This is a genomic window from Parazoarcus communis SWub3 = DSM 12120, from assembly GCF_003226565.1.
Classification (GTDB): Bacteria; Pseudomonadota; Gammaproteobacteria; order Burkholderiales; family Rhodocyclaceae; genus Parazoarcus; species Parazoarcus communis.
Genome location: NZ_QKOE01000011.1, coordinates 1 through 55,818 on the forward strand (window position 1 = coordinate 1; position 55,818 = coordinate 55,818).

At 62.4% G+C, this 55,818-nt stretch carries 51 protein-coding genes (1 of these 51 only partly in view); 18 read left to right on the forward strand and 33 right to left on the reverse strand.

Annotation, left to right across the window (positions count from 1 at the left end; translation table 11 throughout):
* Window positions 1-403: 403 nt before the first annotated feature.
* Complete coding sequence (locus tag DNK49_RS14645) at window positions 404-1,816, forward strand: MBL fold metallo-hydrolase (RefSeq protein ID WP_110526407.1); 1,413 nt, start codon at window positions 404-406, stop codon at window positions 1,814-1,816.
* Window positions 1,817-1,845: 29 nt separating this feature from the next.
* On the opposite strand, the gene DNK49_RS24690 is transcribed toward DNK49_RS14645, so the two are convergent.
* Window positions 1,846-2,760, reverse strand: coding sequence for a PEPxxWA-CTERM sorting domain-containing protein (locus tag DNK49_RS24690; protein WP_243632379.1), 915 nt, complete (start codon window positions 2,758-2,760; stop codon window positions 1,846-1,848).
* A 414-nt stretch (window positions 2,761-3,174) separates the two neighbouring features.
* Here DNK49_RS24690 and DNK49_RS14655 point away from each other — a divergent pair, with 414 nt between their 5' ends.
* From DNK49_RS14655 to rfbC, 5 genes are all read left to right on the forward strand, one after another.
* Window positions 3,175-4,416, forward strand: a complete 1,242-nt coding sequence (locus DNK49_RS14655; RefSeq protein WP_110526036.1) for a TIGR03790 family protein — start codon at window positions 3,175-3,177, stop codon at window positions 4,414-4,416.
* A 91-nt stretch (window positions 4,417-4,507) separates the two neighbouring features.
* A complete protein-coding gene (rfbB, locus tag DNK49_RS14660; RefSeq protein ID WP_110526039.1) occupies window positions 4,508-5,593 on the forward strand; it encodes a dTDP-glucose 4,6-dehydratase in 1,086 nt (361 codons plus the stop codon).
* Window positions 5,590-6,477, forward strand: a complete 888-nt coding sequence (gene rfbD, locus DNK49_RS14665) for a dTDP-4-dehydrorhamnose reductase (RefSeq protein WP_110526042.1) — start codon at window positions 5,590-5,592, stop codon at window positions 6,475-6,477. Before rfbB ends, rfbD begins: the two co-directional genes overlap by 4 nt.
* A gap of 18 nt (window positions 6,478-6,495) precedes the next feature.
* Window positions 6,496-7,383: a glucose-1-phosphate thymidylyltransferase RfbA gene (gene rfbA / locus DNK49_RS14670; RefSeq protein ID WP_110526046.1), complete on the forward strand. Its 888-nt coding sequence runs from the start codon at window positions 6,496-6,498 to the stop codon at window positions 7,381-7,383.
* Window positions 7,383-7,928 carry a dTDP-4-dehydrorhamnose 3,5-epimerase gene (gene rfbC / locus DNK49_RS14675; protein WP_110526049.1) on the forward strand — a complete coding sequence of 182 codons (546 nt, stop codon included), beginning with the start codon at window positions 7,383-7,385 and terminating at the stop codon, window positions 7,926-7,928. The genes rfbA and rfbC overlap by 1 nt, the downstream gene beginning before the upstream one ends.
* Window positions 7,929-7,987: 59 nt before the next feature.
* Here rfbC and DNK49_RS24430 read toward each other — a convergent pair whose 3' ends face one another.
* Window positions 7,988-8,629, reverse strand: a complete 642-nt coding sequence (locus tag DNK49_RS24430; protein ID WP_207806994.1) for a PEP-CTERM sorting domain-containing protein — start codon at window positions 8,627-8,629, stop codon at window positions 7,988-7,990.
* A 336-nt stretch (window positions 8,630-8,965) separates the two neighbouring features.
* Here DNK49_RS24430 and DNK49_RS14685 point away from each other — a divergent pair, with 336 nt between their 5' ends.
* The 3 genes from DNK49_RS14685 (at window position 8,966) to DNK49_RS25010 (ending at window position 12,873) form a co-directional block, all read left to right on the forward strand.
* Window positions 8,966-10,417: a mannose-1-phosphate guanylyltransferase/mannose-6-phosphate isomerase gene (locus tag DNK49_RS14685; RefSeq protein ID WP_110526053.1), complete on the forward strand. Its 1,452-nt coding sequence runs from the start codon at window positions 8,966-8,968 to the stop codon at window positions 10,415-10,417.
* Window positions 10,418-10,846: 429 nt separating this feature from the next.
* Window positions 10,847-11,380 (forward strand): PAS domain-containing protein, encoded by a 534-nt coding sequence (locus DNK49_RS14690; protein ID WP_110526411.1) that lies wholly within the window; start codon window positions 10,847-10,849, stop codon window positions 11,378-11,380.
* An 8-nt stretch (window positions 11,381-11,388) separates the two neighbouring features.
* The gene (locus DNK49_RS25010; RefSeq protein WP_110526056.1) at window positions 11,389-12,873 is read left to right on the forward strand and encodes a methyl-accepting chemotaxis protein; all 1,485 of its coding nucleotides are present in this window, start codon (window positions 11,389-11,391) and stop codon (window positions 12,871-12,873) included.
* A 40-nt stretch (window positions 12,874-12,913) separates the two neighbouring features.
* Here the strand turns inward: DNK49_RS25010 and guaD are convergent, their stop codons facing one another.
* From guaD to fliF, 7 genes are all read right to left on the reverse strand, one after another.
* The gene (guaD, locus tag DNK49_RS14700) at window positions 12,914-14,230 is read right to left on the reverse strand and encodes a guanine deaminase (RefSeq protein WP_243632380.1); all 1,317 of its coding nucleotides are present in this window, start codon (window positions 14,228-14,230) and stop codon (window positions 12,914-12,916) included.
* Window positions 14,231-14,265: 35 nt separating this feature from the next.
* Window positions 14,266-15,906 (reverse strand): methyl-accepting chemotaxis protein, encoded by a 1,641-nt coding sequence (locus DNK49_RS14705; RefSeq protein WP_110526064.1) that lies wholly within the window; start codon window positions 15,904-15,906, stop codon window positions 14,266-14,268.
* Window positions 15,907-16,210: 304 nt separating this feature from the next.
* The gene (locus DNK49_RS14710; RefSeq protein ID WP_110526067.1) at window positions 16,211-17,299 is read right to left on the reverse strand and encodes a BMP family ABC transporter substrate-binding protein; all 1,089 of its coding nucleotides are present in this window, start codon (window positions 17,297-17,299) and stop codon (window positions 16,211-16,213) included.
* A gap of 63 nt (window positions 17,300-17,362) precedes the next feature.
* The gene (fliI, locus tag DNK49_RS14715) at window positions 17,363-18,766 is read right to left on the reverse strand and encodes a flagellar protein export ATPase FliI (RefSeq protein ID WP_110526070.1); all 1,404 of its coding nucleotides are present in this window, start codon (window positions 18,764-18,766) and stop codon (window positions 17,363-17,365) included.
* The gene (fliH, locus tag DNK49_RS14720) at window positions 18,763-19,497 is read right to left on the reverse strand and encodes a flagellar assembly protein FliH (RefSeq protein WP_110526073.1); all 735 of its coding nucleotides are present in this window, start codon (window positions 19,495-19,497) and stop codon (window positions 18,763-18,765) included. Before fliH ends, fliI begins: the two co-directional genes overlap by 4 nt.
* A gap of 30 nt (window positions 19,498-19,527) precedes the next feature.
* The gene (gene fliG, locus DNK49_RS14725; protein ID WP_110526076.1) at window positions 19,528-20,529 is read right to left on the reverse strand and encodes a flagellar motor switch protein FliG; all 1,002 of its coding nucleotides are present in this window, start codon (window positions 20,527-20,529) and stop codon (window positions 19,528-19,530) included.
* Entirely contained in the window at window positions 20,526-22,229 is a 1,704-nt protein-coding gene (gene fliF / locus DNK49_RS14730; RefSeq protein ID WP_110526079.1) for a flagellar basal-body MS-ring/collar protein FliF, read from the reverse strand. The genes fliG and fliF overlap by 4 nt, the downstream gene beginning before the upstream one ends.
* A gap of 160 nt (window positions 22,230-22,389) precedes the next feature.
* Here fliF and DNK49_RS14735 point away from each other — a divergent pair, with 160 nt between their 5' ends.
* From DNK49_RS14735 to fliE, 3 genes are all read left to right on the forward strand, one after another.
* Window positions 22,390-23,550: a sensor histidine kinase gene (locus DNK49_RS14735; protein WP_207806995.1), complete on the forward strand. Its 1,161-nt coding sequence runs from the start codon at window positions 22,390-22,392 to the stop codon at window positions 23,548-23,550.
* Window positions 23,547-25,022, forward strand: coding sequence for a sigma-54-dependent transcriptional regulator (locus DNK49_RS14740; protein ID WP_110526082.1), 1,476 nt, complete (start codon window positions 23,547-23,549; stop codon window positions 25,020-25,022). Before DNK49_RS14735 ends, DNK49_RS14740 begins: the two co-directional genes overlap by 4 nt.
* Before the next feature lie 73 nt (window positions 25,023-25,095).
* Window positions 25,096-25,416 carry a flagellar hook-basal body complex protein FliE gene (gene fliE / locus DNK49_RS14745; protein ID WP_110526085.1) on the forward strand — a complete coding sequence of 107 codons (321 nt, stop codon included), beginning with the start codon at window positions 25,096-25,098 and terminating at the stop codon, window positions 25,414-25,416.
* A gap of 132 nt (window positions 25,417-25,548) precedes the next feature.
* Here fliE and DNK49_RS14750 read toward each other — a convergent pair whose 3' ends face one another.
* Window positions 25,549-26,589 (reverse strand): helix-turn-helix domain-containing protein, encoded by a 1,041-nt coding sequence (locus tag DNK49_RS14750; RefSeq protein WP_133255110.1) that lies wholly within the window; start codon window positions 26,587-26,589, stop codon window positions 25,549-25,551.
* An 88-nt stretch (window positions 26,590-26,677) separates the two neighbouring features.
* Here DNK49_RS14750 and DNK49_RS14755 point away from each other — a divergent pair, with 88 nt between their 5' ends.
* Genes DNK49_RS14755 through DNK49_RS14770 form a run of 4 tightly spaced genes read left to right on the forward strand, consistent with a single transcriptional unit; the run spans window position 26,678 to window position 30,991 of the window.
* Window positions 26,678-28,774, forward strand: coding sequence for a TonB-dependent receptor (locus DNK49_RS14755; RefSeq protein WP_110526091.1), 2,097 nt, complete (start codon window positions 26,678-26,680; stop codon window positions 28,772-28,774).
* A 12-nt stretch (window positions 28,775-28,786) separates the two neighbouring features.
* On the forward strand, window positions 28,787-29,068 hold the full coding sequence (locus DNK49_RS14760; RefSeq protein ID WP_110526094.1) for a hypothetical protein: 282 nt from the start codon (window positions 28,787-28,789) through the stop codon (window positions 29,066-29,068).
* On the forward strand, window positions 29,065-29,355 hold the full coding sequence (locus tag DNK49_RS14765) for a hypothetical protein (protein ID WP_110526097.1): 291 nt from the start codon (window positions 29,065-29,067) through the stop codon (window positions 29,353-29,355). The genes DNK49_RS14760 and DNK49_RS14765 overlap by 4 nt, the downstream gene beginning before the upstream one ends.
* A gap of 4 nt (window positions 29,356-29,359) precedes the next feature.
* Window positions 29,360-30,991 carry a PepSY-associated TM helix domain-containing protein gene (locus tag DNK49_RS14770; protein ID WP_110526100.1) on the forward strand — a complete coding sequence of 544 codons (1,632 nt, stop codon included), beginning with the start codon at window positions 29,360-29,362 and terminating at the stop codon, window positions 30,989-30,991.
* Window positions 30,992-31,009: 18 nt separating this feature from the next.
* Here DNK49_RS14770 and DNK49_RS25015 read toward each other — a convergent pair whose 3' ends face one another.
* On the reverse strand, window positions 31,010-31,135 hold the full coding sequence (locus DNK49_RS25015; RefSeq protein WP_279386425.1) for a hypothetical protein: 126 nt from the start codon (window positions 31,133-31,135) through the stop codon (window positions 31,010-31,012).
* 201 nt (window positions 31,136-31,336) lie between these two features.
* Between DNK49_RS25015 and DNK49_RS14775 the strand changes: the two genes are divergently transcribed.
* The gene (locus DNK49_RS14775) at window positions 31,337-31,711 is read left to right on the forward strand and encodes a DUF1801 domain-containing protein (RefSeq protein WP_110526103.1); all 375 of its coding nucleotides are present in this window, start codon (window positions 31,337-31,339) and stop codon (window positions 31,709-31,711) included.
* A gap of 103 nt (window positions 31,712-31,814) precedes the next feature.
* Here the strand turns inward: DNK49_RS14775 and DNK49_RS14780 are convergent, their stop codons facing one another.
* The 10 genes from DNK49_RS14780 to DNK49_RS14825 form a co-directional block, all read right to left on the reverse strand.
* A complete protein-coding gene (locus DNK49_RS14780) occupies window positions 31,815-32,591 on the reverse strand; it encodes a flagellar brake protein (protein WP_110526105.1) in 777 nt (258 codons plus the stop codon).
* A gap of 78 nt (window positions 32,592-32,669) precedes the next feature.
* Entirely contained in the window at window positions 32,670-33,446 is a 777-nt protein-coding gene (locus tag DNK49_RS14785; RefSeq protein WP_110526107.1) for a flagellar brake protein, read from the reverse strand.
* Between the two features lie 71 nt (window positions 33,447-33,517).
* The gene (locus DNK49_RS14790) at window positions 33,518-33,859 is read right to left on the reverse strand and encodes an EscU/YscU/HrcU family type III secretion system export apparatus switch protein (RefSeq protein WP_424445201.1); all 342 of its coding nucleotides are present in this window, start codon (window positions 33,857-33,859) and stop codon (window positions 33,518-33,520) included.
* Entirely contained in the window at window positions 33,840-35,045 is a 1,206-nt protein-coding gene (gene fliK / locus DNK49_RS14795) for a flagellar hook-length control protein FliK (RefSeq protein WP_110526113.1), read from the reverse strand. The genes DNK49_RS14790 and fliK overlap by 20 nt, the downstream gene beginning before the upstream one ends.
* Before the next feature lie 36 nt (window positions 35,046-35,081).
* Window positions 35,082-35,411 carry a flagellar protein FliT gene (locus DNK49_RS14800; RefSeq protein WP_243632381.1) on the reverse strand — a complete coding sequence of 110 codons (330 nt, stop codon included), beginning with the start codon at window positions 35,409-35,411 and terminating at the stop codon, window positions 35,082-35,084.
* Window positions 35,408-35,824, reverse strand: a complete 417-nt coding sequence (fliS, locus tag DNK49_RS14805; protein ID WP_110526116.1) for a flagellar export chaperone FliS — start codon at window positions 35,822-35,824, stop codon at window positions 35,408-35,410. The genes DNK49_RS14800 and fliS overlap by 4 nt, the downstream gene beginning before the upstream one ends.
* 18 nt (window positions 35,825-35,842) lie before the next feature.
* Window positions 35,843-37,258: a flagellar filament capping protein FliD gene (fliD, locus tag DNK49_RS14810; protein WP_110526119.1), complete on the reverse strand. Its 1,416-nt coding sequence runs from the start codon at window positions 37,256-37,258 to the stop codon at window positions 35,843-35,845.
* 13 nt (window positions 37,259-37,271) lie between these two features.
* A complete protein-coding gene (locus tag DNK49_RS14815; RefSeq protein ID WP_110526122.1) occupies window positions 37,272-37,661 on the reverse strand; it encodes a flagellar protein FlaG in 390 nt (129 codons plus the stop codon).
* 79 nt (window positions 37,662-37,740) lie between these two features.
* Window positions 37,741-39,225 (reverse strand): flagellin, encoded by a 1,485-nt coding sequence (locus tag DNK49_RS14820; protein ID WP_110526125.1) that lies wholly within the window; start codon window positions 39,223-39,225, stop codon window positions 37,741-37,743.
* A gap of 273 nt (window positions 39,226-39,498) precedes the next feature.
* Window positions 39,499-40,977, reverse strand: coding sequence for a flagellin N-terminal helical domain-containing protein (locus tag DNK49_RS14825; protein ID WP_110526128.1), 1,479 nt, complete (start codon window positions 40,975-40,977; stop codon window positions 39,499-39,501).
* A gap of 310 nt (window positions 40,978-41,287) precedes the next feature.
* Here DNK49_RS14825 and DNK49_RS14830 point away from each other — a divergent pair, with 310 nt between their 5' ends.
* A complete protein-coding gene (locus tag DNK49_RS14830) occupies window positions 41,288-43,654 on the forward strand; it encodes a tetratricopeptide repeat protein (RefSeq protein WP_110526131.1) in 2,367 nt (788 codons plus the stop codon).
* Between the two features lie 13 nt (window positions 43,655-43,667).
* Here the strand turns inward: DNK49_RS14830 and DNK49_RS14835 are convergent, their stop codons facing one another.
* The 12 genes from DNK49_RS14835 to xdhB form a co-directional block, all read right to left on the reverse strand.
* Complete coding sequence (locus tag DNK49_RS14835) at window positions 43,668-44,411, reverse strand: class I SAM-dependent methyltransferase (protein WP_110526134.1); 744 nt, start codon at window positions 44,409-44,411, stop codon at window positions 43,668-43,670.
* Window positions 44,408-44,872 carry a GNAT family N-acetyltransferase gene (locus DNK49_RS14840; RefSeq protein ID WP_110526137.1) on the reverse strand — a complete coding sequence of 155 codons (465 nt, stop codon included), beginning with the start codon at window positions 44,870-44,872 and terminating at the stop codon, window positions 44,408-44,410. Before DNK49_RS14840 ends, DNK49_RS14835 begins: the two co-directional genes overlap by 4 nt.
* Window positions 44,869-45,828, reverse strand: coding sequence for a glycoside hydrolase family protein (locus tag DNK49_RS14845; RefSeq protein ID WP_110526140.1), 960 nt, complete (start codon window positions 45,826-45,828; stop codon window positions 44,869-44,871). The genes DNK49_RS14840 and DNK49_RS14845 overlap by 4 nt, the downstream gene beginning before the upstream one ends.
* 4 nt (window positions 45,829-45,832) lie before the next feature.
* Window positions 45,833-46,795 (reverse strand): glycoside hydrolase family protein, encoded by a 963-nt coding sequence (locus DNK49_RS14850; protein ID WP_110526143.1) that lies wholly within the window; start codon window positions 46,793-46,795, stop codon window positions 45,833-45,835.
* A gap of 3 nt (window positions 46,796-46,798) precedes the next feature.
* Entirely contained in the window at window positions 46,799-47,482 is a 684-nt protein-coding gene (locus tag DNK49_RS14855) for a WbqC family protein (RefSeq protein ID WP_207806997.1), read from the reverse strand.
* Between the two features lie 77 nt (window positions 47,483-47,559).
* Window positions 47,560-48,669 (reverse strand): DegT/DnrJ/EryC1/StrS family aminotransferase, encoded by a 1,110-nt coding sequence (locus DNK49_RS14860; protein ID WP_110526148.1) that lies wholly within the window; start codon window positions 48,667-48,669, stop codon window positions 47,560-47,562.
* Between the two features lie 116 nt (window positions 48,670-48,785).
* The gene (locus tag DNK49_RS14865; RefSeq protein ID WP_110526151.1) at window positions 48,786-49,346 is read right to left on the reverse strand and encodes a Uma2 family endonuclease; all 561 of its coding nucleotides are present in this window, start codon (window positions 49,344-49,346) and stop codon (window positions 48,786-48,788) included.
* 87 nt (window positions 49,347-49,433) lie between these two features.
* The gene (locus DNK49_RS14870) at window positions 49,434-50,366 is read right to left on the reverse strand and encodes an ABC transporter permease (protein ID WP_110526154.1); all 933 of its coding nucleotides are present in this window, start codon (window positions 50,364-50,366) and stop codon (window positions 49,434-49,436) included.
* A gap of 8 nt (window positions 50,367-50,374) precedes the next feature.
* Entirely contained in the window at window positions 50,375-51,439 is a 1,065-nt protein-coding gene (locus DNK49_RS14875) for an ABC transporter permease (protein ID WP_110526157.1), read from the reverse strand.
* Complete coding sequence (locus DNK49_RS14880) at window positions 51,432-53,045, reverse strand: ABC transporter ATP-binding protein (RefSeq protein ID WP_207806998.1); 1,614 nt, start codon at window positions 53,043-53,045, stop codon at window positions 51,432-51,434. The genes DNK49_RS14875 and DNK49_RS14880 overlap by 8 nt, the downstream gene beginning before the upstream one ends.
* Window positions 53,014-54,084 carry a xanthine dehydrogenase accessory protein XdhC gene (xdhC, locus tag DNK49_RS14885; protein ID WP_110526162.1) on the reverse strand — a complete coding sequence of 357 codons (1,071 nt, stop codon included), beginning with the start codon at window positions 54,082-54,084 and terminating at the stop codon, window positions 53,014-53,016. The genes DNK49_RS14880 and xdhC overlap by 32 nt, the downstream gene beginning before the upstream one ends.
* A protein-coding gene (gene xdhB / locus DNK49_RS14890) for a xanthine dehydrogenase molybdopterin binding subunit (RefSeq protein WP_110526165.1) crosses the window boundary here: on the reverse strand, window positions 54,081-55,818 show its 3' portion. Its footprint extends 629 nt past the window's final position; only the last 1,738 of its 2,367 coding nucleotides appear in the window; its start codon lies off the right edge, out of view; its stop codon occupies window positions 54,081-54,083. Before xdhB ends, xdhC begins: the two co-directional genes overlap by 4 nt.

Genomic DNA, 55,818 nt, shown 5'->3' on the forward strand with positions numbered 1-55,818 from the left:
AGCCGCCCATGGTCATGATCGGCGCCATGATGCGAAAGCTCATCCATGTGGCCTTCGGGGTGCTCAAGTCCGGCAAACCATTCAATCCGCAGCTTCATAACGCTTGACCTGAATAACAGTATCTACGGCGACGGGTTGGGGTAAGCCGCATTTACCGCCACCGGAAAGAACGAACGCAGGTAGGGCGGGGTGACAACCCCACCGGAACGAACGACCGCGGTAGGGCGGTGTGACAACCCCACCGGGACGAACGACCGCGGTAGGGCGGGGTGACAACCCCGCCAGGACGAACGAACGTCAGGTAGGGCGGTGTGACAACCCCGCCATCGCCCTCCAGAACTACCTCGCACTATTTGATTGGAATATCATGGCATCCTTCGATGCCAACCGGAGTCGCACATACATGAACCCCAAGATCATCCATCACGGCGCCCTGGACGGGGTGACGGGGTCTTGTCACCAGCTGTTCATTGACGATGCCAACAGCCTGTTGATCGATTGCGGCCTGTTTCAGGGGGCAGAGGTGTCACCCGATGGCAAGGCGGCGTCGGATCAGCTCGATATTGCCTTTGCGGTGGACAAGGTGCAGGCGCTGGTTGCCACCCATGTGCATATCGATCACGTGGGGCGGATTCCGTGGTTGCTTGCCGCGGGGTTCAAGGGGCCTATTCTGTGCAGCGAACCCTCGGCGCGCTTGCTGCCGGTGGTGCTGGCTGATGCGTTTGCGTTGAGCATCAGCCGTGATCAGCAACTGGTGGAGCGCTATCTCAAGCTGGTCGAGTCCCGAATTTGCCCACTACCCTGGAAGATCTGGCACACGGTGTTCGACGGGCCGCAGGGGCGATGCCGCATTCGTTTGCAGCGGGCAGGGCACATCCTGGGTTCGGCTTACGTCGAGTGCGAGCTGAGCCGACCGGGCCAATCGCCGTTGCGGGTGGTTTTCTCGGGTGATCTGGGGGCGCCGTATGCGCCTTTGCTGCCGGCACCACAGCCGCCGTATCAGGCCGATGTGGTGGTGCTGGAAAGCACCTACGGCGACCGCAACCACGAAAACCGCCGGAGCCGGCGCGATCGCCTGCAGGCGGTAGTGGAGCATGCGCTGGCCAATGGCGGCACGGTGGTCATTCCGGCGTTCAGCATCGGGCGAACGCAAGAGCTGCTGTACGAGTTCGAGGACATCCTGTACCGGCAACGCTTGCGTCCGGGCAAACATGCGGTGCAGTGGGCGTCCCTGCCCATCTACCTGGATTCGCCGCTGGCAGGGCGCTTTACCCAGTTGTATCGCGAACTGCAGCCGTTCTGGGATGCCGAGGCTCAGGCGCGGCTACGGGCAGGGCGCAAGCCGCTGTCTTTCGATCAGCTGATTGCCATTGACGAACATCCCCAGCACGAAGCCAATGTGCGCCGCCTTGCGCGCAGCGGCGAACCGGCCATTGTGATTGCGGCCAGCGGCATGTGTGCGGGCGGGCGGGTGGTCAACTACCTGAAGGCGATGTTGCACGACCCGCGCCACGATGTGCTGTTTGTAGGTTATCAGGCCAGGGGCACACCGGGGCACGCCATTCAAACCCACGGTCCGCGCGGCGGTTATGTGGATCTGGATGGCGAGCGCATCACGATCCGGGCCGCCATACATACCTTGTCAGGTTATTCGGCGCATGCCGACCAGGATGGTCTGGTGCGTTTTGTCACCCGCATGCGCCATCCGCCGGCCGAGGTGCGCTTGATTCACGGCGAGGCAGCCGCACGGCAGGCGCTGGCTGCCCGCCTGGTGGAGGTGGGCAAGGGGGCGATCCGGGTGACGAATGCGGGATGAAGCGATGCTCTCGCTGCAGCCCTGACCGGTCAGGCCGCTTTCTGACGGCGACGTGCCGCTGCGCCAATGATGCCCAGGCCGGCCAGCAACATGGCGTAGGTTTCGGGTTCGGGGACGGGAGCATTGATCGACATGGTCAATAGCTCCATGCGCGCAAAGCTTTCGCCGTTGAATGCGGTTGTGATGGTGTTTAGTGCAGTCATCGAGCCTATCAGGCTGCTGGTGCTTGAGTCGTAGAATCCATAGTAGGCACGGATCGCATTTGAAGCAGCATCTTCTTTGGCAAGGCTCAGGACAATCTGGTCCGCGCCGTTCGGTATGTCAGGCAGTACACCATCGATGAAGGTATATGGCACATCCCAGGTACGACGTGCCCAGGCAAGCGCAATTGATCCGCCGTAATTGAGAACAGTGAAATCCAGGATGTCGTTGAAGAAGGGGTCGGAGTGGCCGTCACCCAGGCGCACTCCATATGATTCGCCAGGGGTGGGTAGCACCAGGTCGTAGATGGCGCTGAAGGCGTTGGTGGCTGTCTGGTTGAATCCCAGCGCGGGCACGTTCTCGTCAATATTTGTGTTGAGACGTACCCGGGATTGCCGAAATTCACTGCCGTCAGGGCCCATCGAGGGTGTGCCAAGTGAGGGCGTCAGCCACAGCTTGCCTGCAAACTCGATGACTGCTGATGGGTCGGTGGCGCCGCGAATCGTGTAGGACGTTGCGGTGCCACTGCTTAGCGCAGGAGCGTTTGGCGGTGCAAGGCCGTCAGTGAATCCGTCGAAGAATGCGACATTTCCGCCCGTTAGCCAGGTGTCGCCATTGGCGAACCCCTTTTGCCAGATGAATGAATCCACGGTGTATTGAGTGGCGGCAAGTGCTGGACTGCAGACACAGAGAGCGAGCGTGCTGGATGCAAGTAGCTTGCGAGCGAGAACGACGGGTGCCATGTGATCCTCCTTGTGGAAAGGTGGGTTGGGCTTGTCAAGGAAAAACTGCACGCCTTGTAGCCCTTAGCAGAAACCGAAATGGCTAAAGCATTTATGGTGCCTGAGTCCCGCAATGACGCTAGTCTGTCGTCGCCACAGTTCAGTGCGGGGTTGTGGCTTAAAAAGTGTAAAAAAATACGACAGTCAGTTCGTTGTTGAGCGGTGGCTTGTTTGTTCAGACCAAGGTCAGACCTGAAGTGTTGGTCAGCGGCCCTCCGAGGGGGTTGCCGAAAGAGGCCTGTGCCCGCTCTGTCGCAATAGCGCGGCTGTGCCCGGTCATAAGGCGCCAAGCGGCAATGGTCTGTCCGAAAGACCGAACGAGCCGCTTTGTAAAAGACCCCGCCTACAATATCCGTCTGAACTGGGAGATCGGGTATGCGGCGTGCTTGGTGGGGCTTGATGTTGTGGATGGCGATGGCGGCAGCCTGGGCGGCGCCAACCTTGCTGTTCGAGCCACCTGCGCTCGAGGCTGATGATCTGGGCCTGGTGATCAACGAGCTGGATCCGTACTCGGTGGCGGTGGGGGCGTATTACGCCGAGCGCCGCGGGGTGTCGGCGGATCGTGTGGTACGGGTGCGCTTCGAGCCCGGCCCCAGTCTGCCGCTGGCCGAGTTCGAGCGCGTGCGTGCTGAAGTTGAAGCACGCATGCCGCGCACGGTGCAGGCTTACGCGCTGGCATGGACCGCGCCGTGGCGGGTGGCGTGCATGTCGGTTACCAGTGCCTTTACCTTGGGTTTCGACCGGGCCTGGTGTTCTGACAAGCAGTGTGCGCCGACGCGTGCCAGCCCGATATTCGATACGGTGGGGCGGGCGTTTGTCGATCATGGGGTGCGCCCGGCCATGCTGCTGGCGGGTGAGTCGGTGGAGGCCGCGCGGGCGATGATCGACCGTGGGCTGGAGGCCGAGGGCACGCACCCGCAGGCGACCGCCTATCTGGCGGTGACCACTGACGCTGCACGCAATAGTCGCGCACCATGGTTTGAGGCGACGGCTGCCGCGCTGAAAAGCCGATTTGCCGTTCGCGTGGTGCACGAGACCCGGCCCGCCGGTCATGCCGATGCGATGTTCTATTTTACGGGGGTTCCGCGTATCGAGGGCTTGGATCAGCTACGCCTGCTGCCGGGCTCGCTTGCCGATCACCTGACTTCCTTTGGTGGCGTGCTGCAGGGGGGCAGCCAGACCAGTGCGCTGGCGTGGTTGTCTGCCGGCGCGTCGGCCAGTTACGGCACGGTGGTGGAGCCATGCTCACATCCGCAGAAGTTTCCGGTGCCGGGCTTGGTCATGGCCAACTACCTGAGCGGTGCCACCGCGATCGAGGCCTATTGGCGCAGTGTGGCCTGGCCAGGGGAGGGCGTGTTTGTGGGTGACCCGCTGGCGCGTCCGTTTGCGCCGGTGGTGAGGGCGGTGGGCGCAGACGCGTTGCGGGTGACCTTTCATTCGCCGGTCCGGGGGCATCTGGTGTTGTATGGTGCGCCGTCGCCTATTGGCCCGTTTCGGCCGGTGGCGCAGCACCCGCCACTGGTGCCGGGTACGGTGCGTTTGATGTTGCGTGGGCTGGATCAGCCGTTTTATCGGGTGGTGTTGGTGCCAGAGGGGATGAAGCCTGCGCGCCCTTAGGATGAGGTGCTGCATTGTAGAATGTCGGTCTGTCAGCGCAAAGCCGGGCTTGGCTTGCTGAGTGTGCTTCGATAATCTGAATGAGTGCGAGATGATTCTTGTAACCGGTGGGGCCGGCTTCATAGGCGGCAATTTTGTACTGGACTGGCTGGCGACGAGCGACGAGCCCGTGATCAACCTGGATGCGCTGACTTATGCAGGCAACCTGGAGACGCTGGCATCGTTGGCGGGGGATGCCCGCCACGTGTTTCGCCGGGGTGACATCTGCGATCGGGCGCTGGTGGATGAGCTGCTGAAGACGTACTGCCCGCGTGCCATCGTGCATTTTGCTGCAGAAAGCCATGTCGACCGGTCGATTCATGGTCCGGGTGAGTTTGTGCGCACCAATGTCGAGGGCACCTTTACCTTACTGGAGGCGGCCCGGGCTTACTGGAGCGCGCTGGAGGGTGACGAGAAGGCCGCCTTCCGCTTTCATCACGTCAGCACCGACGAGGTGTATGGATCGTTGGGGCCGGACGATGCGCCCTTTACCGAGACTCACCCGTACGAGCCCAACAGTCCGTATTCCGCCAGCAAGGCGGCATCGGACCACCTGGTACGGGCCTGGTACCACACCTATGGCATGCCGGTGGTCACCACCAACTGCTCCAACAACTACGGCCCCTATCACTTCCCGGAAAAGTTGATTCCGTTGATGATCGTTAACGCGCTGGCGGGCAAACCCCTGCCAGTGTACGGCGATGGCAAGAATGTGCGTGACTGGCTATACGTCAAGGACCACTGTGCGGCGATCCGGGTGGTGCTGCAGAAAGGTCGGCTGGGTGAGACCTACAACATTGGTGGCTGGAACGAGAAACCCAATATCGACATCGTGCATATCGTCTGCGCCTTGCTCGACGAGTTGCGGCCGGATGCCGCAGGCAGCTACAGCCGCCTGATCACCTACGTCAAGGATCGCCCGGGGCATGATCGCCGTTATGCGATCGACGCGCGCAAGATCGAGCGTGAGCTGGGCTGGCGCCCGGCGGAAACGTTTGAGACCGGCATCCGCAAGACAGTGGAGTGGTATCTGGCAAACCCCGAGTGGGTGGCCAATGTGCAGAGCGGCAGCTACCGTGACTGGGTGGCGGCAAACTACGGTGACCGCGACGACAGCCGTGCGCAGGTGAGGGCATGAAGATTCTGTTGTTGGGCTGCGGTGGTCAGGTGGGTTGGGAGTTGCAACGCGCCCTGGCGCCCTTGGGCGAGTTGCTTGCATTGGGCCACGCCGGGGCGGAAGGCTTGTGCGGCGATTTTTGTGACCCTGCCGGTTTGCGCGCCACGGTTGATGCGGTGGCACCCGACGTGATCGTCAATGCCGCGGCCCATACGGCGGTAGACAAAGCGGAGAGCGAGCCCGACCTGGCCCGCCGTATCAATGCGGAGGCGGTGGGGGTGTTGGCAGAGGCGGCCGCCCGGCACCAGGCCTGGCTGGTGCATTACTCCACCGACTATGTGTTTGACGGCAGTGGTACCCGGCCGTGGCAGGAGGATGATGCCACCGGTCCCTTGTCGGTATATGGCCGTACCAAGCTCGAAGGTGAGCAGGCCATTCGCGCCAGTGGGTGTGCACATCTGATCTTTCGTACCAGCTGGGTGTATGCGGCACGTGGCGGCAATTTTGCCAAGACCATGCTGCGCCTGGCGGGCGAGCGTGAGCGTCTTGCGGTGATCGCGGACCAGATCGGTGCGCCGACCGGGGCAGACCTGATTGCCGATGTGACCGCACATGCGCTGCGTGCGGCACTGAGTCGTCCCGAACTGGGCGGCACGTATCATCTGGTGGCCTCGGGCGAAACGAGTTGGCACACTTACGCCGGCTTCGTGTTTGATACCGCTCGTGCGCTGGGTAAGGATCTGAAAGTGGCTGAAGTGGCGCCTATCTCGACTGCCGATTACCCCACGCCGGCAACGCGTCCGCTGAATTCGCGGCTGGATACTGGCAAGCTGCAGCATACCTTTGGTCTGCATCTGCCGCACTGGCAGCAGGGCGTTGCGCGCATGCTGCACGAGATTCTTTGACTTCTGGAACAAGAGACAATGACGAAGGCACGTAAGGGCATCATCCTGGCCGGCGGCTCGGGGACGCGGCTGCACCCGGCCACGCTGGCGGTTTCCAAGCAACTGCTTCCGGTGTACGACAAGCCGATGATCTACTACCCGCTCAGTACGCTGTTGCTGGCGGGCATTCGCGACATTCTGATCATCTCGACGCCCATGGATACGCCACGTTTCGAGCAGTTGCTGGGTAATGGCAGCCAGTGGGGCATCAACCTGAGCTATGCGGTACAGCCCAGCCCGGATGGCCTGGCGCAGGCTTTCATCATCGGCGAGACTTTCATCGACGGCGGTCCGTCGGCGCTGGTGCTGGGTGACAACCTTTTCTATGGTCACGAGATCGCCAACGCCTTGCGTGCCGCAGGGCAGTGTGAGAAGGGGGCAACCGTGTTTGCCTACCCTGTGCACGACCCGGAACGCTACGGGGTCGTGGAGTTCAATGCAGAAGGGCGCGCGGTGAGCCTGGAAGAGAAGCCCGCCAAGCCCAAGAGCCGCTATGCGGTGACCGGCCTGTATTTTTACGACGAGCGTGTGGTCGATGTGGCCAAGGCGCTGAAGCCCAGCCCCCGTGGCGAGCTGGAAATCACCGATGTCAATAAGCAGTACCTCGAGTGGGGCGAACTGGATGTGCAGGTCATGGGCCGCGGCCATGCCTGGCTGGATACCGGTACCCATGAAAGCCTGCTGGAGGCCGGGTTGTTCATCCAGACCATCGAGAAACGGCAGGGCCTGAAGATTGCCTGCCCGGAGGAGATCGCCTGGCGTGCCGGCTGGATCGACGACGAGGCCTTGCAGAAACTGGCCGCGCCGCTGGCCAAGAATGGCTATGGTCAGTACCTGAAACGATTGCTTGAAGAGCGGGTGTTCTGATGCAGGTGACGCAGACTGCGATTCCCGAGGTGTTGATCCTCGAGCCCAAGGTGTTTGGCGACAGCCGCGGGTTTTTCATGGAAAGCTTCAATGCCCGCACGTTCCGCGAGCTGACCGGCCTGGACGTGAGCTTTGTGCAGGACAATCACTCGCGTTCGTCGCACGGCGTGCTGCGCGGCCTGCATTACCAGTTGCTGCAGCCGCAGGGCAAGCTGGTGCGCGTGGTGCGAGGGCGGGTGTTTGATGTGGCGGTGGATGCGCGCCGCAGTTCGCCCACGTTTGGCCAGTGGGTGGGTACCGAGTTGTCGGAAGAGAACAACCGCCAGTTCTGGGTGCCGCCCGGTTTTGCGCACGGTTTCGTGGTGCTGAGCGAGTCGGCGGACTTTCTGTACAAGACCACCGACTACTACGCCCCGCAGCATGAGCGCTGCATTGCGTGGAATGACCCGGCGATTGGCATCGACTGGCAGTTTGACGGCGTGCCTCAGCTTTCGGCAAAAGACCGTGAAGGCAAGTTGCTGGCCGAGGCCGAGGTGTTCGACTGAAAGCTCAGAAGTAAAAACGGCCCCGTGGTGCTGGGGCCGTTGATTGGCAGCGCGGGTGATTATGCTTGCTTGCGGCGTGCCGCGAGGGTTCCGATCAGCCCCAGCCCGGCCAACAGCATGGCGTAGGTTTCGGGTTCGGGTACCGGAGCAGCAACGCTGGCGAAGCTGGCACTGCTTCCGCCCGGCAGCGACTGCACATGCATGCCGACGCGTAGCGAGCCGCTGGACAAGGCGCTCAGCACGTCGTTGCCGCTGACACCACTGTTGAACGCGAAGCTTGCCGTGAGCGATTCACCGCTGGCGATACCGTTCTTGACGGGCGAGGGTAGCGCGTTCAGGCTGAAGCTGGTCGAAAAGTCGCTGATGCTCTTCTCGCCCGGCAAGGCGCCCGGGTTGCCGTTGGCACCGAAGCTGACGCCAGCGGACTGCACCAGGGATAGCGAACCAAAGTTCAGCAGGTTGCTGTCGCTGAAGTAGATACCGGTGATGACGCCACTGCTCAGCGTGGTCGAGAACGAAAAGCTGATCTGGTTGGTCAGGGTGCTGACCGACACATCCAGACCGGATTCGAAGCTGCTGCAGCTGCTGTTCGATATACAGTCCAGTTGAAGGTCGATGGGGGTGGGAACCGATGCCTGGGCGGCACCGGTGAGCGCGAGGGCGACGGCTGCGGCAACCGTCTTGATGCTGGTTCTTGCCATATTGCGTGCTCCGAAGTGGTTGAGTAGGTTTCAGATTACGTTGGCGTTTGCTGCTTTGCACCCAAAAAAATCACGAAACACTTTTGTTTCGCATGGTCGAATTGAATATTGACTATTGGCGTCACGGGGTCGATTGGTGCACTGCATTATGCCAGCCTTCAATGCACTTGGGTGGATACGCAATATGGCGTAGTGTTGCCATGTGCTGACCAAAAAATTACCTGATGGTCCGCCTTAGTTCATGGCAACGTAATGTTGCATTGCATTATCATGCTGCATATTGCGTGCTGCCCTGCTAGGGGGCGGTGGTTTGATGGATTCGTGGAGTGATAGAGCATGACGATCAAGATGGTGGTGCTTTCGGGTGGTTCGGGAACGCGGTTGTGGCCGGCCTCGCGCGAGTCATACCCGAAGCAGTTGTTGCCGCTGACCAGTGCGTACTCGCTGCTGCAGGAGACCGTGGTGCGGCTGAAGGGTTTCAGTGGTGGCGAGGTGGATGCACAGCCCTTGATCGTCAGTAATGAAGAGTACCGTTTCATCATTGCCGAACAGTTGCGGCAGGTGGGTGTGCGTTCGGCGCAGATCGTGCTGGAACCGGTAGGGCGCAACACGGCACCGGCATTGACGCTGGCGGCGCTGGCGGCGGCACAGGATGGGCAGGATCCGGTGTTGCTGGTCATGCCGGCCGATCATGTCATTGTGGATTTGCCTGCCTTCCAGCAGGCGATTGCCGAGGGTGCGGCGCAAGCCGGCGCGGGGCGTCTGGTGACGTTTGGCATAGTGCCCGACCGTGCCGAGACGGGTTATGGCTACATCCGGGTTGGCCCATTGGCGGGCGATGCCCGGACGGCGCGGGTGCTGGCCGAGTTTGTTGAAAAACCCGATGTCGCCACCGCGGCGCGCTATGTGGCCAGCGGCGAGTACTTCTGGAACAGCGGCATCTTCATGATGAAGGCTTCGGTCTGGCTGGCGGCAGTGAAGCATTTCCGTGCCGACATCGCCCAGGCTTGCGAGATGGCGTTTGAGGGTCGCCAGGCCGATGCCGACTTCCTGCGGGTGGATAAGGCAGCGTTTGCTGCTTGCCCATCCGATTCGATCGACTATGCGGTCATGGAGAAGCTGCAGTCTGCGCCGGCGCTGGGGCAGGGGGTGGTGGTGCCACTGTCCGCGGGGTGGTCGGATGTGGGCGCATGGGACGCGTTGTGGGCGGTGTCGGACAAGGACGAAGATGGCAATGCCGGTCGCGGGGAAGTGATGTTCCAGTCCAGCCGCAACACGTTGGTGCATGCCAACAACCGTCTGGTGGCGGCAGTGGGCTGCGAGGACATGGTGGTGGTGGAGACGGCGGATGCGGTGATGGTGGCGCACAAGAGCCGCACCCAGGACGTCAAGAAAGTGGTCGAGCGATTGAAGGCCGAAGGGCGCACGCTGACACAGAGCCATCGCAAGGTGTACCGCCCGTGGGGTTGGTACGATTCGATCGACAGCGGTGAGCGCTTCCAGGTCAAGCGCATCGTGGTCAATCCGGGTGCCACGCTCAGCCTGCAGATGCATCACCATCGTGCCGAGCACTGGATCGTGGTGAAGGGCACGGCCGAGGTGACCAATGGCGAGCAGGTGTTCCTGCTGGGTGAGAACGAATCCACCTACATCCCGCTGGGCCACACCCACCGCCTGGCCAACCCGGGCAAGGTGCCGCTGGAGATCATCGAGGTGCAGTCGGGCAGCTATCTGGGCGAAGACGATATCGTGCGTTTCGAGGATACCTACGGCCGCGTCGGCAAGTAAGCAAGGCGCAAACTCGAGCGCGGCAGGATTGCTGCGCATCGGATGCCGGCGGGTGCATCCGCGCAGGTTCCGGCGGGATTGCATCCTGCCCTTGTATTTTGTTTTCGTGCAAAATCGGTTGGTGTGCGGTTTGCCGTGCTGGGTTCTCGGATGGAGCGCGTAGCGCGATTGAAGAGAGCCCAGCACGGCAAACCGCAGTGGACGCGGTGTCTGCACCACCGACATGAGCGGTACCCGTATCGTTTTTTCTGGCGATTTCGCGCTGAAGTTGATGTCCATGTGAACGGGCAATCCATAGAGTGCAGTTATTCTGCGGGCGGCTACGACTTTCTTGATATGGATGCTGTAGTTTTTCCGTAAAGTGCCGATAATTTCTCCCATGGACCGGCGAGCACCCCCTTGTGCTCCGGTGCCTTGAGGGAGATGAAGGTGAAAAACAAGATCAGCCCGACGCAGCAGGAGGTCAAGCTGCCGGCGCAAGACATGATCGTCACCAAGACGGATCTGACCGGACGCATTACCTATGCGAACCGGACTTTCATGCGGATTTCCAATTTTGCCGAGCGTGAATTGCTGGGCATTCAGCACAACATCGTGCGTCATCCCGACATGCCGCGCGGGGTGTACCGCTTCATGTGGGACACGCTCAAGAGTGGCCGTGAGTTCTTCGGGGTGGTCAAGAACATGACCTCGGAAGGACATTTCTACTGGGTCTTTGCCAATGTGACTCCGGATCTGGACGTCAACGGCAAGACCATCGGCTATTTTTCGGTGCGGCGCCCGCCCCCCGCAGACATGGTGCGCGCCGTGGTGCCTTTGTACGAGGCCATGTTGCGCGTCGAACAGCAGGCCGGTCCGGCCAAGGCGCCCGAAGCCTCGCTGGCCCTGCTGGAGCAGACCATGGCAGAGCAGGGCTGCAGTTACGACCGTTTTGTGCTCGGGCTGTACGAGAAGTCAAGGTAAGGTGAAGCATGAGCCAGTCTAGACCCCAACCCAATAGCAACCGCCTGCCCTTTCTGGATGGGCAGTTCCTGATCTACTGCCTGGTGTTTGTCGGGCTGACCAGCGCGCTGGCGGTGTGGCAGATCATGCTGCATGGCATCGAGGCTCCGGTGGTGGTGATTCCGCTGCTGACAGTGGCGTTCAGCGTGTATGCATGGCGCCACTTCCAGCGTCCGCTGGCCACGCTGGGCCGTATCGAGGATGTGATCCTGGCGTGCCGTGACGGCAACCTGCACGAGCGCGTTACCCAGACCGCCGGGCTGGGTGAGGTGGGCAAGGTGGCGTGGGAGCTGAACGAGTTCCTGGACCTGGTCGAGACCTACTTCAAGGAGATCACGACCTGCTTCCGCATGGTGGGCGAAGGGCAGTATTACCGGCGGGCGCTGGTGCACGGCTTGCCCGGCGAGTTTGCCGCGTCGCTGAACAACATCAATGTGGCGATCCAGGCGATGGAGGAGAACGCGCGCTTCGTTTCGCAGCAGCGGCTGGGCGCACGCCTGCATGGTCTCAATACGGTGAATCTGCTGCGTAACCTGAAGGGCAATCAGAGTGATCTGCTGGGCGTGTCGCGCGAGATGGACGGCGTGGTGGGCATTGCCGAGGAGAACTACAAGGGGGCGATGCGCAGTCGCGAAGACGTTGGCCGCATCGGCGAGGCGCTGGAGGACATCAACAGCCGGATGCAGTCGATGACGGTGGCTGCGGGCGAGTTGGGCGAGGCCAGTGGCAACATCGGCCAGGCGGTGCACATCATCTCGGAGATTGCCGATCAGACCAACCTGCTGGCGCTGAATGCGGCCATCGAGGCAGCACGTGCCGGTGAGGTGGGCCGGGGCTTTGCGGTGGTGGCGGATGAAGTCCGCAAGCTGGCCGAGCGGACCAAGACGGCCACGACGCAGATCAGCCAGATCATCAGCGGTTTTCGCGATCGGGTGGAAACCATGGTGTCGCAGACCAGTGTGGTGGGCGGTCAGAGCGAGCAGGTCAGCAGCGAGGTTGCGGTGTTCCGCGGGCAGTTCGATGCCGTCGCTGCATCGGCCGAGGCCACCATCGAGCAGCTGGGTCGAGCCAAGGATCTGTCCTTTGCCTCACTGGTGAAGATGGATCACATCATCTACATGCAGAACGCCTATGTGTCGATGGAAGCCCGCGGCGATTGTGACGAGGCGCACGCGATTGCGGTAGACCATCACAACTGCCGTCTGGGCAAGTGGTACTACGACGGTACCGGGGCGGGCATCTTTGGCAAGACGCGTGCCTTTGCACAACTGGAAAAGCCGCATTCCGTGGTGCACAACTCGGTGCATAAGGCCCTGCACGCCGTGCAGAAATACGGCAACGAAGAGCTCGACGCCTGCGACATGATCGTCGATGCAATGGAGCAGGCAGAGACTGCCAGCGCAGACGTGATCCGCCTGGTGGGGCAGATGGTGACCGAGAAACACGGGCTTTGATCGGCATGGCGCCGACTTGGCGCCATGATGTACTTTCCGATTACGACTGTGCCACGTAAGCCCGCTCGCCCAGCAGGTGGGTGGCTGCAATACAGCGATCGTCACCAAGCGTCATGATCACGAACAGTCGCTCGGCCAGTGTCCGGGTGTGGGCCATACGACGGGCGAGCAGGGGTGTGGCGGCGGGGTCGATGACGACGAAGTCGGCCTCCTTGCCAAGCTTGAAGTTGCCGATGCGGTCGTCCAGGTACAGACTGCGTGCGCCGCCCAGCGTTGCCAGGTAGAAGGCGCGTTCGGCCGAAAGCTGCTGGCCGTTCAGCTGCAATACCTTGTAGGCCTCGTTCAGGGCCTGCAGCATCGAGAAACTGGTGCCGCCGCCAACGTCGGTGCCGATGCCGACACGCACGCCCAACTGGTGGGCCCGATCCAGGTCGAACAGGCCGGAGCCCAGAAACAGGTTGGACGTGGGGCAGAAGCTCATGGTTGCCCCGGTGTCTGCCATGCGTTGCCGGTCGGCATCGTCCAGCCAGATGCAATGGGCGTAGACGCTGCGTACGCCCAGTTGGTGGTAACGGTCGTAGACGTCCAGATAGCTGCGCGCCTCGGGATAAAGTTCGGTGACCCAGGCGACTTCTCCGCGATTTTCCGCAACATGCGATTGCAGGTAGACGCCTGGATGTTCGGCAAACAGGCGGCCCGCCAGCGTCATCTGCTCGCGGCTGGAGGTGGGGGCAAAGCGTGGGGTGACGGCGTAGAGCAGGCGGTCACGCTCGTGCCATTTCTCGATCAGGGCCTTGGAGTCGGCATAGCCGGTCTCGGCGGTATCGGCAAGGAAATCCGGGCAGTTGCGGTCCATCAGCACCTTGCCGGCAATCATGCGCATGTGGCGTTGCTGCGCGGCCTCAAACAGTGCGTCGACCGAGGTGGGATGTACGGTGGCAAAGGCCATGGCCGTGGTGGTGCCGTTTTTCAGCAACTCGTCGCAGAAGAATCCGGCGACTTCCGCCGCGTGGGCGGGGTCGGCGAAGCGGCGTTCGGTGGGAAAGGTGTATTTCTCCAGCCACGCCAGCAACTGCTCGCCATAGCTGCCAATGATGTCGGTCTGGGCGTAATGGATGTGGGTGTCGACAAAGCCGGGCATGATCAGCTTGCCGCGGTAGTCGGTGACCGGGATATGGGCGGGCAAGCGCGACAGGAGCGCGTCGGCAGGGCCGCATTCGGTGATGTGCCCGTTCTCGATCAGCAGTACGCCGTCGGGCAGATGCTCGGTGGAGGTTGCCCCTTGATCGGCGGGGTCGGCAACAAAGTGCAGCAGTTCGCCGCGGATGGCGTGGAGGCGTTGAGGCGCGTATTTCACGGGGGCTGGATCGTCCTGCATTGCGCGTGGGTGGATCAGGTGGCAAAGCGCGAGACCGCCTTGCGCATCTCGGTTGCCATGTGTTCGAGGTCGATGACGGTCGTCGAGGTCTGTTGCAGTGCGGCGGTGTTCTCGTCGCTGGAGCGGGCGATGTTCTCTACCTGTTCGGCAAGGGTGTCGGATGCCATGGCTTGTTCCTGCAGTGCTTCGGAGATGTCGCCGGCGTAGTTCACGACACTGCGCGCACCGGCCTGGATCCGGGCGATGGCTTCGCCCGCCTGGCGGGCCAGTTCGGCATCCTCACTGACTTGATCGACAATCTGCTGCATGCCGTCGACGGCGACTCCGGCGCTGTGCTGGATCTCTTCGATCTTGGTCGCGATTTCACGCGCTGCAATGGCCGAGCGCTCGGCCAGTTTGCGCACTTCGTCGGCCACCACCGCGAAGCCGCGTCCCTGTTCTCCGGCTCGCGCAGCCTCAATGGCGGCGTTGAGTGCAAGCAGGTTGGTCTGGTCGGCGACTTCGCGGATGACCTGCACGATGCTGCTGATGTCGCGGGATTGATTGCCAAGTTGCTGTACGGTGAGGGCCGCGGTCTTGACGGTTTCGGCGGTGTCGATCATGCGGTCGGCGGTGGTGCCGATCACGCGTCCACCCTCTTCGGACTGCGTTGCGGAGTTGCGCGAAATTTCGAGTGTATGGCTTGCGTTGTCGCGGACATGGTTGATGCTGACGGTCAGCTCCTCGATCGATGCAGCGGCGCTTGAGGTGGCATCGTTGAGCAGATTGACGCTTTGCGTGATCTGGCCGACCGAGGATGAAACCATGCTGGCGCTGCCCTGCACGCCGTCGGCATGGGCGTTGATCTGCTGGACCAGGGCCTGGAACTGGGTGAGCATCTGGTTGAGGCCCGCACTGATCGCGGTGATTTCGTCGTTGCCCCGGGTATCGGCGCGAAGGCGCAGATCCCAGTCCCGGCAGACCCGGGTCATGGTCTCCGAAAAGCCCGCCAAAGCGTGGTTGATGCGGCGGATGATCAGTACCGACAGCGAGGCGATGATCAGCAAGCCGATGGCAATGGCGGCCAGCGTGGTGTTGCGCACGCCCAGATAGGTGTGTTCGGCACGCTCGATCTGGGTGGCGATGTTGTGGGTCTGTGTCTCCTGGATGGCAAGGACCAGTTGCGCCAGCCCCTCGCTGAAGGCGCGGTCCATACCGCGAACGGCGCGATCGACCTGTTTGCCGGTTTCCGGGTCCGAGGCGTCGAAGGTGTTCAGTGCCTCGCGGTAACGGCGGCCAAGTTCGTCATGAGCCTTGCCCAGTTCGTCGAGCTTGAGTCGCGTCTCCGCGGTGTCGAGCGCTTTGCCGACCAGGGCAAGATGCGCGCGTACCGCGGTTTCGGACTCTTCGAAGCCTTTCAGATAACGGGTGTATTGTGCCGCGTCGTTGCCGCGGATGAGGATGTTCTTCCATTCCTGCACCTGGGTTTTGAACGCAGCATCGGCACGGCCGACTGCCACCAGTGCATCGATGCCCTGACGTGTCTCGAGCAGGGATTTGCCCGTTGCGTCGGAGAAGCTGCCCAGTTGCGCCACCCCGGCCAGGCCGACAGCAGCGAGGATGGCACAAGCGAGACTGCCGAGGAGGATGAGTCGAGCGCGGACTGAGAGAGACATGGCCGATCCTTGAAGGGGCTTATCTGGAAGTTAACGGCGCTTGATAGATGCAGTTTAGTCCGCTGATGAGAAAAAAATGGCGTCGGCTTTCATGGTGTTGTGCGGATCATTTGATGGGGGGCGTGGGCGGCGCACAAACCGGGCCCGGCGGGGTTGGCACCCCGCCGAACGCGTCGGTAAAAAGAAGGTTCATGGAGAGGCCATCGCCATGTCCCGGCAGGATTGCATCCCGCCCAACGTGGTGCCCACCCGCCGTAGGGCGGGGTGCCAACCCCGCCGGTTCGGGCTCCCTCCGTTGCTCGCCTTACTTTGTATTGGGCAGCTTTGAGGCGACGCCCTGGACGAAGAAGTCCATTTTGCCGAGGGCAACGTCGTCCATGATGGCACCGCTGGCAAGGCGTTCTTTGCCAGCCTGGTCGACGATCGGGCCGGTGAAGGGGTGGAAGGTGCCGGCTTTCAACTTGCCTTCAAGTTCGCTGACGGTGGTCCGCACGTCGGCCGGGACGGCCGGGTTAAGTGGGGCGATGCGGACCATGCCGTCCTTGAAGCCGCCCCAGATGTTGGTGGGCTTCCATGTGCCGGCGATGACGTCCTGCACGGTCTTGGTGTAGAACTCGCCCCAATGGTGGGTGGTGGCGGTGAGGTGGGCCTTGGGGCCGTACTTGGACATGTCTGAGTGGTAGCCGAAGGCATGAACGCCTTTTTCTTCGGCCGCCTGCACCACGGCGGTGGAGTCGGTGTGCTGGGTGAGCATGTCGGCGCCCTGGCTGATCAGGGTCATGGCGGCTTCGCGCTCCTTGCCCGGGTCGTACCAGGCGTTGACCCAGATGACACGGACCTCGGCCTTGGGATTGACGCTGCGCGCACCCATGGTGAAGGCGTTGATGCCCTGCAGGACCTCGGGGATGGGAAAGGCGGCGACATAGCCCAGCACGTTGGACTGGGTCATCTTGCCTGCGATCACGCCATTGAGGTAGCGGCCCTCGTAGAAACGGGCGTTGTAGTTGCCGAAGTTCTTGCCGGATTTGTAGCCGGTGGCATGCATGAAGGTGACGTTGGGAAACTGGCGTGCAACGCGTTCGACGTAGTTCATGTAGCCAAAGCTGGTGGCCAGCACCACCTTGTGGCCGCTGGCGGCGAATTCGCGGATCACCCGTTCGGCATCGGCGCCCTCGGCGACGTTCTCGACGTACTTGGTCTGGACCTTGTTGCCGAGCGCCTTCTCCATCTCCTTGCGGCCTTCGTCATGCTGGAAGGTCCAGCCGGCGTCACCGATGGGGCTGACATAGACCAGACCGATCTTGGTGGCGTCCTGGGCCTGGGCGGCGAAGGGCAGGGTGGCTGCAATGGTCAGGGCGGCCGCCGTGCGCATGAAATGACGACGTTGGGTCATGCGGATTCTCCTTCGGGTTGGGTGTGGATATGATTGACTTCGATCATAGCCCGAGTGCCGGGTTCAGCCACCGCTGAAAAGTTGATTGAGTTTATTGACTGCGCCGATAGTGTCTTCGCGCTCGTCGATGCGTTGCTGCAGGAAAGCCTCCAGCCGGGGATAGGCGGCCACGGCGAGGTCGAGCATGGGGTCGGCGCCCTGTTGATAGGCGCCGACCGCGATCAGGTCGCGCGAGCGTTGATAGCGCGAGAATAGTTGCTTGAACTGGCGCACACGGTCGAAATGCGCGTCACCGACCATGTTGTGCATGGCGCGCGAGATCGATTGTTCGATGTCGATGGCGGGGTAGTGGCCCTGGTCGGCCAGCGCGCGGGTGAGCACGATGTGGCCGTCGAGGATCGCCCGCGCGGAGTCGGCGATCGGGTCCTGCTGGTCGTCGCCTTCGGCCAGCACGGTATAGAAGGCGGTGATCGATCCACCGCCTTCGGGGCCGTTGCCGGCGCGTTCAACCAGTGCGGGCAGGCGGGCAAACACCGACGGCGGATAACCGCGGGTGACTGGTGGTTCGCCAATGGCCAGCGCGATCTCGCGTTGGGCCATGGCATAGCGGGTGAGTGAATCCATGACCAGCAGCACCTGCTTGCCCTGATCGCGAAAGTACTCGGCCACGGTCGTGGCGTAGGCGGCGCCCTGCAGGCGCATCAGCGGGCTGGTATCGGCGGGGGCGGCGACTACCACCGAACGCTCCAGGCCGACGCTGCCCAGGCTGTGCTCGATGAACTCCTTCACCTCGCGACCGCGTTCGCCGATCAGGCCGACGACAATGACGTCGGCCTCGGTATAACGCGCCATCATGCCGATGAGCACCGACTTGCCCACGCCGGAGCCGGCGAACAGGCCCATGCGCTGGCCGCGGCCAATGGTCAGCAGGCTGTTGATGGCACGGATGCCGACATCGAGCGGTTCGCGGATGGGCGCGCGGTTGAGCGGGTTGTAGGGACGGCCCTGCAGCGAGCGGGTCTCCACCGTATGCAGCGGACCGAGGGCGTCGAGCGGGCGTCCGGCGCCGTCGACCACGCGCCCGAGCAGGGCGTCGCCTACCGGCAGGTGCTTGGCGCGATCGGATGCGCGGCGGCGCGGGCCGAGCGGTTTGCCCGGCACCAGGCGGGGCTGGCTGGTTTCCATCGGCAGGACCTGGGCGCCGGGGGCCAGACCAAAGACGTCGTCGGTGGGCATCATGAACAGCTTTTCACCGTTGAAGCCGACGACTTCGGCTTCGACATAGCCGCCGCCCGGGACCATGACCTTGCAGCCGGAACCCAGCGGCAGCCGCAGGCCGGCTGCTTCCATGACCAAACCGTTGATGCGGGTGAGACGCCCGGCACTCTGGAAAGGGGTGACGCCTTCGACCAGACGGCAGCCGTCCTGCAGGAAGGTCCGCCAGGTTTCGCCGTGGCGGGCGGTCATTCGTCGGTCTTCCAGGCCGCGTCCTCGCGGCCAAGGCTTTCGAGCACGCGGCGCCAGCGCGTATCCATGCTGGCATCGATCTGCGCGCCCGAGGATTCGACCTTGCAACCGCCACGGGCAAGAGTGCTGTCTTCGATCAGGCGGTGGCCGCCATGGCCGAGTTGTTCGCCCAGGTGCTCGCGCACCAGCGCAATGTCGTCCGGGTGCAGGCGGATCTGGGCATGAGCCTGCGGCAACTGCTGTAGTGCGGCACGGACGGTATCGATGAGGCTCTCGGGCTGGACGGCGAGGGTGTGCTGCAGCACCTGGCGGGCGATCTCGATCGACAGGGTCAAGAGCTCTTCGGCAACTTCTTCGTCGATGCGAGTGAGGGCGGCGTCGAGATTGTCTGCGAGCGTGCGCAGTTGCTCGGCTTCCGTTTGGGCGCGTGCCTTGCCTTCTTCATAGCCTTGGGCACGGCCTGCCTCGAGGCCCTCTGCATGCCCGGCAGCCTGGCCCTCGGCATAGCCTTCCTGGTGGCCGGCGGCGCGCGCTTCTTCGTGCATGCGCTCGAAATCTTCGGCTGTCGGGAAGTGAAAACCCGGTGGCAGCGCAGGCGGTTCGGCGTGGTCTTGAGGCGCGTCTTCGGCCGTCACCGGTTCGGGCTGCGGCTCGGGTGCCGGCGGGGCGTCGAAGGCGGTGGGTTCCCAGCGTTGGTAGGCGCCGACCGCCTGGTGGCGGGAGATGCTCATCGTGTGGCCCTGCTTGCGTGGGGTGTGCGATTACACAAAGCCATCGTCGCCTCCCTTGCTGGCCATGACGATCTGGCCTTCTTCCGCCAGACGACGGACGATCTTGAGGATTTCCTTCTGCTCGGCTTCGACTTCGGACAGGCGGACGGGGCCTTTGGATTCGAGGTCCTCGCGCATCATTTCGGCCGCGCGGCTGGACATGTTCTTGAAGATCTTTTCGCGCAGGTCCGGTGCGGCGCCCTTGAGCGCGACGATGAGCGAGTCGGACTGGACTTCGCGCAGCAGGGTCTGGATGCCACGGTCATCGATGTCCATGAGGTTCTCGAACACGAACATCTCGTCGAGAATCTTCTGTGCCAGATCCGGGTCGTAGTCGCGCACGTTGTCGATGACCGCGGTCTCGGCGGCGGCGCCGACAAAGTTGAGGATCTCGGCGGCGTGCCGTACGCCACCCATGGCGGCCTTCTTGGAGGTGGAGGCGCCGGACAGCATGCGGGTCAGCGCCTCGTTGAGCTCACGCAGCGCGGTGGGCTGCACGCCGTCGAGGGTGGCAATACGCAGTACGACGTCGTTGCGCAGACGGTCCGGGAAGTGCTTGAGGATGTCGCCGGCCTGGTCGAACTCGAGGTGGACCAGGATGGTGGCGATGATCTGCGGGTGTTCGTTCTTGATCAGGTCGGCCGCGGTGGGCGCGTCCATCCACTTGAGGCTTTCGATGCCGGCGGTGTCCGAGCCCTGCAGTACGCGGGCAAGCAGGTGGGCGGCACGGTCGTCGCCAAGCGCCTTGGTCAGCATCAGGCGGATCTGCTCTTCGTCGGCATGGATGGGCGAGCCCTTGCCAAAGTGCTCGTCCAGTTCGACCAGGATGGGTTCGACCTTGGAGCGGGGCTGTGCGGGCATGGTCGCCATGGCCATGCCAAGCTTCTGCACTTCACGCGGGCCCAGATGCTTGAGCACTTCGGAGGCTTCGTCCGGGCCCAGCGTCAGCAGCAACAGGGCGGCTTTCTCAAGTCCTTCTTCCGGTGTCGTCACTTGCGTGCCTCCTCGGTGACGCCCATCCATTCCTTGATCAGACCGGCGACCAGCTTGGGATCAGCGGCAGCCAGTTCGCGCGCACGTTGAACACGGGCCTCGTACGTGTCGCCCTGGGCTGCCTCGGACAGGGTGACTTCGGCATCTTCGTCGCCTTCCTCGCCTTCGGCAAGCATTTCGGCGGATTCGTCCTGCTCTTCCTCCTTGGGCGGTGGCGGCGCAACCGTGCGCAGCAGCGGGCGGATGATGGCGAAGTAGGCGAACAGGAAGGCGGCCAGCACACCAAGATAACCCAGCCCTTCCTTGCCCAGTTCGACCATCTCGGGGTCTTTCCACAAGGGCAGGTCGGGTGCGGTTTCCGGTGCAGCGAACGGACTGCTGGCAACGTTGATGGTATCGCCGCGGTTGGCGCTGTAGCCGACTGCCTCGCGCACCAGATTGGAGATGCGGGCGATCTCGTCGTCGGACAGGGGCAGGGTCTGGACTTCGCCGTTGGGCAGCGTGGTGCTACGGTGGTTGACGACCACCGCCACCGACAGGCGCTTGAGCTGGCCGATGGACTGCTTGACATGCTGGATGGTGCGGTCCAGCTCGTAATTGAGCACCGCACTGCGGTTGGTGTTGAGCGGCACCTGGCCGTTGGCGCCCTGGCCGTCCACCGGGGGTACGGTAATGGGGGCGGTGGCGGGCACTGGCGGTTGGTTGGTCAGCGCGCCGGGTACCCCCTGTGGACCGGTGTCGCGGGTTTGCTGTTCAACCGTTTGCTGGCTGCGGATGGCTTGATCCGGCGACGGGTTGGGCTTGTAGGTTTCGGCAGTCTGCTCGACGATGTTGAAGTCGACATCCGCAGCAACCTGTGCGCGGAAATTGCCCTTGCCAAACATCGGCGTGAGGATGGTTTCGATGCGGCGGATCAGGCCGGCTTCGATCTCGTCGACATACTGAAGCTGAGTGGGGTCCAGATTGCTGCGGCGAAGCGGGTCGGACTGGGTGGTGAGCAGTTCGCCTTCCTGATTGACGATGCTGACGCCGGATTCGATCATGCGCGGCACGCTGGACGACACCAGGTGGACGATGCCTGCGATCTGGTTGGCGTCGAGGAAGCGGCCGGGGCGCAGATGTACCATCACCGACGCGGTGGGGCGCTGGTCGTCGCGCAGGAAGGCGGTCTGCTTGGGCATGGCCAGGTGTACCCGGGCGCTGACCAGTGATCCGATCGACTGGATGGTACGTGACAGTTCGCCTTCGAGTGCGCGCTGGTAGTTGACCTGCTCGTTGAACTGAGACACCCCCAGTTTCTGCGTATCCATCAGTTCGAAACCCACCAGCCCACCCTTGGGCAGGCCTTCGGCGGCCAGGCGCAGGCGCACATCGTGAACGCGTTCCTTGGGTACCAGGATGGCGCGTCCGTCGGGCGACATGCGGTAGGGCACGTTCTGCGCCTGCAGGTTGTTGATGATCTGGCCGCCGTCGCGTTCTTCCAGATTGGAGAACAGCACGGCGTACTCGGGTGCGCGGTTCCACATCAGGGCGCCGACGACCAGCGCGATGGCGAGCGCGAGCGCGGCCGCCGCAGCCAGCTTCTGCTGCTGGCTGAGTGCCTTGATGTTGTCGAGGATCTGCTGCAGCCGCGCGTTGGTGGCGCTGACGGGTGCGGCGCTGTCCGGCGGTGGTGCGGCGACGTTTTCTGCGGTGGCCATGTGGAACCCCTGAAGCATGCCCTTTTATGGATGTGCGCATTGTCCGATAGGGGCGGCAATCCTGTTTGCCGGAAAAGCGGCATTTTTTGCCGCCTGTTTGCCGGTTACCATAGCGTCAGGAGCACTTAGAGTGCCAGTCGTGATAAAGGAGCCATCGACCATGATGCCGACGACTGCTGAAAATGCCGCACCCCCGCTGGATGCCGCCCAGTTGGCGGAGGCTTTTGCGCTGTTCAATCGTGCCTCGGAAGAACTATCCACTGCCTACAACGCGCTGCAGGGGCAGGTGGTGCAGTTGACCGAGCGCTTGACCGTGCTGATGGGAGCCTTGCCGGCAGGGGTGGTGGTGGTGGATCGGGCTGATCGGGTGGTGCAGGCCAATCGCGCTGCCGAGCAGTTGTTTGGCGGCGAGTTGAACGGCCAGGCCTGGCGCGAGGTGGCCGATCACCTGAAGGCGACCGAGACGCCGGGCGAGATGGCGCTGGCCCATGCCGATGGTGATCGCCGTCTGGCGGTGTCGGAAACCGCGCTGGAGTCGGGCGACGAGCGCATCTTGCTGCTGCATGATGTGACGGAGACTTACCGGATGCGCCTGGCGGCCGAACGCAATGAACGTCTGGCGGCGATGGGCGAGATGGTGGCTGGCCTTGCGCATCAGTTGCGCACGCCTTTGGCTGCGGCCTTGCTGTACACCGGTAACCTGCGGCAGGCCGAACTGGGGCCTGCCGAACGTGCCAAGGTGGCCGAACGTGCGATCGAGCGCATGCGCTATCTTGAGCGCCTGATTCGCGACATGTTGTTGTTTGCCCGGGGCGATAGCCTGGGCAGGCAGGATTTTGGCGTCTGTGATCTGGCCGCCGAACTGACCCATACGCTGGAGCCACTTGCCCGGGCGCGTCAGATCGAGTTTGCGAGCGCCTGCGAGTGCGGCGACATGAACCTGCATGGCGACCGCAAGGCGCTGGGAGGGGCGCTGACCAATCTGCTGGAAAACGCGATTCAGGCGACCGAGCCTGGTGGCCGGGTCAGCTGCACGGTTTGTCACGGCACGGGCCCCCTGGGGGCCGAGGTGCGTTTTGTGGTGAGCGATACCGGTCGCGGTATTCCGCCGGAGTTGCAGGCGCGCCTGTTCGACCCCTTCTTCACCACCCGGGCCGAGGGCACGGGCCTGGGTCTGGCGATTGCGCGCGGTGTGGCGCGTGGCCATGGTGGCGACATCACGCTGACGTCAACCCCGGGGCTGGGGACGACCTTTACCTTGACCTTGCCCCTGTGCGCGGATGCGGTCCGTGAGCCGGTGGGCGGAGCACTTGCATCATGATCGAACATCTGAACATTCTCGTCGTCGAGGACGACGCCGCCTTGCGTGACGCGGTGTGCTTCACTCTGGAAATGGCGGGCCATGGCGTGACCGGCGTCGATGGCGGTCCGGCGGCGCTCGAGGAACTCGATCGTCAGGCTTTCAATCTGGTCGTCACCGACTTGCGCATGCAGCCGATGGACGGCCTGCAGGTGCTGGCCGAGGTGCGCAGCCGCCAGCCGCAGTTGCCGGTCCTGCTGATGACGGCCTATGGCGATGTCGACAAGGCGGTGGCTGCGATGCGCGGTGGTGCGTGTGACTTCCTGATGAAGCCGTTCGAACCCGAGGTATTGCTGGAAAACGTGCGTCGCTATGCGGCAGTGCCGCCCGAGGCCGACGACACCATTGCCGAGGATCCGCATACCCGCAACCTGCTGGCGCTGGCGGCGCGGGTGGCGGAAACCGACGCGACCGTGCTGCTTACGGGTGAGTCCGGTACCGGCAAGGAGGTCTTTGCGCGTTACATCCATCATCATTCGCCACGTCGCAAGGCGGCGTTTGTTGCGATCAACTGCGCCGCAATTCCGGAAAACCTGCTCGAGGCGACCTTGTTTGGCTACGAGAAAGGGGCGTTTACCGGCGCGCAGACGGCACAGGCGGGCAAGTTCGAACAGGCCCAGGATGGCACCATTCTGCTCGACGAAATCTCCGAGATGCCATTGGGACTGCAGGCCAAGATGCTACGTGTGCTGCAGGAGCGCGAGGTGGAGCGGGTCGGGGGGAAGAAACCGATTCCACTCGATATCCGTGTGCTGGCGACGAGTAACCGCGACATGTTGAAGGAGATTGCAGCGGGCCGCTTTCGTGAGGATCTGTACTACCGCCTGAATGTATTTCCGCTTGCGATCCCGGCCCTGCGCGAACGCCCGGGGGATGTGGTGCCGCTGGCGCGCCATTTCCTGGGTCGCCATGCCCAGCGTGCCGGGCGTCAGGCACGATTCTCGCCTGAGGCCGAGGCCATCTTGCTGCAGTATCCGTGGCCGGGTAATGTACGCGAGCTGGAGAACACCATGCACCGGGCGCTGATCCTGACGGCAGGCGACACGGTCAGTGGCGAGACCCTGCGGCTGTGCCTGCCGCACTGGAATGGCGAGTCTGCTGTTGTGGCGTCGGCGCAGGCGGCCGCTGCCATTGCAAGTGCAACGGCAGCGGCCGCGGATCAGGGATGGCGGATGCCGCCCGTGCAGTCTGTTGCCGCTTCACCGCCTTCTGCTCCGTCAAGCGGCAATGGGGCGGCAAATTTTGCCGCCCCGCCGGGAACGGACGCGGCCGGGCGACCCGCGAACATGAAGGACCTGGAGCGCGAGCATATCCTCGGGACCTTGCGCGAGATGGGTGGGTCGCGAAAGAAGACAGTTGAAAAATTGGGGATTTCTGAACGGACCCTGCGATACAAACTGCAGCAGTATCGCGATGAGGGTTACGATGTATGAAATTTTCGGGTGGTGGCACAGGGATTGCTCTGCTATGCTGAAACCCAAGTGAACCCGAAGCCGGGGAGCAATCATGGATACCCGCGGAATTGATCAAATGCTGTCCGAGCTGCGCTCGGTGTCGCAGACTGCACAGAACAAGCCTGTGCAGGGCACCGACGTGGCCGGTGGCGTCAACTTCGCCGATGTGCTGAACGATGCCTTGAAGGATGTGAGCGCGGCTCAGAAGGAAGCACGTGCAATGGCTCAGGATTTTTCAGCTGGCGATCCCAACGTGAATCTTCAGGACGTGATGGTGAACCTGCAAAAGGCCAGCCTGTCGTTCCAGCAGATGGTGCAGGTGCGTAACCGCCTGGTTACCGCCTATCAGGACATCATGAACATGCCGGTCTGAGGACTGCCTGACGCCGTCCCCCAAGCGATCTGGCCGGTACACGTATGGTGTGCGTCGGCTTCAGGTCCGGTCCTGTGGTTTCTTGCCGTTTTTTTCTTTGCGAGCGCCAAACAATTCACGTGTTTGGCGTGCTCAGCAAACAATTTGTGACTGGCGTGGCGTAATGCCAAATTGGCGCCGGTATGCAGTGGCAAAGTTCGCTGGGTTTGTGTAACCGGCGATGCAGGCGGCCTCGACAATTGAACGTCCCTCGCGCTCCAGTGCATGGCGCGCGCGCAATAGACGGCCGCGCCGCAGATAGTCGAAGATCGTCGTTCCGAAAGCCACGCGGAACTGCCGTTGCAAGGTGCTGGCGTTGGTGCCTGCATGCCGTGCGATTTCCTCCAGGGACATGCCGTCTGCCGCGCCGCTGTCGAGCAGGTCGCGCACGTCGGCGACGCGTCGTCCCTCACGCGGCAGCAGGGAAGGCGGCGGTGTGACGCCGAGTAGTTGGCGCAGCGCCTCCGCCGCCAATTCAATCACCCGGCTTTCCTGATGGAGCTTGCGCAACAGGGGCGGATCGTCCAGCGGCCGGATTAATTGTTCGGCCAGCGCCACGGCGCGCGGCGTTGGCTTCCACCGCTCGACGGCGAGGTGACGGTCGAAAAGGGCCGCGTAGCCGGCATCGCCTTCCGGATCGACCGCAGCCAGCCATTCACGGCTCAAGGTGATGCTCACCTTGCGTTCGTGTTTGCCGCGCCAGGCACGCCGAACGAAAAGCGCCGGTTCGGAGAGCGCGACGCAGACGGCCTGGGGCCGGTGTCTGCTACCCCCGGTGCTGAGACCGAGCCGGCGCGAACCGAAGGACACGTCCACCTCGCCATCGAGTATCAGTGCGAGATGCAGGCTTTCGCCCCGCTCCATGCATTGAATGGTCAGATCGTGCAGATCGCGGACGTCGGCGCAATGCACCTCCAGGCCGGGCCGTAGATGCTCGCCGCGGCACAGGCCGATCAGCGTGGGTGTTTCCGGCGCCAGCCCCGGATTGATCTGGACGGGACTCACGCCTGCGGATGCCGGGGGATGCAGCTCGCCGCATCGGACGATCTGCTGCACGCAAGCCTCATGTTCCGACACCCGTCCTCCTTTCAGCCTGCGACTGATGCTGCGCGGCATGCAAACAAGTTTCTTCATCGCGCAAAGATCGGCGCGAGCCTCTTGTGGAATACTACGCGGCATTTTTGCAAATGCAAACTATTTGTATTTCTGATTAGGAGAGGTCATGAAGCATCCTGTTACCCGCCATCGGCGCAGGCAACCTACCATCGTTCTCGCCGTCCTGACGGCCGCCGCCGTGCCAGTGCAGGCGCAGGAGGTGCCGACATCGCTGCCCGCCGTGCAGGTCATCGGTGAAAAGATGGGGCGCAGTGAGCAGGATTCGGTGACCGCCGTTACGGTGTTCACGGCCGAAGATGTCGCGGCCAAGGACAAAAGGACGGTGCTGGACCTGGTCGCCGAAGTGCCCAATGTGACCATTGGAGAATTTGGTGGCGTGGCCAACATCCGCGGCAGCAACGGGGCGGGGCCGGGCTTCTCTTCCCTGGCCTGGAAGGGCGCCACGCGCGCCCGCACGGCGACCGTCATCGATGGCGTCAGCCAAGTGTGGACCGGCGGCAACCTGCTGAGTAGCGGCGTGTGGGACGTGGAGCAGGTTGAGGTGTTGCGCGGCCCGCAGTCGACCATGTTGGGTCGCTCGGCCGTGGGTGGGGCCATCGTGCTCAAGACCCGGGACCCCAGCTTCACGCAGGAGGGCGCTATTCGCCTGGGCCTGCAGCAGGCCAATGGCAAGATGCTCAAGCAGGCCGCTGGCGTAGTCTCGGGCCCGTTGTCCGACAGTCTGGCTTACAGGCTGAGTGCCGACGTTACGCGCGGAAATCACTTCATCGACTACGTGGACAACAACACCAACGCCGGGGTGGACTATTCGTCGGATCCGGACAGGGTGGTGCGCAACGACATCAAGGCCAAGCTGCTGTGGGCGCCCAAGAACAATCCGGACCTGATCAGCCGGCTGGACCTGCAGCATCAGTCGCAGAAGGGGCCGTATCTGAATCAGGTGAACGTGGGTGATGACGGCGACTACATCGCGTCCACTGACAAGGTGAACCACCGCATCGGCGACACCAGCATGAACGCCGTCATCTCGAACACCAGCTACCAGCTCGATGCCAACCACTCGCTGGACGTGCTGCTGTCCGCTTCGCGAATGGATGCGGGCTACACGCACAACCAGACAGCGCCTGCCGCGACCAACACGGCGAACTACTTCAACGCGAACTCGAAACAGGATGGTCTGGGCGTGGAAGCGCGATTGAACTTGGCCTCGCCGACCTTGGGCGTCAAGTCCATGATCGGGGTTTCCCACTTCAAGGATGATCTGACGGTACTGTCGAAAGCTTATTCGGGTGCGATCCGCTATTCCGGTGACACCAAGACGGAAGCTACCTCTATCTTCGGCGAAGTGGACTATCCGCTGAACGACCGCTGGGCGCTGATCGCCGGCGGACGCATCGAGCGCGAGTCGCAGGACCGCTCCATCACCAACGGCATCGTGACCCAGACGCGGGATGCCAGCAAGACGTATGTGCTGCCCCGACTTGCGGTCCGCTATAAGCCCAGTGCTCAGACTGTGTTCGGCCTGGATGTTCGCAAGGGCTACAACCCGGCGGGCATCAGCATGGACACGGACAGCGGAAAAATCTCCAGTTTCGAGGCCGAGTACGTCACTGCCATCGAGGCCAGCGTGAAGCAAAGCTTCAACGGCGGCAAGAGCAGCTGGTCGGTGAACCTGTTCAACAATGCTATCATGGACTACCAGGTCAAGAACGGCCAGCTGATTTCCAACGTTGACGAGGCCAACATCCGCGGCGTCGAATTCCAGTTGAGCACCGATCTGGGCAGCGCCACCCACGTCTATGTGAATGCCAGCCTGCAGACCAGCAAGGTCGAGGCCTTTGCGGCCAATACGGCCTACGTGGGCAACAAACTACCGTATGCGGCGCCACGCACCTTCGGCGCCGGGGTGTCGCACAAGCTGACGCCGGATCTCACCGTCGGCGCCAACGCCAAGTATGTGGCGGCTTACTACGTGGACATCTCGAACGCAGCGGGAGCGATTGCCGGTCAGAAAGCCAAGGCAGGGGACTATACCCTGGTGGATGTGAGCGCCAGCTACGCCATCGATAAGCAGGCATCGGTGCGGGTCTACGTGAACAACCTGTTCGACGAATACGTGGTCAACACCTACTTCCAGGGCACCACCTCCCAGGACGTGCTCGCCCCGCGCACCGTGGGCGTGCAGCTGGACTACCGGTTCTGACGGAGGATTGCCATGTTGGACGGTAACGTCGCACTAGGCCTGTTGCTGGCCGCCGCCGGCTGCGTCGGGATCTACCTGGCCTCGCCGAACCAGCGTTGGCGCGCCGCGCCCTGGCCTGGCCGACCGGCCAGGATGGTCGGCGTGCTGCTGCTCGTAGGCGGTCTGGCCGCCTTCCTGCAAACCTTGCGGCCGCCCGTGGCCACCTTCGTGTTCGTGCATTGGCTCATGCTGCTCTTCATCCTATTCCCCTATCTGGGCGCGCTGCTGGCGGCGCGCCGTGGACGACGCTCATGAACACTGCGAAACCCAAGGCCGTCTCACCCGACTGGCTGTCCAAGACTCTGGCCGGCTTGCTGCTCGGCTTCACCCTGGCGATCGGCTGCGCCGGTCTGTTCAACGGGCTGGCGGGTGGCATGCCCATCACCGTTCGTGGTCAGCTCGCCATGTGGCTGACGGCCCCGGTCTGGATGGGGGTGCTGTCGGGCGTCTATTTCTTCCGCAGCGGCAAGCGCGCCTGGGCCTGGCTGGGCGGCGCCAATCTGCTCGTCTTCGGCCTTATGTTGGCCATCTACCCAAGCTGAAGCTATGCGTTCCGAGTTCATCCGCATCTACAAGGTCGTCCATACCTGGACCGGTATCGTTGCCGGCATGGCACTGTTCATCGCCTTCTACGCTGGTGCCATCACCATTTTCAAGGAACCACTGGCGCGTTGGGCGGCGGCGCCCAGCGCCATCCACGGCACCGTCCTGCCCCTGGACGAGGCGCCGATCCTGATCGCCCGCACCCTGCAAGACCATCCGGCGGCCGCCAAGGATTTCCGGCTTCACCTGAAGCCTGCCGAACACTTGCCGGCAGGGCTCACTTGGGAAGTGCATGAGGAGGGTGCCGACGACCACGACCACTCCTCCGTACGCCACTACCTCGCGACCCTGGAGGGCGGGGGGGCGAAGGTCGAGGAAACCCATCCTTCCTCCCTCGCCGAATTCGTCGATACCCTGCATCGTGTTGTCGGCCTGCCCGTCGATAGCGACCCGAATCGCTGGATCATGGGTATCTTTGCCGCCCTCTACGCTGTGGCGCTGGTTTCCGGCGTGATCGTGCTGCTGCCCTCGCTGGTCAAGGATTTCTTCGCCCTGCGCGTGGGCCGGAATCTCAAGCGCATGTGGCTCGACGCCCACAACGTGGTCGGCATCGTCAGCCTGCCATTCCACGTCGTGATGGCGTTGACCGCTGTGGTCTTCGCCTACCATGACGGCTTCTATTACATCCAGGACAAAGTGATCCATGACGGCAAGTGGGCCACCGCCTTCGCGCGCGGCAGCGGGCCAGCTTCCGCGCCGCCGCGTGATCCGGCCGACATGCTGTCGCCGGCCGAGCTGCTGGTCAGCGCGCAGGCCCTGTCGCCGACTTTCGAGCCGACTTCCCTGCAGTATTTGAACGTCACCGGGTCACGCGCCACGGTGCGGGTCTGGGGCCACGACACCACCGCCCATTCGCCACGCTTCATGGGCGGTTTTGTTGCCGTCGATCCTTATAGCGGCAAGGTCATGAACGCCGATTTCCTGCCCGGCCATCAGAGCGCCCCCAATGCCGTCGTCGGCAGCTTCTTCGCTCTCCATTTTGGTACCTACGGCGGCACGCCGGTGCAATGGATTTATTTCATCCTGGGCATCGCCGGCGCCTGGCTGTTCTATGGCGGAAACCTTCTCTGGGTGGAAACCCGTCGGATCAAGGCAGCACGAGAGGGCGAGGCTGCCGGCATCCCGCCGGAACAGCGGCGCGACGTGCGTGGCATGGCCGCCGCAACCGTCGGGGTCTGTCTCGGCGCCGTGTGCGGCATTTCGCTCACCATCGTCGCCGCCAAGTGGCTGCACGGGCGTGTGGGCGATCTGGATGACTGGCACCAGATCCTTTACTACGCGGTCTTCTTTGGTGCCATTGCCTGGGCATTCCGCGTTGGTGCTGCACGGTCCGCCGTCCATCTCCTGTGGCTGGCGGCCGCCTTCACCTTCGCCATCCCGGCCACCAGCCTGTTGGCTTTGTTACTGCCATCCCTGGGGATGTGGACCCATGACAGCGCTGCAACACTGGGGGTGGATGCTACGGCCTTGGCAGGAGGGCTGGGCTTGGTGTGGATGGCTCGGGCAACAAGGCAACGGGTGTTGAATGGCCCCGCTGACAGCGTTTGGTCGGCGCGCCGCAACAAGTCGGTCTAAGTTTGCCTCAATGTCGGCTCACTTGGTCGCCCGCTCCTCTGCCTTGCCATCGCCGACCTCATCTGCCAGCGCGAAGCCGGCGTCATACAGATCGTCGTGCAGGCCCTTCACGGTCTGTGGGTGGAGGCGTAATGTTGCCAGCAAGCGCTACTCTGGCACTGGCGACACGCCACTTGCATGTTCGTCTACAGGTTGGAATGCTGGCATCTCAGCTACCTTGAGAACTGGATGTTATTCTAGCGACCTTTGCATGATGGGCGGATAGGGCTGATCGGCTCAAGTGAGTTGGGGGCTAAATACCCCGGTGCCCCGCGCTTGATCACTTCAACTTGAACTTCGAATGCCATGACCCTCGATCGCGTTTCTCAACTGCTCGAAGACATCCGCTTGGTCGATCATGAGCGTTTCGAGTTCGTGCAGGCACTGCGCGAGCTCATCCGCAGCTTGGATCCGTCAGTGTCCGAGGAGGTGAAGTACGGCGGAATCCTGTTTTCCGCTGGCAAACCGTTTTGCGGGATCTTCTCTTACGCCAAACATGTTTCGCTTGAATTCGGTGCGGGCGCGTCGCTTCAAGACCCGTTCGGGGTGCTCGAGGGCGCGGGCAAGCTGCGCCGCCACATCAAGCTGTTGTCGGTTGAGGATATCGCGGAGAAGCATGTGCGTGAATATCTCCTCCTCGCGTTCAGCGCTGCCTCGAATCCGTCAGACTCCAGGTCGTAATCCCATTTGTGCCCGGGGCGACCGGTAAATGAGGAGCAAGTGCGCGGTCGCCTCAATCCTCGCCACAAATCCGGATGCGATCCGCCCGGCACGCATGGTGCGCTCACAGCCCGCCGCGCTCGCGGGCGCTGAGTTCGCGTTCGGTGTGGAAAATGTAGCGTTGGATCTGGGTCTCGGCGACCTTGGACAAGGCGCTGTAACGGCAGCCGACGCGCAGTGATTCGACCCCGCTGCGGCTGCGCTGGCGCGAGATGTTGCGGACTTCGAGGTCTAGCGTGAGCACCTCGGTATCGGGCAGTTTGAGCTTGCACGACGCGACGATGCCGCCGATGACCAGCTCGGTTGAACCACCCGGAAGATTCAGGCAAAGACCGCCCGCACTGATGTCCATCACGCGGGCTTCTTCGCCGACACCCCAACCACTGTCGGGCAGACGGCATGTCAGGTTGTGAGCCAGCGGCACCGACAGGCGGAAGTACTCACGGCGCTGAAGGCGCAGGACTTCCTCCGGCACGCGCGCGGCCAGCGCGGGACGCTTGTCGATGAGCGTCTCGGCCATGCCTTGGAGTTTGAACTGAATCCGGATCTTGTTGAGTTGGGTGACGCAGAGCAATTGCTCTGACTGCAGGGTACGCTGCCGGATCCGGGTGTCGGGGCTGGCATCCAGGAACAGCCATTCCTCGTCGTCGGACAAGGTGATGAGTGCAGTCAGAAAGGCCTGGCTGCCAGGCTGCAGGTGAGTGGTGACGAGCGCATGGGCTTCGATCAGTTGCTCCAGCAGCTGACGGATCTGGCGACGGCCTCGAAGCATGTATTGCTCGAGATTGTCGCTGGGCAGGGGTTGAAGTTCTTCTGCTTGGTCGTCGGTGGAGTCGGGCATGACGGGCGGCACGCAATACCTGCGTTCGGTGGAGGGCTTGGGCGTGAGCTTATACCACGGTCGGGATTGGGTGGCAGGTCAATAATTGCCACGCTCGCGGGCATTGCGTTCGCGTTCGATCTTGAGAATGTAACGCTGGATCTGGCTGTCGGCATGTGCGGGCAGGTCGAGGAACTGGCAGCCGGCACGCAACATCTCGACGCCATTACGATTGACCAGCCGGAACACATTGCGGACGACCAGGCGGGTGCTGATGGGCTCGACATCCGGCAGGTGCAAGGCGCAACCGGGAAACTCCATGTGGGGCGCGAACTCCATCTCACGGGGCGGAACTGCCACCGCGACACCGCCGCCGCTGATGTCGATGATGCGTACCGAGACCGTGACTTGAGTGCCGGTTGTGGTCGACAGTGGAATGATGCAGTTGACCGTCTGGGTGACCGGCGTCTGCAGTCGGTAGAACTCACGTCGCTGCAGACGCAGGACGCTGCCCGGCAGGGCTGTACGGAAGGCCGGCCGGCCCTCGTAGGCAATACGTGCGGGGGTGTCGACGTTGAACTGGATCCTGACGTTCTGCAGTTGGGTGATGCAGGTCAGTTGAGCTGCCATCTGAACCCATTCGTTGATGGTCTCTTCGGCACTGCCGTCAAGCAACAGGGTACCGTCATTGTTCACGGCGAGAAGGGCGGTCAGGAATGACTGATTGCCTGGATTCTGGCGGGCTGTGATCAGCGCTCGTCGAGTGACGAGGGTGGAGAGCAGATGCCGGATCTCGATGGGGTCCCTGACCTGGTAACGTTCGTCGTCTTCGGTGCTGAGCAGTTCGATGCGGGTCAGGTCGGTGTCGGTGGACATGAATGTCTTGCTGTGGGTCGTGCCTTGTCTGGGAGGAACTTATAGCACGACTCGGCGCCGGAGCGGGTGGTTCAGGTGCTTCCCGTTGGGGGGAGAGGGGGAAGCTCGAGTGCCGGGACGGTGGTGGCGTTGCCGGCTTCGATCTTGTAGAGCCAGGCAAGCAATTCGGCAATGACGATATACAGTTGAGGCGGGATACGCTCGTCCAGGTCCACCTGCATCAGCAGGGAGACCAGCTCGGGTGATTCATGGACGTACACACCGGCTTCGCGGGCTCGCTCGATGATCTCCTGAGCGATCAGCCCGCGCCCTTTGGCGACGACGCGTGGTGCGGCGTCGCCGGTCGCATAGGTCAGCGCGACCGCCTCGCCACGGACGGGGGGGAGGTCGTCTTCAGGGCTCATTGGATTCATTCCGCGCTTCACGCATTTCTACCGCCATACCGGTCAGTGCGATGTCGGCTGCCGCCAGTGCCGCTTCCAGGCTGCTGCGGCCGGCTTCGAGTGCCTCTGCTGTTGCGGCATGGTCGGTCTTGAGCCGGAGTGCGACGCCAGCTGCCGTCAGGTGAACAATGGCCTCCATGCCACCCAGTCGCGGCAGCTCGATCCGCAGGGTGCTGTTCCACTCCTCGCTGCTGGTGTGTTCGCCACCCTCCCGGTTGCTGTCGTTGTCCTCGATGATCCATTCGAACTTCTGCCCAGGCCATGCAACGCCGTGCAATACGTACTGTTGTGTCGCCAGGGCATCCAGCTGTTGATGAACGAGGGGCAGGGTGCGTTCTGCGATTGCAGCCGGGCGTGGGCTGTTGGTGTCGATGGCAGTGGTCGAGCGAATATTGTCCGTGCCGTCGATGTCCGGGAGCTGGCCTGCACCGGTTGCCGGGTTTGCACGGTTGATCGGTGCGGCCGTTTGCGTTGAGGCCGCGCCGGATTCGAGCAGTACTGCGCGCACGGTGGTCTGGGCTGTCTGTGTCGCAGCGGCCTGCGATGCGGCTCCCTGGCCTTGTTGAGAGGGTTGTGGCTGAGCCTGAGGTTCACGCAGCAGGGTCGCGACGTCAATCTTGCCGGACAGCCATTGAGCCTGGTGTGATTCGTAGAACAAGCCGCTCTGGGCGAGTGCCTGGCGCAGCATGGGCACCAGTGGGGCCGCAGATGTTGGCGGTGCGTTGAGCAGCGGCTGGTTGGCCGCAAGCGTGACTGGCCGCGCCGGGGGCTGTCCCGTCAGCACGAAGCTGATCAGCTTGCCGGTCTGGCTGAGTGTGGACGGGGCTGAGTTGGCCTGCTGGGCGCCTTCCGGGTTGGCCAGCCGGGCAAGGATGGCTTTTGGGGTCTGGCCGGTGACGACCAGTTCGAGGGTGTCGCCGGCCTTGGCACTGGTATTGAGTGCCAGTGTGATCTGCTTGCCTGCAACCAGGGCCTGAAAGCTGCCGTCGGGCAAGGTGCGTTGGAGCAGGGCAAAGAAGCGCTGCCCGGGGACCAGTTCGGGAAGCTGGGACTGGATTTCACGCGCGCGTTGCAGCCCCGCAACCGGCGGTTCGGTGTTGAAGAAGCTGGCTTCGTTGAGGAAGCGAAGACGGGCAGCGAGGTCGGCGGGAATCATGGTTCGGGCCTCATTGCCTGGAGCGGGTCATCGCGCTCAGGGCGCGAAGGCCCCGTATGCCTTGCGGACGTTCTGATCGCGAACATGGCCGGAGAGCAGTTTGCGGGTGCTCTCCAGCATGGGTTCGGCATGTTGCCGGATCTCGGTGTCGAGGATCAGTGTTCGCGCAATGAGATCGGCAATCTCCGCCGCATCCTCGGCGGGCACGGTGGTGCCGGAGTGCTCGAGTTTTGCGCAGATGCGACGCGCGTTCTGTTCGAGCGCGGCGAGTTCTTCCCATTCGCCTGCGCGCGCCAGATCGGCCATGGTGCAGTAATGGTCGTGAAGGGCGCGATGCAGCTCGATGCGTTCGATGGATGTGCTCACGACAGGCCTCCGCGCGCTTGCTGATCGGGATTGATGGCGATCCAGGCTTCCCTGAGGTTGCCGAGCAGGGCCATCACTTCGTTCAGTGCGGCCTTGTTGTTATGCAAGTTGGCGTAGAGCAGGCGTTCGGCCATGTACTCGTAAAGTGCCGACAGCCGTTCTGACAATTCGCCTCCGGCGTCCATGTCGAGACTGGCCTTGAGGCCATTGAGAATGATCTCGATGGCCTTGGAGATGGCGTTGCCCTTGCCTGGGATGTCGTTCTTGTCGATGGCGGCGGAGGCGGTGGCAAGCGACATCAGCGCACCGTCGAACAGCATGACGATGAGCTGATGAGGAGATGCCGTCGATACACCGGTCTCGACGCCGACCTTGGCATAGGCTGCAGCCCGGTTTTGCTGTGCTCCGAACATGCTGATTCCTTTTTCTCACTAACCGATCTTGGGCAGGTTGGCAAGTTGCTGTGTCAGGTAGGTGCTGGTCTGGCTCATGCTGGCAATCATGGTATCGAGCGCGGTGAACTGTGCGCGATAGCGTTTTTCGACAGACTCCAGCCGGGTCAGCAGGTTCTCCCGCTGCTTGTCCAGCGCCTTGATTGAGGCATTGATGCCATCGGTTCGGCTGTTGAGCATGCCGCTGGTGCCAAGCAGGTCATCCAGTCGGGTTGACAAGGTATCGGCAAAGCCTTTTACATCGTCCTTGCCGGCAAAGAACTCAGCGACATTGCGTGCAGGGTCGGCTAGTGCTGCGTCCAGCTTGGTACTGTCGGCCTTGAGCGTGCCGTCACGCTGGAAGGTGATGCCGATTTCCGACAGGCGCGTCGTGTTGCCCAATCCGCCAAGGGCAGAGCCAACCAGGTTACGCAGCTGATTCTGAATGCCGCGCGCGGTCGCGTCACCGGTCAGTGTCGATGACGTTCCTTTCTCGGCATCGTACCCGGTCAGGTTCTTGAGCGTGCTCAGGGTCTCGTTATAGGCCTTGATGAAGCTGTCGATGGCACCCTTTGCCTGGCTACGATCGTCGGCAATGGTCAGGTTGGCAGCGGTGCTGGTCGCTTTGGTGAGGGACAGGGTGACGCCCTCGATCGCATCGTTGACGGTGTTGCTGCCCCGGCTGATTCGGATGCCGTCGATGTCGACGATGGCATCCTGGGCACTTTGCAGGTTATAGACGGTGTCACTCGACGTGGTGGTGGCGTCCGGCGAGTACTGCAGGGCGGCAAGGCTGCCGGTTCCGCTGAGCGAGAAGGCTTTTTCGGCACCGGTGCCGGTGCCGGTGAACACCAGTTGCTTGGCCGTGCCGTTATCGACCAGGCTGGCCTTGATGCCCAGCGTGGAGTCGGCGTTTATGGCGTCGCGCAGGTCCTCGATGGTGCTCCCGGAGAACTCAAGGGTGACCACACGATCGGTGTCGGCGGCAAAGCCGGCAGGCGGACCTGCGGTGTAGGTGCCGAAGTTGATCGTCAGTTCGCCTGTCGAGACAACGGATGTGTCCGGGGCGAACGTGCTGCTTGCCGAGGTTGCAATCCGCTGCGTTGTGGCAAGTTGCTCGACCTTGACGGCGTAGCTCGAGGCGGCAGCAGTAGAGGTAGAAGAAGCCGTGAAACCGGCATCGCTGCCGACCGTCGCCTTGGTGGCGGTAAATTTTGCCGCATCCTTGAGCCCAGTCAACGATGTCTGGAAGGCTGAGAGGACGCTCTTGACCTGACCGAAGGCGGAGAGCTTGGCCTGATAGCTGGCTTCCTTGGTGGCCATGGTGGTCAGAGGGCGCTGCTCGAGCGCCATCAGCTGGGACACCAGGCTGTTGATGTCCAGCCCGGAGCCGATGCCGTTTGCCGTGATGGCCATGATGTACCTCCGTTCAGACCTCCTGCTTGATCAGCAGGCCTTGCAGTTTGTCCAGCGCTTTCGAGATCGCGAGCATTTCCTCGGAGGGAATCTGGCGGATGACTTCGTCGTTGCTGGAATCGATGATTTTTATGACGGTACGTCCGGTATCGTCGTCAATCGAGAAAAGCAAGTTCTGGGCCACTGGCTCGATTGCCGCCCGGACCTCCTCCACTGCCTGTAGCACTTGCTCTCGTGACGGCTGTGCCGTCGATCCCTGTGTCGCCGTCGCCTCGCGGACCTCCGTAGCCTTTGCCGTATTGGAAACGGGAGCTGCGCCGCCCGGAGGCGCTTCCGAGGGTCCGGCGCTTCGCAGTTGCGAAGGCGGGACTTGCGCGCCGGTGTTGATGGACTGGATGCTCATGATTCATGCCCTCATGGGGTAACGGCGCGAAGCTCGTTTGAGCCCCGCGCCGTGCTGGTCAGAGACTACCTCTTGCCGGTTAGCGGAGCAAGCTCAGCACGTTCTGCGGCAGCGAGTTGGCCTGGGCGAGCATCGCGGTGCCAGCCTGTTGCAGGATCTGCGCACGGGTCAGGTTGGCCGTTTCCGAGGCGAAGTCTGCGTCGAGGATCCGCGAGCGCGATGCGGCGAGGTTCTCGGAGGTGGTCTGCAGGTTGCTGACCGTGGCTTCGAACCGCGACTGCAGTGCGCCGAAGGCGGAGCGCTGGTTGTTGATCAGGTTCAGTGCCGCATCGACGGTCTTCAACGCCTGTGTGGAGTTGTTGAAGGTGGTGATGTCGAGTGCGCTGACCTTGTTCAGGGTCGATGCGCCGCCGGTAAAGGCGTTGGTCGTGGTCGGGGCGTAGGAGAACGAGCGGTCCGAGTCGAGCGAGATGTAGCCGCTGACCAGCGCACCAGCGTTGTCTGCCGCATTGCTCGCGACCGTTTGTGCAGCGCCGACTGAACTGAGCGTGCCCTCTGCATCGCGGCTGAGCTTGGTCACGGATACGTCGCCCGCGTTGGTCACCGAGTCGTTACGGATGCCGATGTCGTTGCCGGTCGCGTTGGTCAGCAGGATGGAATTGCCATCCTCGGCGAGTTCGGCGGTAACGCCAGTCTTGCCCGACTGTCCGTTGATTGCGGTGACAGCTGCCGACAGCGAGTCTGCTCCGGTTGCGGAAGACAGGGTGAAGGAGAAGGCCTGTCCCTCTGAACCATTGTCGGACTGCAGCTTCAGGCTGTAGTTGCCCGAGGCACCAAAGGAAACACGCAACTCGGTGCGGGCGGTGGCAGTCACGCCGGTTTCACCGGTCTTGGCATTGATCGCGGTGGCCATGTCCTTTGCGGTGGCTTCAGCGGTGATACCGACGTTTGCAGAACCCAGATAGCCGTTGATTGCCAGGGTGCCTGCAGTCACGCCATTCGAGCCCCAGGCAGCCGAGCCGGCCTGCGTGCCACCGTCGATCACCTGGTTGTTGCCGTACTGGGTTGTACGCAGGTTGGCGGTCGAGGTGCTGATGGTCTGGTTGGCGTTGGCGCCGACCTGGAACTGAGCGGTACCAAACGTACCGTCGAACATGTTCTTGCCGTTGAAGTTGGTCGTGGTAGCAATGCGGTCAAGCTCCTGCACCAACTGGGTCACTTCGTTCTGAAGCGCCTGACGGTCGCCGGAAGAGTTGCTGGCGTTGGCTGACTGCACGGCCAGTTCGCGAACACGCTGCAGAATTTCGCCAGCGGAACCGAGCGCACCTTCGGCGGTTTGTGCAAGCGAGACGCCATCGTTGGCGTTACGCACGGCCTGATTGAGGCCGCGGATCTGGGCGGTGAAGCGTTCGGAGATGGCGAGACCGGCGGCGTCATCCTTGGCGCTGTTGATGCGGAGGCCGGAAGACAGGCGCTGCAGCGACGTGGCGAGCGAGTTGCCGGACTGGTTGAGGTTACGTTGCGCATTCAGGGAGGCAACGTTGGTGTTGATGACTTGTGCCATTTTGATTCTCCTCGTTAGAGATGACCTTAGGGTCCCCGGCTGACGCACGTTCGGTGAAGCTGGATTCGTGCTGCTTGATGACTGCCGTTGATTCCATTAACGGCGGCAGGGGGGAAAACTTGAGGCATTTTTTGCCGGTTTGCCGGCAAGCCTGTGTCAGGCCCTACAGCGTCATGTCTACGGCACGCCTGCTGGAGGCTTGAGGAGAAATAGCGGCCGCGTAAACGAAAAATGCCCCCGATTGCTCGGGGGCATCCGCCGAGGCCACTCAGCTTAACCGAGGAGCTGCAACACCTGCTGGGGCAGCGAATTGGCTTGTGCCAGCATTGCGGTGCCAGCTTGTTGCAGGATCTGCGTACGTGTCAGGTTGGCCGTTTCTGCCGCGAAGTCGGCATCCCGGATGCGGGAGCGCGAGGCGGACAGGTTTTCGCTGGTCGTCTGCAGATTGTTGATGGTTGCTTCGAATCGCGACTGCACCGCACCAAAAGCCGAGCGCTGGCTGTTGATCAGGTTCAGTGCGGCGTCGACCGTTTTCAAGGCCTGACTGGCTTTTTCGAAGTCGGTGATGTCGAGCTGGGCGACCTGGATCAAGGTCGAGCCGGTCGAGGTAAAAGCGTTGGTGCCGGTCGGGTTGACCGAGAACGACTTGTCCGAGTCGAGCGTGATGTAGCCACCGACGATGATGTTGTCAGGCGTGGTGTCCGCTGTCAGCGACACTGCAGGCGGCACCTGCTGCAAGTTGCCATCGGTGTCGCGATAGAGCTTGGTGACATTGACCGCACCGCCATTCAGCACCGGGGTGTCGGCGATCAGCATGTCCGCACCGGTCGGGTTGGTAAGGATGATCGAGTTGCCGTCCTCGGACAGTTGTGCCGTCACCCCGGTCTTTGCTGCCTGGTCGTTGATTGCGGTGATGGCCGACGACAGCGCATCTGCGCCTTGTGAGGCCGACAGCGTGAAGGAGACGGGTAGTGGGTTGTCGTTGTCCGAACGCAGGGTGAGTGAGTAGCTGCCTGGGGCGCCGAAGCTGAGTTCAACCTCCGTTCTGCCTGACGCGACGATGCCGGTGTCGGGCGAGTTGAGGTTGATGTTGGTGGCGATGTCCTTGGCAGACTGGTTGGCCGTGATGCTCACGTTTGCACTGCCCAGATGGCCGTTCATTGCCAGCGTGCCTGCGGTGACGCCGTTCGACCCCCATGCCCCGTTTGCCGCAGCTGCGCCGCTACCGAAGGTCTGGTTGTTGCCGTACTGCGAAGTGCGCAGGTTGGCGGTGGAAGTGGTGATGGTCTGATAGGCGTTGGCGCCGACCTGGAAGTTGGCGGTACCAAACGTGCCGTCGAACAACACCTTGCCGTTGAAGTTGGTGGTGGTGGAGATGCGATCCAGCTCCTGCACCAACTGGGTCACTTCGTTCTGCAAGGCCTGGCGGTCGCTCGACGAGTTGCTGGCGTTGGCCGACTGCACGGCCAGTTCGCGAATCCGCTGCAGGATGTCACCAGCCGAGCCGAGCGCACCCTCGGCGGTTTGTGCCAGGGAGATACCGTCGTTTGCGTTGCGCACAGCCTGGTTCAGGCCGCGGATCTGCGAAGTGAAACGCTCGGAGATCGCCAGGCCGGCAGCATCGTCCTTGGCGCTATTGATACGCAAGCCCGAGGACAGGCGCTGCAGCGAGGTCGATAGTGACCCGGCAGAGCTGTTGAGGTTGCGCTGAGCGTTCAGCGACGGGATGTTGGTGTTGATGACCTGAGCCATGATGGATCTCCTTCAAATTGAGCATTTCTCTGTTCGGAAACGGCTCAGGCTTCGTGGCCTCGATAGTACTGAGCCTTCGCAGACCATTTAGCGAATAGCGTGCCAGGTTTAAAAGTTGTTAAAAAACAAATATTTGTGATGTTTTTTGGGTTTGCCGGTCAAGCTTGCCGGTGGGTAGTTATTGCCGGTGGCGGCAAGATGTTCCGGGTGTAGGAAGTGCTTTGCCGGTAAGCCGCGCTCCGTATTGCGCTGCCGGAGAATGGGTTGAGGCTACGCGTGGGGCGATTGGGGCCGGTATGATCGCTGCCAGATGAGTGCCGAACTTGAGGGGGCAGGTGTGACCGAAATCGATCAGCAGTACGCAAAGGCTGTGGCGCTGCAAATGGCTGGCCAGGATGCCGAGGCTGTTGCGCTTTACCGCGAGATTCTTGACCGGGCGCCCGGGCATGCCGCGGCCAGCCATAATCTGGGCATGCTCTGTTTGGCGACCGGGGAAGGGGGGGAAGCACTTGAACGAGTCATGAATGCGGTGGAGTCGAGCCCGGCCGAGCCTCAGTTCTGGATCAGCTTGATCAAGGTGTTGCAGACCCTGGGCGAGCACGATCACGTGCCGGGGGTCATGGAGCAGGCTGCGGCTGCCGGCTTGGGGGCGTCAGACTTGGCCGCCTTGCGGCTGGCTGCAGGTGAGGGCGAGCTGCAGGACGTTGCGGGTGATGTGCGTGAAGTACCTGCGCCGGACACCTTGGCCGATCGTATCCATGCGCTGCTCAAGCGTGACCGCGTGGCTGGGCGAAGCGGACTTCGAAAGTTGCGCGGGCCGACTGCGTCTCAGGTCGACCAGGCCATCAAGCTGTTCCAGCGGGGAGATTTCACCGCGCTGGAACACTATGCCGGGGAAATGAGCCGACGCCATCCGCAGCATCCGACAGGCTGGCACTTGCTCGGCATCGCGCAGCAGATGCTGTGCACACACTATTACGGTCTTGAGGCCCTGATCAAGGCTGTTGGGCTGAAGCCGGCGGATGCCGAGTATTTTGATCACCTGGCATCGGCGCTGGAGCAGTTGGGAAAGCCGGAACTGGCCGCAGCGTGCTTCGCCCGGGGATTGGAACTGGCACCGACGCTTTTTCCGTTGTTGTTGAAGTATGCCCAGTGCGAGATCCGGCGCGGTAATGCGGAAGGCGCCGAGATACTGACGACAAAGTTGTGCGACGCATTTCCGAATTCGGCCGAAGCACACTATCTGCGCGGTTTGTTCCGCTCGCGAAGTGGTCAGCTTGACGATGCGATCCAGTGTTTCGAGCGCTCGATTGCACTCAATCCTGCACTGTCTGCACCCTATCAGGATCTGGGGTTGATCTATTTCAATCGCGGTAATCTTGAGCAGGCGATTGACTTGAGTCGCAAGGCGGTCGAGCAGATGCCCGGCAATGCGCCTTGCTTCAGCAACATGCTGTTCTTTGCGACGCATGACGAACACAGGTCGCCTGAGGATCTGTTTGCACTGCATCGACAGTACGCGCTGCGCTATGAGACGCCGTTGAAGGCGCACTGGCAGCCGCATGCCAATGACCGGTCCCCGGATCGCAAGTTGCGGATCGGCTATGTGTCGGGCGACTTTTACGGTCACGCGGTTGCCAGTTTCATTCTTCCGGTACTGGAGCGCCTGGACCGCACCCAGTTTGACCTGTTCGGTTTTTACAACCATACCGTTTGCGATGACATGACGCGGCGGATTGCCGCACAGTTCAAGTACTGGTTGCCCATTTCTCACGTAACGGATGCGGCACTGGCCGAGATTGTTCGTGCGTGTCGCATTGACATTCTGATCGATCTGTCTGGCCACACTGGCGGCAACCGGCTATTGACCTTTGCCCGCAAACCCGCGCCTGTGCAGATGACGGCAATCGGCCATGCCGATACGACGGGGCTGGATGCCATGGATTACTTCATTACCGACCGCGACCTTGCCCCGCCCGGTCGGTTTGATGCGCACTTTTCCGAACGCCTGATGGATCTGGACAGCGGCGTGGTTTTCTCGTTTCCGAACGATGCTCCGCCGGTCACGGATCTGCCTGCCCTGAGCAATGGATATCTGACTTTCGGCAGCTTCAATCGTCCTGGCAAGATTACCGCGCGGACGCTGGATTTGTGGACCGAACTGATGCGTGCGCTGCCTGATGCCAGGATGTTGCTGGGTTCAGTCAATGATGAGCAGATCCGGCGCAAGCTTGAGCAGGGCTTTGCTGAGCGCGGGGTTGCCGCAGAGCGTTTGCGCTTCATGCCACGTGTTGCGGTTCCAGAGTACCTTGCTGCCCACGGGGGTATCGACGTGTTGCTGGATACCTTTCCGTTTAACGCGGGCACCACCTTGTTGTATTCGATGTGGATGGGGGTGCCGGTGTTGACCGTGCGTGGTGACCGTTATGTCTCCAATCTGGGGGCAGCGGTCATGGCAAAGGCGGGGCTGCCCGATTTCGTGGCCGATGACGCCAGCGGGTTCATCAACAAGGGCGTTGAGCTGGCGGCAGATCTCGAGTGCTTGGCAAGCGTCCGTGCCGGTTTTCGCGAACGCTTGCAGGCACGCCCCCAGTTCGATCCCGCATTCGTCACCCGCTGCATCGAAGGTGGATTTCGGAAGGCTTGGCATGCCTGGGTCAGCACCCATGCTGTTTGACGGTAGAAGTGTGTCAGCGGCCTGCTTCGCATAGCAGGAAGATGCTGGCGCACAGGTCGGGATATTGTTGGCCGAGCGCATAGCAGCCGTCGAGATACTCGGCTGACACGATGTCGGTTTGCAGCAGACGATCCCACTGGAAGTTTGCCAGTGCCTTGAAGAAGATCCCGCTGCGGTGAACGATGTTGAGGCCGGCCATCCGCGCATGCTGTTCGAGCGTGTCCAGTGCATAGGTCCGGCGGTGGCCGTGCGCGGCTTCTGCGGGCGTAACGGCTGAATGATGGGCAATCAGCCCCATCTTGACGGCAATCTGGCGCGAGGGGGCATTCGCGTTCGGACACACAAGAAACAGCCTGCCCCCGTCCGCAAGCCAGTCATGATTGATGCGGCGGAGCAGACCGACGGGGTCGTCGAGGTGCTCCAGGACATGCGTCAGCACGATGTTGTCGTATCTGCGTGGCAGGGACACGGTTTCGAATGCCCCGTGGATCAGCGTTGCGCGCTCGCCAACACGGGATCGCGCAATCATTAACGCTTCGTCAGATCCTTCGACGCAGGTCAGGTCGTGAAAGTGATCGAGCAGACGCAAAGTGAAGTCACCGCGAAAGCTGCCCAGTTCGAGCGCATTGCCGGGCCTGAAGAACGGGATGAAGCTGCGCATCATGTAGGGGTGCATGACGTCGAAGTCGAACCCGTAGGCGTAAAGGCGGCCGTCGTTGTCGACGGTCTCCCGGTTGAAGTCGCGTGTCTGATTCATCGGATCTCCTCGTCGAGCGGCAGATGGAGGGTCGTGGATTCGTCGGATTGGTGCTGCAATCGGTAGCCTTGGCGCAGGTATCGCTCCAAGGCCTTGAGGTTGGCCCGGGCGACCTCGAGTTCGAGGCGTGCAAACCCGAGCGTTCTTGCATGCTGGCGGCAATGTTCAAGCAGTTCGGCGGCAACACCCTGGCCGAAGTACTCAGGGGCCACGCTGACGTTGGTGATGAAGCCCCGTTCGAAGTCTGCTGCATTCAGGTAAGCCGCAACAAGTCCGACGAGCTCGCTGCCTGACCATGCCTCGAAGCGTTCAGCGTGGGTGGTCAACTTGGTGGCGTAGTGCCGGATGTCCACCCGGGAGGACAGCGCGGGGATGAAAAAAGCGTCGCATCGATGCAGGTGTGCGGCAATCTGGTCGGGGGTGGCGTGATTGCGGCAGTACCTTGGTGTTCTTTTTGTCATGGTTCGAGCGTGGCGAGACCAAACCCTTCGCGACCGAATGCGTTGCCGTTGTAAATCAGGTGAATACGTCCATCACACTCGAAGGCGTGGGGGTAGCATTGCATGTCACTGTCCCACTCGCCTGGCGTGCCCGCGAGTGCGAGCATGTCATCGTCGCGCGTCCAGTCGATCAGGTCATCGGACCAGGCGTGACCGATGCGGTAGCCCCTTGCGCGGTTCTGACGAAAATCGAAAGACTCGCGATAGCAGAAGAACATGTGATGACGGCTTCCGATCAGGACGACGGTCGGGAGGGCCTGGCTCTCGTCCTTACCCAACTTGTCGGGGATGATCTGACGGGCTTCTTCCTTGACCCAGCTGATGCCATTGGTGGAGATTGCGTGGCCGATCTTGTAGGTCCTGTCAGGCGGGCTGCCCGTTTGGTAGCGCTTCCAGCCGGTACCGAAGATGTACCACATGTGAAAGCAGCCATCGATGATTTTCACGAAACCGTCCCCCACCAGGCAGGGCTCGTGCAGGGAGGCTGCCAGTACGGGCCCGCTGCCCGCGCGCTGATAAGTCTCGCCGCCGTCGTGACTGACGGCAAGGCCGATTGCGGTGTCCACCGAAACCGATACGCGACGGTTCCAGCCGCAGGTGTAGGCGAGGATATGGTCGTGCATGGGCACGACGTTCATGGGAAAGATACCGTGTTCGTCAAAGCAGCCCAATTCCCCAAGCGCAATGACTTCGTGGTCCGAGACCCTCAGGATCTTGTCAAGATTGCGATCCATGTCGACAAAGGCAATATGGCTGAGATACTTGCCGTTTGCTGGATCGATTGCCCGGGTAGAGAAGTAGATCCGCACCCGGTCTGTCAGCACGAGGGCTTGTGGCGATTGGGCGAACTGCTTGCCGCCCAGGGGGAGGGCATGCTCCCGGGGGTCGAAGATCTTGCCGCGCTTGAGCCATCTCATGAATTCACTCCAGACGTCCTTCGAGCACTGCCAGCCCGAAGCCATATCGACCGACCTGATCGCCGAGGTAGGCGAGATAGGTGGTGCCGTCGACCTCGAACACATGCGGATAGCTGATCATTTCGGCGTCCCAGCCTGTGGGCGAGACATCGATGCCAGCCCGGCTGTCATCACGAGTCCAGGTACGCAGATCGGTACTGAAGGCATAGCCGATCCGATAACCTCGATGGCCATTGCGGTAGCCTTCGCTGTAACGGTAGCAAAAGAACATGTGGTACCGGCCATTGGCAAAGAAGACGTCGGGGCTGGCTTGTGCTTCGTCGGCTTCGATGCGGCTTTCGATCAGGTCGCGATCCAGACGCGTCCAGTTCAGGCCGTCTTCGGAGTGGGCCATCCGGATCTTATAGACAGGTTCGGCCCGGCCATCGACCGACTTCCATTTTCGTCCGGCAATGTAGAACAGGTACCAACGGCCGTTGAAGCGGCGGATCTTGGGACCACTCAGTACAAAGGGTTCATTGAGTGAGTAGCCGAGTACCGGACCGTTGCCGACCTTTGCGAAACGGGTACCGCCATCGTGGCTGATCGCGCAGCCGATTGCGACATTGAAGGGGACCGATTCGCATCGTGTCCAGCCTGCATAGTAGGCCCGAACGAGATCGCCGTCAGCGATCACCGAGACGGGGTAGATACCGAATTCGTCGAACTCGCCAAGTCCGCCGAGCTCCAGGATGGGTTGCTCAGCAACGGCCCGGATCTTGAAGAGGTCGTTCCGGTCAAGGTCAACCCAGGCCGAATGGCTGACATACTGGCCATTGGCGTCGGCCGGTGGGCGACAGGAAAAGTAGACCCGTACGACGTCATCAAGCACCAAGGTGGCGGGCGCCTGTGCGAACTCCTTGAGCCACGGACGGCTGCCGACAGACTGAGGGGTGAAGACTTTGCCTAGCTTCTTCCAGCGGAACATGGATCAGACCAGATCGTAGTGATGGAGCAGGTGTGCTTGAACACGCTCCACCGGATTAAACATCAATACGTCGATGATCGACAGCCAGGGTACGAATGGCGCACCAAATTGTGGATACTCGATGGGGCGCGATTTCAGAAACTGAAGTTGCAGCCCGCGAGCCGCAAAGCTGGCGTGATCGTAAAGCGCCGTGCCTCCGATGGCATTGATATAGCATGTTGCCCCCGTCGCTTCGCAGAGGGCGAGTACTTTGTCCTGCCCCTTCTGGCGATGGTCAATGTCAAGCGCCGAGGATGTGACAATGCGACTACGGATGCCGAGATGGCCACAGATCGCTTCAATCGAGTTCAGGATGAAGGCAAAGAGATTGGGTGCGTCTGCCTGCACGATGCGCTCCAGCAGGGCTCGCGTGGGGGGGTAATACGGTGCTGCGGCATAAGCCCCGTGAAACTGCCCGAGCAGTTTCACGGGCTTGAAGTCTGCGGCGAGGTGACGCTCGACCACATCGAGCGTGTCGGAGGCCTTCTGCAGGGGGAGCGAGAACAGCACGTCATGTCCATCTGAGAGCAGACGGTTGCGATTGATCCAGCCTTTTTTGGTGTACTTGATGTTGTCGTAGATGATGAATACATCTACGGCATTGATGAGCTGGAAGTAACCGATGTAAGGCAGGAAGTAGGGTTGCATGATGGCCACCCGTGTCTCGCCATTCCCGCCGCCTTGCGGTGTGGCAGGTGCTGATGCGTGTGCTTCAGTGCCGTAGGTCATGCAGCGCGGGCAAGTGTGTCGATGATCTGGTCTTGAACGGACGCTGCAAGGTCAGGATAGATCGGAAGGCAGAGAACCCGATTTGCAATCTCTGCGGCCTGCCCAAGCCGCGCCGGATTCGAGCTGGGTAAGCCCCGATACATGGGAAATGAGCTGACCAGCGGATAGAAGTAGCGTCGGGCCAGTACGTCCTTGGTGCGGAACAAATCGTATAGCTGTTCGCGATCGAGCGGGTAGTCGTCCTCGACGAATACCGGGCAGTATGCGTAGTTCCATTGCAGCTCGGCAGGAACCGCCAAGGCCCGCAGCCCGCGAATCGTGCGGATGCCCTGCAGGTAGCGTTCATGGATACGGGCCCTCGCCGCCAGCGCTGCGTCGATATGCTTGAGCTGGAGCAGGCCGAAGGCTGCCTCGACTTCGTTCATCTTGCCGTTGATGCCGGGCGCGACCACGGTGACTTCGTCTGCGAAACCGAAGTTTTTCAGAAAGTCGATGCGGCGTTTGATCTTGATGTCGGGACAGATGATCGCGCCACCCTCGAAGGTATTGAATACCTTGGTCGCATGGAAACTGAGGATGGAGAGGTCGCCATGGCGCAGGATGCTGACCCCGTCCTGCCTGACGCCAAAGGCGTGGGCGGCGTCGTAGATGACCTTGAGCCCGTAGGTATCTGCGATGCGCTGGATACGGTCGACGTCGCAAGGCAGGCCGTAGCAGTGTACGGGCAGGATGGCGGTGGTCGCCGGAGTGATGGCTTCTTCAATGCGGTCAGGGTCGAGGTTGCAGGTGTGGGGGTCGATATCGACGAAAACCGGCTTGATGTTGTTCCACAGCAACGCGTGGGCGGTGGCGGCGAAGGTGTACGGGGTGGTGATGACTTCGCCGGTGATGCGCAGGGCCTGCAGTGCGGTGACCAGGGCGAGTGTGCCGTTGGCAAACAGACACAGATGGTCAACGCCGAGATAGGCGGCCAGCTCGGTTTCCAGTTGTTCGTGGAATGGGCCGCTGTTGGTCAGGCGGCGGCTGGCCCAGATCTGTTCCAGATAGGGAATGAACTCTTCCAGCGGCGGCAGCAACGGGCTGGTAACCGGGATCGGGTTGGCCATGACCGCGTCTCCAATTTGACTTTGGTGGTCATCATAGCCTTGCCGGGCTCAGGCGGTCAGGCGATTAAGCAAGACAAAACCGTTCAATTCGCGTTTGCCGATGCGGTTTGCGATGTTCAGTCGAGGTTGCGGAACACCCGCTGCCAGGCAATTTCCACCCCGAGGCCGGTGAGATTGACCGGCTGTCCTTCGGCAATGTCGTGCAACTCCCACACGCCGGAGGGGACACGGCGGAAAAGCTCGATACGGCGCAAATCGGGGTCGACCAGCAGGTATTCCTGCAGCGATCCGATCTGGCGGTACGCCGAGAACTTGACACCACGGTCGTAGGCCGCAGTGGAGGGGGAAAGCACTTCGACGATCAGTCTGGGGTGCTGGATGAACAGGTCGGCCTTGTGATCGATCGGGTCGCAGGTCACCAGAACGTCGGGGTAGAAGTAGGCGTGGTCGGTGGCTGCCTGCAGTTTCATGTCAGCCATGTAGGCGCGGCAGGGCGAGCCGTCCAACGCAAGATCCAGTGCCGCTGCAATGTTGAGCGACACGGTGACATGTTGACGGCTCGCTCCGCCCATGGCGAAGACCTCTCCATGGTAGAACTCGTGCTTTTCGGGTTGCGTGGCTTCCCAATCCAGATAGGCTTGGGCAGTCAGCGACTCAAGGGGTTGCGGCAGTGCCATGATGGGCGTCTCCACTCCATACGTGCCTGAACCATACGTGCCTGAACAGGCCGATGATAGTCCGTGGCGACGCCCTTGTCATGTCCGTCAGCCTTCCGCACGGTAAGGTTTGCCAAGTGACATCGGCGAGTTCAGACGGATGGTGTTGACGTTGCGCGAGATCACCACCAGCACGATGATGGTGGCCCAGTAGGGCAGTGACGACAGGAACTGTGCCGGAAAGTCGAGCTGCATGCCCGAGCCCTGGATGAACAGCTGGGTGATCATCACACCGCCGAACAGATAGGCGCCGATCATCACCCGCAGCGGCCGCCAGGTGGCGAATACCACCAGCGCAAGCGCAATCCAGCCGCGACCCGCCACCATGCCCTCGACCCACATCGGGGTGTAGAACACCGAAAGAAAGGCGCCGCCCATGCCGGCCATGGCGCCACCGAACAGGACTGCGAGGTAGCGGATCAGGATGACCGGGTGGCCGATGGCGTGGGCTGAAGCGGGTGACTCGCCCACCGCACGCAGCACCAGCCCGGCGCGGCTGCGGTACAGGAACCACACCACCACCCAGAACAGCGCCCAGGACAGGTAGACCAAGGCTTGCTGGTTGTACAGGGCTTCGCCAATCAGGGGCAGATCGGCGATGAAGGGGATTCGGATCGGCGGTACCGCGGGCAGCGCAATCGATTCGAAGGGTTTGCCGATGAAGGCGGACAGTCCGACGCCGAAGATAGACAGCGCCAGCCCGGCCGCCACCTGGTTGGCCTGCAAGGTCAGGGTCAGGAAGCCAAAGATCAGGGATACCGCCATCGCCGCGGCCATGCCGGCCATCACGCCGAGCCAGGGGCTGCCGCTGTGGTGGGTGACGGCAAAGGCGGCCACCGCGCCCATGGCCATCATGCCTTCGGCCCCCAGGTTGAGCACGCCGGCCTTTTCGTTGACCAGCAGGCCCAGCGCAACAATGATCAACGGGGTGCCCGCCACGACAGTGGCGAACAGCATCGAGGTGAACAAGCTAGCGTCCATGACGACCCTCAGGCGGTAGCGCGGCCGAACTTGAGCCGGTAGTGGATGAAGACGTCCGAGCCCAGCAGGAAGAACAGCAGCAAGCCCTGGAACACCAATGAGATCGAGCTTGGAAGATTCATGTACTGCTGCACCTGTTCGCCACCGATATAGAGCAGGGCCATCAGCAGGCTGGCGAACAGGATGCCAACCGGATTCAGGCGGCCGACAAAGGCGACGATGATGGCGGCAAAGCCGTAGCCCAGACTGACCTTGTCGGTGAGCTGGCCCATTGGCCCGGCGACTTCGCACATGCCGGCAATGCCTGCCGCGGCGCCGCCGGTCAGCAGGCCGATCCAGATCATCCGGTTGGCGGAAAAGCCGGCGTAGCGTGCGGCGTCGGCCGCCTCACCGGCCACGCGCATCTTGAAGCCGGTGTAGCTGCGATTCATGAAGGCGTAGCCGGCAAGCAGCGCGGTCAGCGCGATCAGGAAGCCGAAATGCAGCCGGGTGCCTTCCACCAGCACCGGGAGCAGGGCATGGTCGCCGAACATGGCCGTCTGCGGAAAATTGAAGCCATCCGGATCCTTCCATGGGCCGAACACCAGCCACGACACGAAAAGCTGGGCGACATAGACCAGCATCAGCGATACCAGGATCTCGTTGGCGTTGAAGCGGGTCTTGAGCAGTGCCGGTATGGCCGCCCAGGCCGCGCCCGCTAACGCGCCGGCGAACACCATGGTGGGCAGGATCAGGCTGCTGTCGGATTCCTGGAAGTACAGCGCCACACCGGTGGCGCCGACGGTGCCGAGCATGAACTGGCCTTCGGCGCCGATGTTCCAGATGTTGGCCCGAAACCCCACCGCCAGACCGATGGCACACAGCATCAGCGGCGTGGCCTTGAGCAGCAGCTCGGAGACGCCATAGAGATCCTTGACCGGGTTGAGCAGGAACAGACGCAGGCCCTCGACCGGATCCTTGCCCAGCATCGAGAACACCGCCATGCCGGCCATCAGCGTCAGCACCGCGGCCAACAGGGGCGACAGGTAGGACATCAGCCGCGAGGCTTCCGGACGGGGTTCCAGCCTAAGCATGGGCGACCTCCGCGGCGCTGTCGGTGCTGAGTTCGGAGCCGGGCCACAGGCCGCTCATCCACACCCCGATGTCTTCCACCGTGGTTTCGGCTACTGGGCGCAGCGGTGACAGCCGGCCTTTGGCGATGACGGCGATGCGGTCACAGATCTCGAACAATTCGTCCAGCTCCTCGGAGATGACCAGGACTGCACAGCCCCGGTTGCGCAAGTCGATGAGGGCCTGGCGGATGAAGGCGGCGGCACCGACATCCACCCCCCAGGTGGGTTGTGCACACACCAGCAGCCTGGGTGACTGCAGGATTTCGCGGCCCATGATGAATTTTTGCAGGTTGCCGCCGGACAGTGATCTGGCCGGTGCGGCAGCACCACCGCACTTGACGCCGAAGCCGTTGATGCAGCGTTCGGCAAAGCTGCGCGCGCGGGAGAAGGACAGGAAACCCCCCGCCACCAGGCCTTGTGTCTTTGCTGCGGTCAGGATCGCATTGTCGGCGAGCGACATCGTGGGTACCGCACCGCGACCCAGGCGTTCCTCGGGCACGAAGCACATGCCCAGCTTGCGTCGCTGCCCCGGGTTGAGGCGGCCCGCCTCGACGCCGAGGATCTGTACCGGGAACTTCTCCGCCAGTACCTCCTCGCCAGAGATGGCGCGCAGCAGCTCCTGCTGGCCGTTACCGGAGACGCCGGCAATGCCGACGATCTCGCCCGCGTGCACATCCAGGTGAATGTCGCGTAAATCTGTGGCAAAGGGGTCGGCGCTGGCGTGGGACAGGCCGGCCAGACGCAGGCGGATTTCACCGGTATGAGTGGGGCTGCCGTGCTCGCATACCGGCAGATCCTTGCCGATCATCAGCCGGGCCATGGATTCGGGCGTTTCCTCGGCCGGTTTGCAGTGCCCGGTGACGCGGCCGCCACGCAGCACGGTGGCGGTATGGCAGAGTTCCTGGATCTCATCGAGCTTGTGGCTGATGTACAGGATGGCGCAGCCTTCAGCAGCCAGTTGTCGCAGGGTCTCGAACAGCTTGCGCACGGCCTGCGGGGTGAGTACCGAGGTGGGCTCGTCCATGATCAGCAGGCGTGGGTTCTGCAGCAGGCAACGCACGATCTCCACACGCTGGCGTTCACCCACCGACAGGGCGTGCACGTGGCGGCGCGGGTCGACGGGCAGGCCGTAGCGCTGCGACACGGCCTCGATGCGCCGGGCCAGTTCATCCAGATCGGGCTTGCCAGGCAAGGCCAGTGCGACGTTTTCGACCACGGTCAGGGTTTCGAACAGCGAGAAATGCTGGAACACCATGCCGATACCCAGTTCGCGCGCATGCGCCGGGCTGCTGACCGTCACCGCCTGGCCTTCCCACTGCATCTCGCCCGAGGTCGGGCGGGTCACGCCGTAGATGATCTTCATCAGTGTCGACTTGCCGGCCCCGTTCTCACCGAGCACCGCATGGATTTCTCCTGGCGCGACACTCAGGTTGATGCCGTCATTGGCGACCACGGTCGGATACACCTTGCGGATGTCACGCAGCACGAGTCGCGGGGGTAAGGTCGAGGACGGCGGGGGGGGCGAGGTCATGAGCTTATCGGATGGTGGCGGTGGAGAGATCGGCATGGTCGCGATGCTGACCCTGGCGGCGCAGTGACAGCAGGTGGGCGGCGATGGACAGAGCGATGACTTCCGGCTCCTTGCCAACGATGCCGCGATCGCCCACCGGGCTGGTCAGGCGGGCAACACGCGGCGCGTCGTAGCCGCGGGCCTGCAGGCGGCCGGCAAAACTGGCACGTTTGGTGGCCGAGCCTATCAGACCGAGAAAGCGGAAGTCGTTGCGATCGAGCCAGGCCCGGACCAGGTCGAAATCGAGCGCATGGCTGTGAGTGGTGATGAGCACGGCAGTATCGGCGGGCAGGTGGCGGACTTCGGCAACCGGGTCGTCGGTGAGCAGGGGGCGCGTATTGTGCGGCATCTGGGCAAGAAATTCGCTCTCGCGGCTGTCGATCCAGGTGATCCGGATGGGGAGCCGGGCCAGGGTCGCGACCAGGGCACGGCCGACGTGGCCGGCGCCGAACAGCGTGAGCTGCAGCTCAGCCGGGCGGATCAGCTCGACGACGTGGCTTGTTCCCGGCTCGTCCAGGCCGGTGAGGGTCGCCCCTTCTTCCGGTCCTTCGAGCAGGCGCTGAAGGCTGGCGCCAAGTTCGGGGTGATGGGTGTCGGCCAGGGCGTGGGTCAGCGAAAGGATGCGTGCGCCATGCGCGCCGGGCGAGACCACACGAACCCAGCTTTGCCCGGCTGCGGTCATTGCCCGCGCGTGCTCGACCGCGGGCAGGTCTGTCAGGGTGACGACGTCGAAGGCCAGTTGCACCCTGCCGCCGCAACACTGGCCGAGACGCGCCCCAAGGGCGTAGTGTTCCAGCCGCGCTGGCGGCATCAGGCCGGCCAGATCATCGTCGAGCATCTGGCGGGCGAGTTCAACCGCCTTCAGTTCGAGATGCCCGCCGCCAATGCTGCCAAAGATGCCGCGCGGGGTCACCAGCATGCGTGTGCCCGGTGCGCGCGGGGCGGAACCGCGCACATCGGCCACGCCCACCCATATTGCAGATTCTCCCTTGCTCAGATGGGCGGCCAGGATGTCGAGCAGGCGGGCGATGTTCATGCGGCTGCAGCCTCGCTGGCGAGGTGGGCGCGAAGCGCGTCCAGGCTGCGCAGGATTTCTTCGGGGGTTGCCGGGGCATTCAGCTGGGGTGTCAGGCGGTAGTCTCCTGCTGCGGCGATGGCGTCCTTGATCGCATGCCATACCGACAAGGCGAGCATGAAGGGGGGCTCGCCGACGGCTTTGGAGCGGAAGATCGAATCTTCGCTGTTGATGCCGCGTTCCCATAGCCGTACGTTGAATACCGGCGGCAGGTCGGACACTGCCGGAATCTTGTAGGTGGAGGGCGCGTGAGTGCGCAGTCGGCCCTTGTCGTCCCACCATAGCTCTTCCATGGTCAGCCAGCCCATGCCCTGGATGAAGCCGCCTTCGACCTGGCCGAGATCGATTGCCGGGTTCAGTGAATGGCCGACGTCGTGCAGGATGTCGGTGCGCAGCACCCGGGATTCGCCGGTCAGGGTGTCGATGGCCACTTCGCTGCAGGCAGCACCGTAGGCATAGTAGTAAAACGGTCGGCCGGACAGGGTGTGGCGATCGTAAGCGATCCGGGGGGTGCGGTAGTAACCCGTAGCCGACAGCGATACCCGCCCCATCCAGGCGGCGTGGGCAAGTTCGGCAAAGCTGAGTTCGGTATTGCCGGCGCGGATGCGGTTGGGCAGGAATTCGACCTGATCCTCGCGGCAGCCGAACTTTGCCGCGGCGAACTCGGTCAAGCGCGCCTTGATCTTGCGCGCAGCGTCCTGCGCCGCCTTGCCGTTGAGGTCGGCACCGCTCGAGGCCGCGGTGGCCGAGGCGTTGGGCACACGGGCGGTGTCGGACGCGGTGACGCGGATGCGATCGATGTCGATCTGCAGTTCGCGCGCGACGACCTGGGCGACTTTGGTAAATAGACCCTGACCCATTTCGGTGCCGCCATGATTGAGCATCACCGTGCCGTCGGTGTACACATGCAGCAAGGCACCGGCCTGGTTCAGATGTGTGGCGGTAAAGGAGATGCCGAACTTGACCGGCGTCAGGGCAATACCGCGCTTGATCACCGGACTGCTGGCATTCCACTGCCGGATTGCAGCGCGTCGGCTTGCATACTGGCAGCTGGCTTCGAGCTCGGTGGTCATGGGAGCCAGCACATTGTCTTCGATGCGCTGGCCGTAATGGGTGGTGTTGCGTTCGTCGACGCCGTAATAGTTGAGTTTGCGGATCTCCAGCGGATCACGGCCGAGGTGGCGGGCGATGTTGTCGATCACCTCTTCAATACCGAACATGCCTTGCGGGCCGCCAAAACCGCGAAAGGCAGTATTCGACACGGTGTGTGTCTTGCAGCGGTGCGAGTCGATCGCGACTGCCGGCAGGTAGTAGGCATTGTCGGCATGGAACATCGCACGGTCTGCAATCGCGCCGGTCAGGTCCGCTGAATAGCCTGCACGGGTGGATTGGCGGAAACGTACCGCAGCCAGCCGGCCGTCGTCGTCGAAACCGGCCTCCCAGTCGATGCGGAAGTCGTGACGCTTGCCGGTGAGTATCATGTCGTCGTCGCGGTCCAGGCGCAGCTTGACCGGACGGCCGGTACGCAGGGCGCCGATTGCAGCGATGGCAGCAATCTGTCCTGGCTGGCTTTCCTTGCCGCCAAACCCGCCACCCATGCGCCGGCATTCCACCACCACGTCCTTGGCGTCGACGCCCAGGGCATGGGCCACTTGCAGCTGAACTTCGCCCGGGTGCTGGCTGGAGGCGTACACC

What these genes read in the sequence shown, in the direction of transcription:
- DNK49_RS14815 (WP_110526122.1), bottom strand. Translation starts at nt 37,661, where the DNA reads ATGAGCATCCAGTCCATCAACACCGGCGCGCAAGTCCCGCCTTCGCAA.
- DNK49_RS14645 (WP_110526407.1), top strand. Translation starts at nt 404, where the DNA reads ATGAACCCCAAGATCATCCATCACGGCGCCCTGGACGGGGTGACGGGG.
- DNK49_RS14655 (WP_110526036.1), top strand. Translation starts at nt 3,175, where the DNA reads ATGCGGCGTGCTTGGTGGGGCTTGATGTTGTGGATGGCGATGGCGGCA.
- fliF (WP_110526079.1), bottom strand. Translation starts at nt 22,229, where the DNA reads ATGGCCACCGCAGAAAACGTCGCCGCACCACCGCCGGACAGCGCCGCA.
- DNK49_RS14825 (WP_110526128.1), bottom strand. Translation starts at nt 40,977, where the DNA reads ATGGCTCAGGTCATCAACACCAACATCCCGTCGCTGAACGCTCAGCGC.
- DNK49_RS14775 (WP_110526103.1), top strand. Translation starts at nt 31,337, where the DNA reads ATGACCCTCGATCGCGTTTCTCAACTGCTCGAAGACATCCGCTTGGTC.
- DNK49_RS14780 (WP_110526105.1), bottom strand. Translation starts at nt 32,591, where the DNA reads ATGCCCGACTCCACCGACGACCAAGCAGAAGAACTTCAACCCCTGCCC.
- DNK49_RS14840 (WP_110526137.1), bottom strand. Translation starts at nt 44,872, where the DNA reads ATGACAAAAAGAACACCAAGGTACTGCCGCAATCACGCCACCCCCGAC.
- xdhC (WP_110526162.1), bottom strand. Translation starts at nt 54,084, where the DNA reads ATGAACATCGCCCGCCTGCTCGACATCCTGGCCGCCCATCTGAGCAAG.
- DNK49_RS25010 (WP_110526056.1), top strand. Translation starts at nt 11,389, where the DNA reads ATGAGCCAGTCTAGACCCCAACCCAATAGCAACCGCCTGCCCTTTCTG.
- rfbA (WP_110526046.1), top strand. Translation starts at nt 6,496, where the DNA reads ATGACGAAGGCACGTAAGGGCATCATCCTGGCCGGCGGCTCGGGGACG.
- rfbD (WP_110526042.1), top strand. Translation starts at nt 5,590, where the DNA reads ATGAAGATTCTGTTGTTGGGCTGCGGTGGTCAGGTGGGTTGGGAGTTG.
- DNK49_RS14760 (WP_110526094.1), top strand. Translation starts at nt 28,787, where the DNA reads ATGTTGGACGGTAACGTCGCACTAGGCCTGTTGCTGGCCGCCGCCGGC.
- DNK49_RS14855 (WP_207806997.1), bottom strand. Translation starts at nt 47,482, where the DNA reads ATGCAACCCTACTTCCTGCCTTACATCGGTTACTTCCAGCTCATCAAT.
- DNK49_RS24430 (WP_207806994.1), bottom strand. Translation starts at nt 8,629, where the DNA reads ATGGCAAGAACCAGCATCAAGACGGTTGCCGCAGCCGTCGCCCTCGCG.
- DNK49_RS14860 (WP_110526148.1), bottom strand. Translation starts at nt 48,669, where the DNA reads ATGGCCAACCCGATCCCGGTTACCAGCCCGTTGCTGCCGCCGCTGGAA.
- fliE (WP_110526085.1), top strand. Translation starts at nt 25,096, where the DNA reads ATGGATACCCGCGGAATTGATCAAATGCTGTCCGAGCTGCGCTCGGTG.
- DNK49_RS14785 (WP_110526107.1), bottom strand. Translation starts at nt 33,446, where the DNA reads ATGTCCACCGACACCGACCTGACCCGCATCGAACTGCTCAGCACCGAA.
- DNK49_RS14820 (WP_110526125.1), bottom strand. Translation starts at nt 39,225, where the DNA reads ATGGCACAAGTCATCAACACCAACGTTGCCTCCCTGAATGCGCAACGT.
- DNK49_RS14830 (WP_110526131.1), top strand. Translation starts at nt 41,288, where the DNA reads ATGAGTGCCGAACTTGAGGGGGCAGGTGTGACCGAAATCGATCAGCAG.
- DNK49_RS14835 (WP_110526134.1), bottom strand. Translation starts at nt 44,411, where the DNA reads ATGAATCAGACACGCGACTTCAACCGGGAGACCGTCGACAACGACGGC.
- DNK49_RS14865 (WP_110526151.1), bottom strand. Translation starts at nt 49,346, where the DNA reads ATGGCACTGCCGCAACCCCTTGAGTCGCTGACTGCCCAAGCCTATCTG.
- DNK49_RS14750 (WP_133255110.1), bottom strand. Translation starts at nt 26,589, where the DNA reads ATGAAGAAACTTGTTTGCATGCCGCGCAGCATCAGTCGCAGGCTGAAA.
- rfbB (WP_110526039.1), top strand. Translation starts at nt 4,508, where the DNA reads ATGATTCTTGTAACCGGTGGGGCCGGCTTCATAGGCGGCAATTTTGTA.
- DNK49_RS14870 (WP_110526154.1), bottom strand. Translation starts at nt 50,366, where the DNA reads ATGGACGCTAGCTTGTTCACCTCGATGCTGTTCGCCACTGTCGTGGCG.
- DNK49_RS14755 (WP_110526091.1), top strand. Translation starts at nt 26,678, where the DNA reads ATGAAGCATCCTGTTACCCGCCATCGGCGCAGGCAACCTACCATCGTT.
- DNK49_RS14685 (WP_110526053.1), top strand. Translation starts at nt 8,966, where the DNA reads ATGACGATCAAGATGGTGGTGCTTTCGGGTGGTTCGGGAACGCGGTTG.
- DNK49_RS14850 (WP_110526143.1), bottom strand. Translation starts at nt 46,795, where the DNA reads ATGTTCCGCTGGAAGAAGCTAGGCAAAGTCTTCACCCCTCAGTCTGTC.
- DNK49_RS14705 (WP_110526064.1), bottom strand. Translation starts at nt 15,906, where the DNA reads ATGTCTCTCTCAGTCCGCGCTCGACTCATCCTCCTCGGCAGTCTCGCT.
- fliS (WP_110526116.1), bottom strand. Translation starts at nt 35,824, where the DNA reads ATGTTCGGAGCACAGCAAAACCGGGCTGCAGCCTATGCCAAGGTCGGC.
- DNK49_RS14740 (WP_110526082.1), top strand. Translation starts at nt 23,547, where the DNA reads ATGATCGAACATCTGAACATTCTCGTCGTCGAGGACGACGCCGCCTTG.
- fliH (WP_110526073.1), bottom strand. Translation starts at nt 19,497, where the DNA reads ATGAGCATCTCCCGCCACCAGGCGGTCGGCGCCTACCAACGCTGGGAA.
- DNK49_RS14735 (WP_207806995.1), top strand. Translation starts at nt 22,390, where the DNA reads ATGATGCCGACGACTGCTGAAAATGCCGCACCCCCGCTGGATGCCGCC.
- DNK49_RS14765 (WP_110526097.1), top strand. Translation starts at nt 29,065, where the DNA reads ATGAACACTGCGAAACCCAAGGCCGTCTCACCCGACTGGCTGTCCAAG.
- fliD (WP_110526119.1), bottom strand. Translation starts at nt 37,258, where the DNA reads ATGGCCATCACGGCAAACGGCATCGGCTCCGGGCTGGACATCAACAGC.
- DNK49_RS14880 (WP_207806998.1), bottom strand. Translation starts at nt 53,045, where the DNA reads ATGCCGATCTCTCCACCGCCACCATCCGATAAGCTCATGACCTCGCCC.
- DNK49_RS14845 (WP_110526140.1), bottom strand. Translation starts at nt 45,828, where the DNA reads ATGAGATGGCTCAAGCGCGGCAAGATCTTCGACCCCCGGGAGCATGCC.
- fliK (WP_110526113.1), bottom strand. Translation starts at nt 35,045, where the DNA reads ATGATTCCCGCCGACCTCGCTGCCCGTCTTCGCTTCCTCAACGAAGCC.
- rfbC (WP_110526049.1), top strand. Translation starts at nt 7,383, where the DNA reads ATGCAGGTGACGCAGACTGCGATTCCCGAGGTGTTGATCCTCGAGCCC.
- DNK49_RS14875 (WP_110526157.1), bottom strand. Translation starts at nt 51,439, where the DNA reads ATGCTTAGGCTGGAACCCCGTCCGGAAGCCTCGCGGCTGATGTCCTAC.
- DNK49_RS14770 (WP_110526100.1), top strand. Translation starts at nt 29,360, where the DNA reads ATGCGTTCCGAGTTCATCCGCATCTACAAGGTCGTCCATACCTGGACC.
- fliI (WP_110526070.1), bottom strand. Translation starts at nt 18,766, where the DNA reads ATGACCGCCCGCCACGGCGAAACCTGGCGGACCTTCCTGCAGGACGGC.
- DNK49_RS24690 (WP_243632379.1), bottom strand. Translation starts at nt 2,760, where the DNA reads ATGGCACCCGTCGTTCTCGCTCGCAAGCTACTTGCATCCAGCACGCTC.
- DNK49_RS14790 (WP_424445201.1), bottom strand. Translation starts at nt 33,859, where the DNA reads ATGAATCCAATGAGCCCTGAAGACGACCTCCCCCCCGTCCGTGGCGAG.
- DNK49_RS14710 (WP_110526067.1), bottom strand. Translation starts at nt 17,299, where the DNA reads ATGACCCAACGTCGTCATTTCATGCGCACGGCGGCCGCCCTGACCATT.